The following is a 56,548-nucleotide window of genomic DNA, read 5'->3' as shown; positions in this document are numbered from 1 at the left end:
TCTTGCCCCAGCTGCTGAAAATATCGTGGGCGGCGAAGCTGGCACCGGCCTTGACGCCGTTGAGCTGATGGTTGTGCTGACCCGTGGCCAGAGCGCCCTTGCTCATGTCCATATTGAGAACCTGGCCCGCGCCGGCCAGCTTGGCCACGACCGAGAACGCGCAGGTATAGGCAAACAGATTGAGCACTTTCATGCGCGCGGGCCGCTCATGGGCCAGTACCTGCCGGCGCACCCAGTCACGGCCGGCAGCCATGTCCAGGAACAGGCCGTGGTTCTGCCCGCGTGCGATATGGATCAGATAGCGGGCACCGTTCTCGGTCACCACATGCGGCTCGGGCAGCTCGCCGGCCATGATGCGGGTTTCGACCTTGCCGCCGCTTTCGCGGCTCTGGAAGGCCCAGGTCAGAGGCAGCCCGGCCGGGGCGATCTGCTGCCAGCGCTGCTCCAGCGCCTGGCCGATCTGGCTCAGCTGGGCTTGCTCCATGGGGGCAAAGCTGGTCAGCACGATGACGGGTGCAAACGCATCCAGCGAGATCTGCTCGCAGCCCGGATACCGCCCGCCGCGGCCATGAAAGATGCGCTGGGCATCGGTAGGAAAAGGCATCTGGGCAATGGCGTCGAGCAGGGCTTGCATGGGGGAGCGCAGAACTAGCCCTGCAACCGAGGCAGGGCATCGCGAATTGGTGATGAAAAGGGCGCCAGTGTATGCAGTTAGCAGCGTCTTTGCGCGGCTTGCTATCAATTCTGGCTGGATTGAAGGATGGCATTGTGAATGTCGGCCCTGGACAGGGTCTGTTCCCCTTTCTGATCGAGCCATGCGCTCCAGAGCTCAATGGCACGTTGCTGGTAGCTTCTCAGCTCTTGTTCCAGACTCAGTCTGGAGTTTGATGGCATGAGCTCTTCCGGCAGCAAGGGGTCCCGCAGCAGGTGGGCTATGGCCGAGCGCCCCAGCAGCAGCGATTCACGCACGGCGCTTGGCAGCGGCATGCCGTCCAGTCTCTGGTGGCTGCTGAGAATCACGCTGATCCAGTGCTTGTGGGCTGCCTCCAGTGCCTGGGTGTTCCAGAGCTTGCGTGCCTGGGCCTCGTGCAGTGTGTCAAACCGATGAATCTGCATCAGACAACTGCCTGACGCAATGCCCAGTGATTCCAGCTCGGCCTGGAACTCGGTGAACGGAATGCGCAGATTGTCAGGGCGTATATGCAGCTGAGGACCAAGCGTTGCAAAGCCGCGCAACCCCAGCGCGCGCTGATGACGGCGCCATAGGGATTTGTCCGCTTTGGAGGCGGATGCGTCCTGTAGCGCAAGCCATTGCCCATGCCAGGGCTGACGCAACTGCTCACGTCGGTGCCAGTTGTCCACGATATGGGCGAGATGGGAGGGCTGGAGCCGGGCCAGATACATACCGCGCTCGGGTCTTTCCACTTTGCCGGCCGATATCAGGCGACTCAGGCAGACGCGGACCGCATTTTCCCCAATGCCGAACAAGGCTGCAGCCTGGGTGATGGCAATGGCGGAGAGCGGAATGGCGCGTGCCACCAGCAGGTCCAGTATCAAGTCCGTAGCAGAAGGGCGTCTTGGTAGAACATTACATGATTTGTCCATGATGGAGAAATATTGAAAGCTTTACTAGCATGAGCGTCAAGACAAAAGGAGACAGCTCATGCGGTTTGTGCAATTCGAAATCAATGGTCCGGTCTGCACCATCACCATGAATCGGCCCGACAAGCGAAACGCTGTTCACCGGCCCATGGCCGAGGAGCTGCGCGATGCCTTTTTGCGCTTTGAGCGCGATGAAGCACTGCGTGTTGCAGTGCTGACCGGCAGCGGGGGGCATTTCTGTGCCGGCGCCGATCTGGCGGCAGTGGCCGACCCCGGATTGAGCAACGAGCTGGATTTCGAAGGGGGCGGAAGCGGCCCCATGGGGCCGACACGGCTTGAATTGAGCAAGCCGGTGATTGCGGCCATCAGCGGCTACGCGGTAGCCGGAGGGCTGGAGCTGGCGTTGATGGCCGATATTCGCGTGGCTGACGAGTCTTGCGTGTTCGGAGTCTTCTGCCGCCGCTGGGGGGTGCCGTTGATTGATGGGGGAACGGTGCGCCTGCCGCGGATGGTGGGAATGGGCAGGGCGCTGGACATGATCTTGACCGGCCGGCCCGTCAAGGCCGAAGAAGCTCTTTCCATGGGCCTGGCGAACCGGCTTGTGCCTGCCGGGCAGGCTTTGGAGGCGGCAAGGGCGCTGGCGCAACAACTGGCGGCATTTCCTCAGCAGTGCATGCGTGCCGATCGCGCTTCGGCCTACGCGCAATGGGGCATGACTCTGGCAGATGCCCTGCGTAGCGAGGGGCGCAAAGGAGCTCCGGTGGTGTCTGCGGAGGGAGCCGACGGCGCTGCGCACTTCACCCGGGGCGAGGGACGTCATGGGCAGTTTTGCGGTGATCGCTGACAAGGCTTGAAACTGAAACAGGAGGAGATCACGATGACCAGCTATCAGTACGGCGGCATGCATGCCGGGCAGCCCACCTATATCGAGCTCATACGACGCGGAGCACGCCAGCATGCGGATCGCATAGCCCTTGTGTTTGGAGAGGACAGCCTCAGCTTCTCCGAGGTCGACGGGCTGAGCAGCCAACTCGCCCATGCCCTGTACTCACAAGGAATCAAGCAAAACGATCGCGTGGCATTGCTGATGAACAATGGCTTGCTCAGCGTGCCGCTGGACTTCGCTTGCGCCAAGGCCGGACTCAATCGTGTGCCCCTGAATGCGCGCCTGTCCTTGGCTGAGCATGTAAAGATGCTGCAGGAGACTGGCTGCATCCACCTGATCTTTGGGCAAGGTCTGGAGCAGCGTGCTGCACAAATCAAGGCAGAGCTGCCGGCGCTTTGCTGCCTGGGGCTTGGTGCGGCCATGCCGGGTGTCGTGGATCTTGGTGCGCTGGCTAGCCGTCATCCCGCGCAAGGGCCGGACATCGAGGTGCAGCCCGATGACATCGTGCTGACTCTGTTCACCTCCGGAACCACCGGGGCCTTGAAGGCTGCCCAGCATACCCAGGCATCTTTTGCCAGCATCTGCCGCAATGTGCTGCTCAATCTGTTGCCGGCCACAGCGGATGACGCCATGCTGCATGCCGCCTCCTTGATTCACGCCAGTGGTGTGTTTGTGCTGCCGTTCTGGCTTCGAGGCGGGCGCACCGTCATTCTCCCGAGCTTTGAGCCGGGCCGGTTTCTGGCGGTGCTGCAGGCGCAGCGCATCACCGCCATCAATCTGGTGCCGACCATGCTGCAGATGTTGCTGGAACACCCGGATTTCACCAAAGTCAATGTCTCGGCGCTCAAGTATGTGATCTATGGCGCTTCACCCATGCCGCGCAGCGTGCTGCAAAAGGCCATGGAGCATTGGGGAGCCCACCGCTTCTGGCAGTACTACGGGCAGACCGAGGTGCCTTTGTGTCTGGCGGTTCTGAGGCCTGAAGACCATACACCGCAGCTCATGGGGTCGGCCTGCGGTCAGCCCTGTCTGGATGTTGAGCTGCGCTTGCTGGACGAACAGGGGCGGGAAGTGGCGCCGGGCGAGCCGGGTGAGATCACCGTCAGGGCACCGTCGGCGGCACGCAGCTACTACAACGCCCGACAACTCAATGAGGACACTTTTACCCCCGACGGCTGGGTGCGCACGCGAGACATGGGGCTGCTTGATGCTCAAGGTTTTCTGCATCTCAAGGATCGCAAGTCCGACATGATCATCACGGGCGGCTACAACGTCTATCCGCTGGAAGTCGAAAATGCCTTGCTCACACATCCCGACGTACGCGAATGCGTGGTGGTAGGGCTGCCGCACGACAAATGGGTCGAAGTCGTGACTGCGGCGGTTGTTCTCAGGGACGGGGCGCAAGCCAGTGAGCAGGAGCTGGTTGCCCAAGTGGCGACGCAGCTGGCTTCGTACAAAAAGCCACAGCAGGTGATTTTTGTGCAGGAGATTGCAAAGACGGCGGTTGGCAAGCTCAACCGCCGTGCCATGCGCGAGCGGCTCAAGCCTCAGTAGGCTACCCGCCGCACATCGAAGAAACAGCTTTCGGTGCCGCCAATGCCTTGCAGGGCGGCTTCAGCTGCGGCGCGGGCGGCTTTCATCCAGCGCTGGAATGTGAGCTTGGCGTCGTCGGTGATTTCTTCGGGCGGGGTGTCCTCCAGGCCCTGCACCAGAGACAGGGCTTCGCCGACCTGTTCTTCCCCGCCAAGCTGGCGGGCCAGCACGCGGGCATAACGCGCCTCGGCTTGCTGGCGCTTGTCCTCGGGCAGCTCGGGGTAGTCGCACAGAGAGACGGTGAAATGGGCTTCTTGCATGTCCGTATATCCACAGTGTTTTGACTGTGTAAATATACAGTAATTAACTGTTTTTGCATCCAGTCTTTTGAAAATTTTTGCATGAGGGCAAAGACGGCGTTTTGTAGACTGTGTGCATGAATCACGCTGCTTCGCTGCCTTTTCCCGGTCATGCCTTGTTTGTCACGCGCATCGGTGCATGCGGGCTGGCCTGGAATGCCAGTGCCATCTGCGCCGTGCAGCTGCCCGAGGCCAGCTGGGGCGAAACCCGGGAGCGCATGCTGCTGGGCCTGTCCAAGCGCCATGCGCTGCAGCCGCAGCGCGGGCCTGCGGCCTATGGCGCAGTGACCTCCATCTCCGCTGTACCGGGCTTTGCCGTGCAGGCCATGGCCGGGGTGCAGTGTCTGCTGGCAGGCGTGAACTCGCAGAGCGAGCAGGGCTGGGCGCAGCCCGGCGCAGAGGCTGCGGCTGTCGGCGTGCTGGGGGATATGCGGCAGGCCTTTGCGCATGGGCCGGGCGGCGTTCTGCCCGACCTGCTGGAGGTTGCACTCGATGAATTTGCCGTCCCTGCATTTCATTGCCGGGTCTATGCTTTCACACGTGCCCTGGCGCCGGGCCGGACCAGCACCTATGGAGAAGTTGCCGTAGCGCTGGGCGAGCCCGGTGCGGCGCGCGCCGTGGGTCAGGCGCTGGGAGCCAATCCGTTTGCACCGATTGTTCCCTGTCACAGGGTGCTGGCCGCTGGGCGGTCGCCGGGCGGGTTTTCGGGCGGACAGGGCGCTTTGACCAAGCTGCGCATGCTGGAGCTGGAAGGCGGGGCCTGGGGAGGCACACAGTCGCTGTTTGCCGATTGAAAGCGCTTGACACAATTTTCACTGCTTCGGCGCAACGGCGGGTCACCACTTTTGTGCTGCCGGCAACTGCGTGCCCGGTCCCAAAGCCGTGACCTGCGGGTCCTGAAAACGGCTGCCGCGATGGGCCTGCCACCTGCGGGACAGCGCCGACACGCAGGTGACAACACCGGGCCTGAGGCGCCCGCACAATTCATGCAGCTTTTGACGGGCAGGCCTTGCACGGCGCTGCGGACCCGGTTTGAACCTTGATAACAAACAGGAGACATGAGAATGACACGTACGGTGCAGCAACTTTTCGATCTCTCGGGCAAGACGGCCTTGGTGACCGGCGGCTCGCGTGGCCTGGGTCTGCAGATGGCGCATGCGCTGGGCGAGGCAGGCGCGAAGATTTTGCTGAGCTCGCGCAAGGCCAAGGATCTGGAAGAGGCCGCAGCCGAGCTCAAGGCCGCAGGCATAGAAGCTGACTGGATTGCCGCCGACTGCTCGGACGAGGCCGACATCGCCCGTCTGGCCAAGGAAGCCGTGCAGCGCCTCGGCCATGTGGACATTCTGATCAACAATGCCGGAGCCAGTTGGGGCGCCCCGGCTGAGGACCACCCGACGGCGGCCTGGGACAAGGTGATGAACCTGAATGTGCGCGGCTATTTTCTGCTGAGCCAGCAGATCGCCCGCCTGTCCATGCTGGAGCGCAAGAGCGGCCGCATCATCAATCTGGCCTCGATCGCCGGCCTGGGCGGCAATCCCACGGGCATGAAGACCATTGCCTACAACACCTCCAAGGGCGCGGTCATCAATTTCACGCGTGCGCTGGCCGGCGAGTGGGGCGAGCATGGCATCACCGTCAACGCCATCTGCCCGGGCTTTTTCAAGACCAAGATGGCGGCCGTGCTGATCGAGACGCTGGGCGAGGACGAAATGCGCTCTCATGCCCCGTTGCGCCGCCTGGGTGACGATGAGGATCTCAAGGGCCTGACGCTGCTCTATGCCAGCGATGCCGGCAAGCACATTACCGGCCAGTGGATGGCGGTGGATGGCGGCGTGAGCGCCCTGGTCGGAGGTTGATAGTGGCGGACGAAGGGTGGGTCATGTTTTTTGTGCGGCGCAGCATTCTGAGACTGTCCGCTGCGCTTACATTCACGGTTCAGCTGCTGCGGTCTGCGGCACATCACTCTTCTGAAAGGTTTCGCGGTGTTGTCATTTGGTCCTGAAATTCCCTTTGTGCATGAGCTGGGCTTCACCCTCCACAAGATGGAGGACGGTGAGTCCGAGCTGCACTTCACACCGCGTCCCGAACACCTGAATTCCTTTGGCGTCACTCATGGCGGAGCCTCGATGACGCTGATGGATGTGACCATGGCCGTGGCTGCGCGCAGCGTGGATTTCGATCAGGGCGTGGTCACCATCGAGATGAAAACCTCGTTCATGCAGGCGGCCAATGGCCCGCTGGTGGGCAAGGGCGTGCTGCTGCATCGCACAGGCACCATGGCTTTTACCGAAGGCCGCATCTACGATGCACAAGGCCGACTCTGCGTACATGCCACGGGCACCTTCAAGTACATGAAGCGCAAGCCCAAGGCAGACGGCGAGTTGCAGGCTCTGGCCACAGATTGAGATAGACAGGCTGCTACTGTTTGATGAGCTAGCAGCGCTTTTTCAGTCTGTGTTTGAGGTGAAAAATGCTGTCAAAGTCTTTGAGATAAGGCGCTGATAGCTATCAAATTGAAGTTCGAACAGGAGACAGATATGACGGTCAATCAGCAGATCCTTCTGGACAACCGCCCCCAGGGTGAGGCGGTGGAGAGCAATTTCAAGCTGGTGCAGTCGCCGCTGCCTACGGTAGGCGAGGGCCAGGTGCTGGTGCGCCACCACTATCTGAGCCTGGACCCCTATATGCGCGGCCGCATGAACGACTCCAAGAGCTATGCCCAGCCCCAGCCGCTGGGCGAAGTCATGCAGGGCGGCACGGTGGGCGAGATTATCGAGAGCCGCCACCCCAAGTTCAAGGCCGGCGACAAGGTGGTCGGCATGGGCGGCTGGCAGGAGTACTCGCTGCTCGACCCCAGCGTGCCCGGCGCGCTGCGCAAGGTCGACACCACCCATGTGCCGCTGTCCTACTACCTGGGTGCGGTGGGCATGCCGGGCGTGACGGCCTGGTACGGTCTGGTCAAGATCATCAACCCCAAGGCCGGTGAAACCGTGGTCGTCAGCGCCGCGACCGGTGCCGTGGGCAGCGCCTTTGTGGCGCTGGCCAAGGCGCGCGGCTGCCGCGTGGTGGGGATTGCGGGCGGTGCCGAGAAATGCCGTTACGCCGTGCATGAACTGGGCTTTGACGCCTGCATCGACTACCGCGAGCACCCCGATGTCAAGACCATGGCCAAGGCCCTGAAGGACGCGTGCCCCAACGGCATCGACGGCTATTTCGAGAACGTGGGCGGCTATATCTTCGATGCCGTGCTGCTGCGCACCAATGCCTTTGCGCGTGTGGCCCTGTGCGGAATGATTGCCGGCTATGACGGTCAGCCCCTGCCGCTGGCCAACCCGGCGCTGCTGCTGGTCAATCGCATCAAGCTCGAAGGCTTTATCGTCAGCGAGCACATGGAAGTCTGGGGCGAGGCCCTGACCGAGCTGGGCGGCCTGGTGGCGGCCGGAAAGCTCAAGCCGCGCGAGACGATTTCCCAAGGTCTGGCCTCGGCGCCCGGCGCATTCCTGGGCCTGCTCAAGGGCAAGAACTTCGGCAAGCAGCTGGTGAAACTGCTCTAACCCCCTGAGGCGCTTTGCCTGGGCGGCCCCGCGCCTTCCCCTTGCCGGGCGCCCCCTTTCTTTACGCGCTGCGCGCTATGGGAGGGGGGGCGACAGCCTCGCTGCGGGGCCGGCGCGGTCGGCATAGGCCCTTGCTTGCTGTCCCTTGGTTGTGCCGCGCCGGTTTCGAGCGTGGAAACGCATTGGAGCTGCGTCCAAATAAATACGGAGACAAGAATGATCACGAATTTCGCGGGAAAGACGGCTGTTCTGACGGGTGCGGGCTCTGGCTTCGGGCTGGAGTGCGCGCGCATTGGAGCCGCCAGAGGCATGAATCTGGTGCTGGTCGATGTGCAGCAGGAGGCGCTGGATAAGGCCGAGGCCGAGCTCAAGGCCGCCGGTGCCAAGGTGCTGGCGCGCAGGGTCGATGTGTCGGATGCGGCCCAGATGGAGCGACTGGCTGCCGAAGTCAAGGAGACCTTTGGTGCGCCGCACTTCGTCTTCAACAACGCGGGCGTCGGCGCCGGCGGTCTGGTCTGGGAAAACACGGTAGCCGACTGGCAGTGGGTGCTGGGCGTCAATGTCTGGGGCGTGATCCATGGCGTGCGCCTGTTCACGCCCATGATGCTGGAGGCCGCCAAGGCCGATCCCACCTATGAAGGCCATATTGTCAACACCGCCAGCATGGCAGGTCTGCTGGCGCCGCCGAACATGGGCATCTACAACGTCAGCAAGCACGCAGTGGTGTCGCTGACCGAGACGCTGTACCAGGACCTGGCCCTGGTCTCGGACCAGGTCAGTGCCAGCCTGCTCTGCCCCTTCTTCGTGCCCACGGGCATAGGTCACAGCGAGCGCAACCGTCCCCAGGGCCTGGAGGCACAGCCTTTGACGGCCAGCCAGAAGATTGGCCAGGCCATGACCGACAAGGCCGTGGGCTCGGGCAAGGTCACGGCGACCGAGGTGGCACAGAAGGTGTTCGATGCGATTGCGTCGGGCCAGTTCTATATCTACAGCCACCCGCAGGCCCTGGGCTCGGTGCAGGTGCGTCTGGAGGATGTGGTGCAGGGTCGCAATCCGACGGATCCGTTCGCGCACAAGCCCGAACTGGGCGAGAGCCTCAAGGCGGCGCTGCGCGCCGGCTGAGCGTGCGGGACTTGAAAAGGCCTTGCCGCTGCGGCAAGGCCTTTTTTCATGGTGTGGCCGAAGTCTGGGGGCCGAGCTCGGCCTCGGTGGCCGGGCGCACCAGGCGAAGCAGCAGGGCATTGCCCTTGCCCATATCGGGCACGGCCTGCAGAGTCTCGGTGTTGACCGCCCAGGCCTGCTGGGCCGATAGGCCGGAGATGCTGCTGGATTTGTCCACCTGGGCGTAGTTGTAGGTGTTCAGGCGCTGGGCATTCACGGCGGCCGTGCCTGTCCAGTGCCAGTCGCGTGGCGCGTTGGGAAAGAGCTCGGGGTTCAGTCCCTGGGGCTTGCTGCTGCGGTCCAGCAGGCGCTTGAGCTCATTGACGCGCGGCAGGCGCCAGCGCAGGTTTTCGGCCTTGCTGCGTTCTGCAGCATGGCTCATGGCCTGTTTGTAGCTGAAGACCTCGGCGCTGCCGACGCAGGCTTTGCCATTCCAGCTCATGCCCTCGGCGCAGCGCGGCCAGGCCAGCTTGGCGCGGGTGTCTATCACCATGCTGGCGTCTGGCGAAAGCTGAAAGGCGGGCAAGGGCGCTGCCGTCTGGGCGCTGGCGGTGTGAGTCAGCATGCAGAGCGCGGCGAGAGCGGGCAGCGAGAGGGAAAAGAGTCGTTTGGAGGAGCTTGCAGCAATCACGGCAGTAGCAGGGAAGGGTCGCAGTAGCTCGATTGTGCGAGCTGCTGGAGCAATCGTTGCGCCGATGAATGGGCGGAAAGCAGCGCTATTGGTGGTGCTGTACTCTGCGCCAGCGTGAGACTGCGCTGCTATGCATGAAAACATGCGCTCGCTCAGCAAATAAATCAAGTTACCACGACAATCAGGCCCCTATGCAAGCTTCTGTTTCCCTGCGTCTGGTGTTGATTCTGGGCCTGTTGTCGGCCATCGGTCCCTTCGCCATTGACATGTATTTGCCCGCGCTGCCGCAAATTGGCGCCAGCCTGGGTGCCGAAGTCGGCGCTGTTCAAGCCAGCCTGACGGCGTTTTTTCTCTCGATTGGTGTCGGTCAACTGCTTTACGGCCCGGTCTCCGACATGGTGGGCCGCAAGCCGCCGTTGTATTTCGGTCTGACGGTATTTGCAATTGCCAGCGTGGGCTGCGCGCTGGCCCCCAATATCGAGATTCTGGTGGCTTTTCGCTTTATGCAGGGCCTGGGCGCTGCCGCTGGCATGGCCGTGCCGCGCGCCGTGGTGCGTGACTTGCATACCGGGCATGCCGCTGCGCGCATGATGTCGCTGCTGATGCTGGTCTTCAGCGTCTCGCCCATTCTGGCACCGCTGGCTGGCAGTGGCGTGATTGCGGTGGCCGGCTGGCGTGCCGTGTTCTGGGTGGTGGCAGCCGCAGCCTTGCTGGGCTTGATTGCCACCTGGCGCGGCGTGGAAGAGACCCGCACGGCCGAGGCGCGGCTGGACAGCAGCCTTGGCGGCGCGCTCAAGGCCTATCTGAGCCTGCTGCGCGACTGGCATTACCTGGGTCTGGTGTTTATCGGTGGTTGCGCCATGGCGGGCTTTTTTGTCTATCTGGCGGGCTCGCCCTTTGTGCTGATCAACTATTACGGCCTGTCGTCCACGCAGTACAGCATGGCGTTTGCTTTTAATGCCATTGCCTTTATCGGGGCATCGCAGCTGACGGGGCGGCTAGGTCAGCGCTTTGGCCTGGTCAATGTGGTCAAGGCAGCGGCGTCGGCTTCGGGCTTCACCATGACGGCCTTGCTGGCCTACTACCTCATGGGTGGCGAGCAACTGGCAGTGCTGATCGGGCTGTACTTCATCGCCAGTGCCTTCATGGGACTGGTGATTCCCACCACCTCGGTGCTGGCGCTGGAAGAGCATGGTGAGATTGCCGGTACGGCCTCGGCCCTGCTGGGCACGCTGCAGATGCTCAGCGGCGCGGCGGCCATGCAGATCGTCGGGCATTTTTCCAACGGCAAGCCTCTGCCCATGGTGGTGGGCATGGCAACCGGAGCGCTGGTAGGCGTGGCGCTGACCTGGATCACGCTGGGCAAGTCTGCCGGTGCAAAGCGAGCCGCCCATGGCTGAGGCCGCGAATGAAGCTGGGCTCAAAGCTCCTGCGGCTTATGACGGTCTGCCCGATGGCGCGCGTGGCCACGCCATGCTGGTCATTATTCTGGGTCTCACCCTGTCGGTGCTGGACAGCAGCATCGTCAACCTGGCCTTGCCCGCCATTGCGCGCGAGTTGCAGGCCAGCTCGGCCCTGACGCTGTGGGTGGTCAACGCCTATCAGCTCGCCGGTCTGGTGCTGCTGCTGCCGCTGGCGGCGCTGGGTGAGCGGCTGGGTTACCGGCGCATCTATTTGCTGGGCATGACGGTGTTTGTCATTGCATCGGTGGCGGCCACGCTGGCCAGCTCGCTGGCCACTCTGATTGCGGCGCGCGTGTTTCAAGGCATGGGTGCGGCCGGCATCATGAGCGTGAATGCGGCGCTGGTGCGATTGACCTATCCGCGCGCCATGCTGGGCCGCGGCATGGCCATCAACTCGCTGGTGGTGGCGACCTCGTCCATGGCCGGGCCTTCGGTGGCCGCTGCCATCCTGTCGGTCGCCAGCTGGCCCTGGCTGTTTGCCATCAATGTGCCGCTGGGCCTGATCACCTTGTGGATGGGGCGCAAGGCGCTGCCGGCCAATCCCGTGGTGCGCAAGGACGGCGAGCCTATCGCCGCGCTTGACGTATTGCTCAATATCCTGATGTTCACCCTGTTGTTTCTGGGCGGTGAGCAACTGGGCGTGCGTATGGGGCAGGGGCAGGGCGCTGCGGGTAGCTCGCTGATGCCTTCGGGCTGGTGGCTGCTGGGCGGCGGCTTGGTGGTCGGCTATGTCTATCTGCGCCGCCAGTGGCACAAGACAGCTCCTTTGTTTCCGGTCGATCTGATGCGCATTCCCGTGTTCCGGCTGTCGATGTGCGGCTCGGTCTCTGCCTTTTGCGCGCAGATGCTGTCCTATCTGGCCCTGCCGTTCCTGCTGCTGGAGGCACGCGGCATGTCTCCCATGGAGGCGGGCATGCTGATCACGGCCTGGCCGCTGGCCACCATGCTCACAGCCCCGGTGGCCGGGCGTCTGATCGGCAAGTATCCCGACGGGCTGCTGGGCGGCATCGGCATGGCCATGTTTGCCTGCGGACTGTGGCTGCTGGCGGCCATGCCCATCGATGTCGCGCACTGGGACATGGTCTGGCGCATGCTGCTGGCGGGCAGCGGCTTCGCGCTCTACCAGTCGCCCAACAACCACACCATCGTTAGCTCGGCCCCCATGTCGCGCAGCGGCGCAGCGGGCGGCATGCTGAGTTCGGCCCGCATGACGGGGCAGACGCTGGGTGCAGTGGTGCTGGCCACCATCTTTGCCATCTCGGGCGGGCATGGCGGCAATGCTGAACTGCTGGCGCTGGCTGTGGCCGGCTGTTTTGCGGCGCTGGCAGGAGTTTTCAGCATATTGCGCGTACGCCCGGGCAAGCAGCAGCATTGATTTGGCAGCACAAGCCGCTGCCGTGCTGATATTGATGGCGCTGCCAGCTGTCGATTTCGGGGAGAGGCGGGTGCTGGCTCTAGTCCGTTATGACGAGGAGCCTTGCTGCCAAGGGTTTCTACAGTGGTGTCTCAGCCAGAGAGTGCTGCATACGCCGTATGCCCACATGACAGGACAATGGCAAGCAGGTGATTGCCGGCATGTCATTGCGCCCGTGGCTGCTTTACATTTTATTAATATTGTCGGCGCACAATGTTGACAAGTTCTTTAGTTCAGACTGCTCCACGTATGAAGATTGACCAGCCCGCTTCGCTGAGATCGCGCCGAGAGGCGCATTTTTCTTGCCTGCCCAGTGCAGGCCGGCAGCGGCATCGCCAGCAGCGCTGGACCCTGGCCGTGGGCGCCATGCTGATTGCCGCAGCGCTGGTGGGCTGCTCCAAGCCCGAGGCTGAGCAAAAAGGCCCGGCCAAGTCCGACCCCAAGGTCGGCGTGGTCACCTTGCAGTCGCAAAGCCAGCAACTGGACGCCAGCCTGCCGGGGCGCACCCGCGCCTTCATGACGGCCGAGGTGCGGCCCCAGGTCTCGGGCATCATCCAGCAGCGCCTGTTCACCGAAGGCGCGCTGGTCAAGCAGGGCCAGCAGCTCTATCAGATCGACGCCGCATCGCTGAAGGCCGCCGAGGCCAGTGCTGCAGCAGCCGTGGCCAAGGCCGAAGCCAGCCAGCGCACGCTGGCGGCCACGGCCCGGCGCAATGCCGAGCTGGTCAAGATCGACGCGATCAGCAAGCAAGCCTTTGACGAAAGCCAGGCGGCGGCCGCCCAGTCCGCTTCGGACGTGGCCGTGGCCAAGGCCAATCTGGAAACCGCACGCATCAATCTCAAGTACAGCCGCATCGAGGCCCCCATCGGTGGCCGCATCGCGCTGTCTGCCGTCACGCCCGGCGCGCTGGTCACGGCCAACCAGGCCACGGCGCTCACCACCATCGTGCAGCTCGACCCCATGTATGTGGACTTCACCCAGTCCAGCTCCGATCTGATGCAGCTCAAGCGCGATCTGGAGTCTGGACGCTACCAGAAGGTCGAAGGCAACAAGATTGCCGTGCGCATCCAGCTCGACGACGGCAGCGACTACCCGCAGCAAGGCAAGCTGGCGTTTGCGGGCGTGATCGTCAACGACACCACCGGCACGCTGACCTTGCGCGCCGAGGTGCCCAATCCCGACGGCATGCTCATGCCCGGCATGTATGTGAAGGCCTTGCTGCCCACGGCCCTGGCCCCCGATGCCTTGCTGGTGCCGCAGCAGTCGGTGACCCGCGATCTGACCGGGCGTGCCAATGTCATGGTCGTCAAGGACGGCGACGTGGTTGAAAAGCGGGATGTGGAGCTGGACCGTGCCGTCGGTGCTTTCTGGTTGCTCAAGACGGGCCTGAAAGCAGGCGAGCGTGTGATGGTGGATGGCTTTCAGCGCATCAAGCCCGGCGACAAGGTCCAGACCGTGGAGGTGGATCTGAAGGCCAAGGCAGAGCGCAAGAGCCAGCGTGGCGAGCCGCCGGTGCAGGCCGCTGCCGATGCGCCTGCCAAGAAGTAAGCAAGGCAGGCGACACACATGGCTCAGTTCTTCATCAACCGGCCCATCTTCGCGTGGGTCATCGCCATCATCATCATGCTGGCCGGGGCTTTGTCGATCAAGCTGCTGCCACTGGAGCAGTACCCCGAGATTGCTCCGCCCCGGGTGACTATCGGCGCCCAGTACACGGGCGCTTCGGCCGAGACGGTCGAAAACTCGGTGACGCAGATCATCGAGCAGCAGATCAAGGGCATCGACAACATGCTCTATATGAGCTCGACCAGCAATGCGTCGGGTCAGGCCCGCATCACACTGACCTTTGCTCCGGGCACCAATGTCGACGTGGCGCAGGTGCAGGTGCAAAACAAGATTCAGGGCGCGGTCAACCGCCTGCCGGACTCCGTGAAGACGCGCGGCGTCTTCATCAACAAGGGCGGCCAGGATTTTCTGGTCACCTACAGCTTTTATTCGCCCGATGAAGATGTGACCGCCGTGGACATCGGCGACTACATCAACAGCAATCTGGTGGACATCATCGGGCGCATCGAAGGCGTCGGTGACATCAACGTCTTCGGCACGCCCTATGCGATGCGCATCTGGATGGACCCGGCCAAGATGGAGAAGTACGGGCTGATTCCCTCCGATCTGAGCAGCGCGCTCAACGCGCAAAATGCCCAGGTCTCCGCAGGTCAGCTGGGAGCCTTGCCTGCGGTGCAGAACCAGCAGCTGAACGCCACCATCACGGCGCGCACCAAGCTCAAGACCGTGGAGCAGTTCGAGGACATCGTGCTCAAGTCCTCGAATGACGGCTCTGTCGTCACCATCAAGGACGTGGCCCGGGTGGAGCTCGGTGCCGACAATCTGTCCATCCAGGCCAAGCTCAACGGCATGCCCGGTGCGGGCATGGGCATCATCCTGGCCGACGGTGCCAACGCCATGGCGGTGTCGGATGCCGTGGCGGCCAAGCTGGCCGAGCTAAAGCCCTTCTTTCCCAACCAGATCGACTATTTCGTGAGCTCGGACTCCACTCCCTTTGTGCGGGCCTCGATCAGCGAAGTGGTGCATGCGCTGGGCGAGGCCATGGTGCTGGTGGTGATCGTGATGTTCGTGTTCCTGCAGAACTTCCGCGCCACGCTGATCCCCGCCATTGCCGTGCCGGTGGTGCTGTTGGGCACCTTCGGCGTGCTGTCCGTGGCGGGCTTCTCCATTAATACCCTGACCATGTTTGCCATGGTGCTGGCCATCGGCTTGCTGGTGGACGATGCCATCGTGGTGGTCGAAAACGTGGAGCGGGTGATGCACGAGACGGGCAAGTCTCCCAAGGAGGCGACGCGCCAGTCCATGAAGGAAATCACGCCTGCGCTGGTCGGCATCGGGGTCACGCTGTCGGCGGTGTTCGTGCCCATGGCCTTTTTTGGCGGCTCCACGGGTGTGATCTATCGCCAGTTCTCCATCACCATCGTGGCGGCCATGGCGCTGTCCGTGTTCGTGGCGCTGACGCTGACGCCAGCGTTGTGCGCGACGCTTCTGAAGGCCCCGGATCGCGGTCATGGCGAGGGCCACGAGCGACCCATACGCTCCGGGGTGCTGGGCATCAACGACCGGTTCTTCCGATGGTTCAACCGCAATTTCGATGCGTCTGCCAACCGCTACCAGAGCACCGTGGCCTTCAGCCTGGGCCGGGCCAAGCGCATGATGCTGATCTTTCTGGCCGTGCTGGCCGCGGTCTGGCTGCTGATGGCCAAGCTGCCGACCTCGTTCCTGCCTGACGAGGACCAGGGCTTTGTCTATGTCAACGTCAATCTGCCGTCCGGCGCCTCGGACGCCCGTCTGCAGGAAGTGCTGGACCAGGTGCGCGAGTATCTGGCCAAGCAGCCAGACGTGATCAGCTTCAACCAGGTCTCGGGCCTCAACGGCGACCAGAGTTCGGCGCGCGGCTTCATCCGCCTGAAGCCCTGGAGCATGCGGCCCCTGCCTTCGCAATCGGCCGCAGCCATTGCGAACAAGGCAACCCGGGAGCTGGCCGGCATCCGCGATGCCCGTGTGCAAGTGGTGCTGCCGCCTGCAGTGCGCGGCCTGGGCTCGAGTTCGGGCTACAACTTCATGATCAAGGACATCAATGGCGTGGGCCACGAGGCCTTGCTTGCCGCGCGTGATCAGGTGTTGAGCGAAATGCGTGCCAACAATCTGCTGACGGCCGTGCGTACCACCAATCTGGAAGACGCCAGCGAGCTGCGCGTGGATGTGGATGACCGCAAGGCCGCCGCTCTGGGTCTGTCCTACACCGATATCAACAGCGTGCTCTCCAGCGCCATGGGCGGCACCTATGTGAACGACTTCCTGAACAACGGTCGCGTCAAGCGTGTCTACATCATGGGCGATGCGCAGTACCGCATGCTGCCCAGCGATATTGCCAAATGGACGGTGCGCAACAACAAGGGCGAGATGGTGCCTTTCGGAGCCTTCTCCAAAACCTACTGGGCCTACGGCTCGCCCCAGCTGCTGCGCTATAACGGCAGCCCGGCCTATGAGTTCGAAGGCCGTGCCGCCGCCGGCATCAGCTCGGGTACCGCGATGGAGACGGTGGAAGGCATCTTGAAGAAGCTGCCCAACGGCATTGCCTACGAATGGACGGGAGCTTCCTTGCAGGAGCGCCAGTCCGGTGCGCAGGCGCCCATGCTGTATGCCATCTCGATTCTGTTCGTCTTCCTGTGCCTGGCCGCGCTGTATGAAAGCTGGACGGTGCCTCTGTCGGTGATGCTGGCCGTGCCGCTGGGTGTGGTCGGTGCGCTGCTGGCCACCTATACGCGGGGCCTGACCAACGATGTGTATTTCCAGGTCGGCCTGCTCACCACCGTGGGCCTTGCGGCAAAGAACGCGATCCTGATCGTGGAGTTTGCGGTGCAGCTGCAGGAGCAGGGCAAGAAGCTGTTCGATGCGACGGTGGAAGCCGTGCGTCTGCGTCTGCGCCCGATCCTGATGACGTCCCTGGCCTTTGGCTTCGGTGTGATTCCGCTGGCCATCGGCACCGGCGCAGGCGCCGGTGGACGCAATGCCATCGGCACGGCCGTGCTGGGCGGCATGGTGGCATCGACGGTGCTGGGGATCTTCCTCGTGCCGGTGTTCTTCCTGCTGGTGCGCAGCTGGTTCAAGAGCCGTTCGCGCAGCGATGAGGCGGCTGACGTCAACAAGGAGAGCGCAGCATGAGGCGCCCGAGCATGAAATTATCGGCCATGGCGGCTGCCGCAGTGACTGCCTTGCTGGCGGGTTGCAACCTGGCTCCGGCCTATAAAACGCCTGATCTGCCTGTGCCCGAGACTGTCTCCGGCAACGCCGCGCCGGCCCTGGCCAGCGAGGCGGCGCTGCAACAGGCCCAGGCGCTGCAATGGCTGCAGTCGCCGCAGCTGCGCGAGGTGGTGGCGCTGGCGCTGAGCAACAATCGCGATCTGCGCGTCGCGCTGGAGAGCATCGAGAAGGCGCGCGCCCAGTACGGCATCACCAGAGCCGACCTGCTGCCGGGCATCACGGCCCAGGCGCAGAGCAATCGCACGCGCACCGCAGGCGATCTGACGACGGCAGGGCGTTCCAGCGTCAGCGAGCAATACACGGCCCAGCTGGGTTTCGCCAGCTACGAGCTGGACCTGTGGGGGCGCATCCGCAATCTGAGCGAAGCCTCGCTGCAGCAGTTTCTGCAAAGCCAGGACAACCGGCGCAATGTGCAGATCGGTCTGGTGGCCGATGTGGCCAATGCCTGGCTGACACTGGCTGCCGATCAGACGCGCCTGCAACTGGCCAGGGACACGCTGGACAGCCGCATCAAGGCGTTCGAGCTGACACGGCGCATGCATGAGCTGGGCTCGACCTCCGGCCTGGTGCTGGCCCAGAACCAGACCACAGTCGATACGGCGCGCGGGGATGTGGCCAGCTACACCTCCCAGGTCGACAGAGATCGTAATGCCCTGCAGCTGCTGGTGGGCGGTCCGGTGCCTGCGCAACTGCTGCCCACCGCCCAGACCCTGACGGGCGCGGCCGACACGGCAGCTCTCAAGGCCGTGCCTGTGCCTCTGCCCTCATCGGTACTGCTCAAGCGACCGGATGTGCAGGCTGCGGAGCGCAATCTGCAGGCCATGAATGCCAATATCGGCGCAGCCAGGGCGGCGCTGTTTCCCAGCATCACGCTCACCGGCAGTATCGGTACCGGCAGCAATGAGCTGGACCGCCTGTTCGGCAACAACAACAGCACCTGGAGTTTCATCCCTCTGGTCAAGCTGCCGATTTTTGATGGCGGGCGCAACCGAGCCAATGTACAAGTGGCTGAAAGCAATCAGCGCATTGCACTGAGTCAGTACGAGAAGTCGGTGCAGACAGCCTTCAAGGAGGTGGCGGATGTGCTGGCCGACCGCGCTCAGTGGGATGAGCGGCTGGCCGCCCAGACCAGCATGGTGGCCAATACGCAAAAAGCCTTCGACTTGTCGAATGCTCGCTTCAAGGCGGGCGTGGACAACTATCTGACGGTGCTGGATGCGCAGCGCAGCCTCTATACCGCGCAGCAGACCTTGATAGGCCTGCGCCTGTCAGAGCAGCTCAACCGCGTGACCTTGTGGAAGGCATTGGGTGGGGAAGAGGCCGCACAGCCGGGTTGATGGGGCAACTCGCTCCAAAAACAAGGCCGCAGTCCGAAAGACTGCGGCCTTGTTTTTGATAGCTACTGGCGCTTTACCAGTAAGCGATTGGGTCGGATTTCATTGAAATTTCGGCGCGCCAGCACTCAAGGCATCTTGAACAGCAGGGCCACCTGAAGCCGGAACAGGGTTCCGGCATTCATGGGCACTTCGGGGTGAATCACGGTGTTGTTCATCATCGCCAGCCACAGCGGCGCGAGCAGCAATTCCGGATGCCGCACCAGCTCGGGAGCCTTGAGCTCGTTGCGTTGGGCGGCCAGCTGTGCGAGTCGGGTGAAATGCTCGAGCAAGGCATCGTGGACGTAGCGGCGATACATCTGCGCCAGCAGCGGAAACTCCAGGCCTTCGGCGACGACCAGCCTAGCCGTGGCAGAGCGGCCGCTGCTGTCAATGACCTCCGCCGCGGCGCCCACGGTGCGCAGAAGATACTCGCCTACCGATTCATGCTCGTGCATGGGGCTGGACTGCAAGGCCACGGCGGCCGAGGCGATATGTGTCTGGATCACGGCCTCGAACAGGGCTTCCTTGCTATCGAAATAGCGAAACAGCGTGACCTTTGACAGTCCTGCGCGCTGTGCAACCGAAGCCGTGGTGCCACGCGCATAGCCGTGTTCCAGAAATTCTGCAAACGCAGCCGCCACGATGGAGCGGCGCGTGGCCTGAGTCTTTTGCGGACTGGGGCCGCGAGGCGTGCGCTTGGGACGTGCGGTGTCTGGTTCAATCATGGACGCAAGAGCTGGTGAAGTCGCAGACTATGCCTGCTTGGGGGCGCGCATCGGGGAAGAGCATGCGCGCGCAATGATGGCACATTTATACAAGCCGATTCGAAGGCCCCATTCTTGCCCTTGTCTGGAGCCTGACCTGTCCAGAATGATGCGGGCAAACCCTTGTTTTTCTAGAAAATGCCCAAGGCCAGCCCCGTGGCCAGTGATTGCCCCAATTCTTCGCAGCGCTGCAAATCGGCGGCCTGTATCTGTTTGGGAGCGAGTATGGCCTCCGGTGTCTGGGCATGGGTACAGACAATGAGCGGCTCTGCCACGGCCTTCAGACGCCAGCCGGTGGCAATGCGTTCCATCTGCCTGGCTGCGTTATGACCGTCACTGCCCGCACAGACCAGACTGGCATAGGGGCGGCCCTGTATCCGGTCGAGCACGCCGTAATAGCTCCGGTCGAAAAAATCCTTCATCAGACCGCTGATGGCCGCCAGATTCTCCGGAGTCGCAAACAGATAACCCTGGGCCTGCAGCAGGTCTTGAGGGCCGGCGTCGGTCGCGTGCAGCAAGCGGACCTGGACGGATGCTTCCTGGCGCGCACCGGCACTGGCTGCTTCGACCATCTGGAGTGTGCCGCCCGTCAGGGAGTGGTAGACGATCAACAAGGTCGGGCGTTGGGGCATGGTTGTATTGCCGGTGGACAAACCACAGGCGCTTGCACGCGGGAATAACCGGGTAGGGCGCTGTGGTTCTGCATGGTTGTTGCTAAAAAGATACGAATTGTCGTGGTTTGTGATGCGGCCTGAATAGGACTAAGCTCCGACAAATATTGACATTTGTCAATTTTGCGACCCGATGTTGCTCTTGATTTTGCAGCGCTTTGTATTGGATATACAAGCTTATGCCTATGATTTGATCTAAATCTAGACGCAATCATGCCAAGCCTTTCAGGGTAATCACTTGGTGTGAATGCTCTTTGGATGTAGGTTTGCTCCTACAAACTATGTCGATCCTCAAGTCGGCTCATGGTGCCGCTGCCTTTGCTGAAAGGCGCCACTGTCGACTGGAGCCATCTCGCAACTCAGGAATTTTGTGTTTTTTGCATGTCGCAATTCGCAACTCAGCCAGTGATGAAAGTGCGTAAACCCTGGTTGGCGCTGCTGGCATTGGGTTTTGGAATTTCCTGTGGCGGTTTGGGGGGCTGGATGCTCCATCAACGCCAGGAGTCGCGCATGCAACAGCGCTTGCAGCTCAGTGCCGATATGGCGACACGAGCTCTGGAGCAACGCCTGGGCAGCTATGACCGTCTGCTCGTCAAGCTCGCCGAGCAAATGGGCCGCAATGCGGATGCGGGCCAGCAGGTGTTTGCCCAGCATGCCCATGCTCTGCTCAGTCAGGATAGTCTGGTGGGGCTGCAGGCCCTGAGTCTGACCCGTGCAGTGACTGCGGAGCTGCATACCGATCTTGCGCGTGATTCACAGGCCTTCGAGGTTTCCTACGTCTGGCCGCTGATAGGCAACGAGGCACTGGCGGGGAGCAATGCGCGTCAGCCGGCGGCGGCATTTCATTCCTTGATACAGGCATGGAACTCTCGCCAGATGTCGATGTCGGCTCCATTTCGCTTTCTGCAACTGCCCGATAGCCCCAAGGGCGTGGTGTTGCGGGCTCCGTTGTGGGCCGCAGCAGAGGAGGGAGGCGCCGCCGCTATCGGGAAATCTTCCGGAAAGCCCCTCGGAACGCTCAATGCACGGATCCGTCTGGGCGAATTTGCGAGGGGGCTGGTTCCGGCCAACCTCTACCCTCAGGTAGCCTTCAAGCTGGTGGATCTCAGCCCAGCCGACCCATCGCCAAAGGCCGATGGGGACCACAAGAGACTGACCACGCCGCTGTCGATGCTTGCCGGCGGTTCGGAGATTTTATTCACTGGCTCACTGTGGGCGGAGGCGGAAACTCATCCTGAATTTGCCTTGATCAAGCCGCTGGAGCGGCAGATACAGGTGTATGACCGCATCTGGTCGCTGCAGTTCAAGCCCGCGCTCAGCACTCAGAGAAGGCTTGAGAGGTATCTGCCCTGGCTGGTATTGGGCCTGGGCCTGCTGGCGGGGCTGCTGCTGGCTGCCTGGGTCTCGGGCTGGTGGCAAAGCCGCTGGAGCTGGAGCCGGCGCCTCAAGTTCAGTGCTCAGGCAAGGCAGGAGAGTGATGCGCGCTTTCATGCCATGTGCGAGCAGGCTGCCATGGGCGTGCTCGAGCTTGATGTCGCCACGCGCAGGGTACTCAAGGTCAACCAGCATTTCTGTCGGTTGCTGGGCTATGAGGCCCAGGAAATTCACAGACGCAGCGTGCTGGAGCTGGTCATGCCCGAAGACCAGGCGCACTGTGCGCAACTGCTTGAAGGACTGGACTTGCAGCAGTTCCAGCACAACGCGGGCGAGTACTGTCTGCGTTCCAAGGATGGCGCGCCAGTCTGGGTTGAACTCAATGCGTTTCTGACCGGACGTCATGAATCCCGGCGCCTGCAGGTGCTGGTGCAGGACATCAGCGGGCGCAAGCGCCTCGAGCAGATGGAGCGTCTGGGTCATCAGCAGTTGCGCAATCTCATGCAAAGACTCCCGGTGGGTCTGGTCATGGAGGATCTGGATGGGCGCCTGGTCTACTGGAACGAAGAGTTTTTGCGTCTGGCCGGCCATGGGGGCAAGCCCAGCGTATCAACCCAGCAGTGGTGGGAGCGCATGTTCCCCGATGCCGCTGAGCGCGAGCGCGTCATCCAGCGCTGGGAAGTCGCCAGGGCTCAGGCCCGCCGGACGTTGCAGCTGAGCCAATCCGAGCGTGTCGACGGTGTGCAGGCTCAGTGGGACGAGCTCGCCACCGAGGCGTCGGCTTGCATGGTGTCTGCGCAGACATTGATGCTCAGGGGGATAGACGGTCTGCGACGTCCGGTTGCGGTCAGTGCCGTGTTGCAAGCCGAGGGGTGCTTGATGGTGCTGCAGGATCAGAGCCAGCGTATGGCGGCCGAGCAGGAGGTCCGCCGTCTGGCCTTCTACGACGCCTTGACTGGCCTGCCCAACCGGCGCCTGCTGGCTGATCGGCTGCAACAGGCTCTGGCCGTGGCGCAACGCAAGGCGCATTTTGGCGGTGTGGTGCTGCTGGATATCGATAACTTCAAAGCCTTCAACGAGACCTATGGTCTGGATCAGGGCGATTTGCTGCTGCAGTCGATGAGTCAGCGCATCCGTGGACTGCTTCCTTCAGGGGCCACGATTGCTCGTCAGGGTGGCGATGATTTTGTACTGCTGATCGAGGACCTTGGCAGCGATTCCGTCGCGGCTGCCGCCAGGCTGGAGCAGCAGGCCGACCAGTGGCTGAGCCGATTGCGTGAGCCCATAGAGATTGGCGGTATTCCGCGCTCCATCACTGTCAGCATGGGCCTGAGCCTGTTTGGCGAGGCAGAACTGACGGGTGAAGAGGTACAGCGCCGCGCTGAAATGGCCATGTACCAGGCCAAGAGTCAGGGGCGCAATGTCAGTTGCTTCTTTGACCCCCAGCTGCAATCGGCGCTGCAGGAGCGTCGTACGCTTGAGCAGGACATGCGTGCCGGTCTGCAGGCCGGTGAGTTCGAGCTGTTCTATCAACCCCAGGTAGAGATGGGCAAGGTGATTGGCGCCGAAGGACTGCTGCGCTGGAAGCATCCTGAAAAAGGCTTTGTCCCCCCTGCGCATTTCATTCCGCTGGCCGAGGAAACAGGCGTCATCCTGCCCCTGGGCGACTGGGTGCTGCAGGCCGCCTGCCAGCAACTGGCGAAATGGGCCAAGCACCCTCGTTATGCGCAACTGGTGCTCTCGGTCAACGTCAGTCCCAAGCAGTTCCATCAGAGCGGATTTGTCGAACAGGTGCTCAAGGCGCTGGCCGAGCATGGGGCCGATGCGCGTCGACTCAAGCTGGAGCTGACCGAAGGCATGCTGGTCTCCGACGTGGACGACACCATCGCCAAGATGATGCGTCTGAAGTCCTACGGCATCGGATTCTCGCTGGACGACTTTGGCACCGGCTACTCCTCGCTGTCCTATCTGAAACGGCTGCCGCTCGATCAGCTCAAGATCGATCGCAGCTTTGTGCGTGACGTGCTGACCGATCCCAATGACGCGGCCATTGCCCGCACCATTGTGGCTCTGGCCAAGAGCCTGAGTCTGCATGTGATCGCCGAAGGCGTGGAAACCCAGGCGCAGTGTCGTTTTCTCGAAGGGATACGCTGCTATGCATGGCAAGGCTATCTGATGAGTCCGCCCGTGCCGGTCAGCGAGTTCGAGAGTCTGGTCACCAATGGCAATGTGCCAGGATCTCCGATGCCGGCTCTCAGTCCGGTGTCCATGCGTTGAGGCGGTTCATGCTCTCTACAATGCCCGCATTTCGCTGTGTGAGAGATTGAATTGCCTGAAATCAAGACCCTGCTGCTATTTGTCCTGACCGCCGTGGCGGAGATTGTGGGCTGCTACTTGCCCTGGCTCTGGCTCAAGCAAGGCGGCAGTGCCTGGCTGCTGCTGCCCGCCGCGGTCAGCCTGGCCTTGTTTGTCTGGCTGCTGACTTTGCATCCGTCGGCCTCTGGTCGTATCTACGCGGCCTACGGCGGCATCTACATCAGCGTGGCGCTTCTGTGGCTGTGGCTGGTGGATGGCATCAAACCCAGCGCCTGGGATATGGCAGGGGTGGCCGTCTGTCTGCTGGGGGCGGGCCTGATCGCTTTGCAGCCGCGCGCTTGAGGCGTTCGCCGCTCTCTTATCGGATCTGAATCACCCCCAATCCCTTGCCGATCCAGCGCAGGCAGCTATGGTTTGCGTGTATGCAGCAATCTTGGCTGGCGAGGGGGCGGGCCGCGTTATGATTCCCGTCTGTTGACGGTTGCGAGCAAGAACAGGGCTTTTTCAAGTTTTGCGTTTGTGCAACCGCTTTTGCCGTTTTTCTTCCCCAATCACAAGCCTTTGCTGGCCAGCCTCTAGACCTACACCGACACCGTGCGCCTGAATTCCATCAAGCTCTCCGGCTTCAAATCCTTTGCCGAGCCCACCAATTTCATTCTGCCGGGGCAGATGGTCGGCGTGGTGGGACCCAACGGTTGCGGCAAGTCCAACATCATGGATGCGGTGCGCTGGGTGCTGGGGGAGAGCAAGGCCAGCGAGCTGCGTGGCGAGTCCATGCAGGACGTGATCTTCAACGGCACCACCCATCGCAAACCCTCCAGTCGCGCCAGCGTGGAGCTGACGTTCGACAACAGCGACCACCGCGCGGGCGGTCAGTGGGGGCAGTTTGGCGAGATCGCCGTCAAGCGCGTGCTCACGCGCGAGGGCAATAGCAGCTACTTCATCAACAACCAGCCCGTGCGTCGTCGCGACGTTCAGGACGTGTTTCTGGGTACGGGTCTGGGACCGCGTGCCTACGCCATCATCGGCCAGGGCACGATCAGTCGCATCATCGAGTCGCGCCCCGAAGAGCTGCGCCTGTTCCTCGAAGAAGCGGCCGGGGTTTCCAAGTACAAGGAGCGTCGTCGTGAGACGGAAAACCGCCTCTCGGCCACGACCGAGAACCTCACCCGTGTGGAAGACATTCTGCGCGAGCTCAATGCCAATCTGGACAAGCTGGAAAAGCAGGCCGAAGTTGCGGCCAAGTACAACGGCCTGAACGCCCAGGTCACGCTCAAGCAGCACCAACTGTGGTTCATGAAACGGGCCGAAGCCGAGGCCGAGCAGGACCGCGTGCGCATCGAAGGCCTCAAGGTCGTCAACGAGCTCGAAGAGCGCATGGCCGATATCCGCAACAACGAGAGCGGACTCGAGACGCTGCGCCAGTCGCACTACGATGCCAGCGATCAGGTCAACCAGGCGCAGAGCAAGCTCTACGAAGCCACTGCCGAGGTCGGCAAGCTGGAGGCCGAGATCCGCTATGTGGTCGAAGGCCGCCAGCGCGTGCAACTGCGTCTGCAGCAACTGGCCGAGCAACTGCTGCTGTGGAGCAGCCGCAGCGAAGAGGCCCAGGGCGAGATCGAGAACATTGAAGGTGCAGGCATGGATGCTGAAGAGCAGGCCGAGATGCTGGCTGCCCAGCTCGAGGAGCAAAGCACCCGCCTGCCTGATCTGGAAGATTCTCTGCACAAGGCGCAGAAGGCCGATGCAGACCAGCGCAACTCGGTGGTGCAGGTGCAGCAGCAGATTCAGGTGCTGGCCGCCGAGCAGCGCAGTCTCGATGAGCAGCGCCGCCAGTTTGAAACCCGTTATGAACGTTTACGGGCCGACCGCAATGCACTGGAAACGCCGGACGAAGCGCGTCTGAACAATCTGCAGGCGCAACTGGCCGAGGCGCAGGAGCTGGCCGAGATGGCCAATGCCGTCCTCAATGAGTTGCAGGACAGCGTGCCGCAACTCGACGAGGATAGGCGCGCACGCCAGCAGGCCGTGAATGCCGAAAACAGTCGTCACGCCGATTTGTCTGCGCGGCTGGATGCGCTCAAGGCCTTGCAGGAAAAGGTCAAGACCGATGGCAAGCTTCAGCCCTGGCTGGCCAAGCATGGGTTGGACGGCATGCAAGGTCTGTGGAGCCGCATTGCCATCGAGTCGGGCTGGGAAAATGCGCTGGAAGCCGCACTGCGCGAACGTCTGGGTGCGCTGGAGGTGGGGCGCCTCGACATGGTGCGTGGTTTTCTGGGCTCGGGGGGGCTGGACGCTCCGCCAGCCCGACTGGCCTTCTTCAGCCAGGCTCAGGCAGCCGGTACCCCGGCAACTGCTCGCTTTGCGCGTCTCAGCGATCTGCTCAAGATCAATGACGCCGGCCTGCGCGCCGTGCTGGTGGACTGGCTGACGGGCTGCTATACCGCCCCCACGCTCGACGAGGCCCTGGCCAAGCGTGCCGATCTGCAGGCTGGCGAGACCATTTATGTGCCCACAGGTCATGCGGTGACCGCGCACAGCGTGACCTTTTATGCGCAGGACTCCGAGCAATCGGGGCTGCTGGCACGGGCGCAGGAAATCGAGCACCTGGAAAAGGAAGTTCGCGCCCAGGCGCTGATCGCCGATGAATCGCGTTCGGCTTTGGTGCGCGCCGAAAGTGCCTATGCAGATGCCTCGCAGCGTCTGGTGTCCGCACGTCGCGAAGCGAGCGAGTCACAAAGCCGAGCCCATGAGCTACAGGTCGAGACCTTGCGCCTGTCTCAACTGGCCGAGCAGGCGCGGGCACGCAACGCGCAAATTTCGGCGGATTTGTCCGAAGTCGAAACCCAACTCTCCGATATCGAAGAGCGCAAGGTCGCCGCAGAGGCCCGCTTTGAAGAGCTGGACATGCAGCTGGCCGACAGTCAGGAGCGCCATGCCCAGCTGGGAGATCGCGTGCTGGAGGCCGAGCGCCGCCTGAACGAATCGCGCGAGCAGTTGCGCAGCCTGGAGCGTCAGGCCCAGGAGGCGACCTTCTCGCAGCGCACGCTGCACGCGCGTCGCGCCGAGCTGTCGCGCACCATCGAAACTGCCAGCCAGCAGGCCAAGTCCCTGGCCGAGGAGCAGCAACGCGCTCAGGACGAACTGACAAGGCTGTCTGATGCCGCGGCGCAGGGCGGTCTGCAGGATGCACTGGATCTGAAGATGCAGCGCGAAAAAGAGGTTGCCGAGCGCCGCAGCGAATATGAGGATCTGACCAACAAGCTGCGTGCCAGCGACGAGCGCCGCCAGAGCCTGGAAAAGGCACTGGATCCGCTGCGTCAGCGCATCACAGAATTCCAGCTCAAGGAACAGGCCGCGCGTCTGGGTCTGGAGCAGTACAGCAATCTGCTGACCGAAGCCGAGGCTGATCTGGCTGCTGTGGCTCAGTCGATCGCCGAAGGCAATGTGCGCATGCACGGCCTGCAAGGTGAAATCGACCGCCTGCACCGCGAAATTCAGGCCCTGGGGGCCGTGAATCTGGCTGCGCTGGATGAGTTGACCCTGGCACGTGAGCGCAAGACCTTCCTCGATGCGCAGATGGATGATCTGACCAAGGCCATGAACACTTTGGAAGAAGCCATTCGCAAGATCGATGCCGAGACGCGGGATTTGCTGACCGGCACCTTCGACATCGTCAATCGCCATTTTGGCCGCATGTTTCCCGAGCTGTTCGGTGGCGGTCAGGCCAAGCTGGTGATCACCGGCGACGAAATTCTCGATGCCGGGGTGCAGGTGATTGCCCAGCCGCCCGGCAAGAAGAACCAGACCATTCACCTGCTCTCGGGCGGCGAGAAGGCGCTGACCGCGATTGCGCTGGTGTTTGCCATCTTCCAGCTCAACCCAGCGCCATTTTGTCTGCTGGACGAGGTGGACGCACCGCTGGACGATGCCAATACCGAACGTTATGCCAAGCTGGTTTACAGCATGAGCAAGGGAACCCAGTTCCTGTTCATCAGTCACAACAAGATCGCCATGGAGATGGCCGAGCAACTGATTGGTGTGACCATGCAGGAACAGGGCGTTTCACGAATTGTTGCGGTGGACATGGAGTCCGCCCTCTCCATGGCTGAGCTATCCTGAGCCCGGTCATCCCCTATTGAAGAACCGTTTTCTCACATGAGTAACTTGCAAATCAGTCTGGCCGTCCTGGGTGTGGTGCTGTTGGCGCTGATCGTTGCCTACAACTCCTGGACTGCGCGCCGCAATGCGCCCAGGCGGGCCGAGCCTGAGGAAGAAAGCACAGATCCTCAGCGCCTCGAGCCCGGAATGAACACCGTCGGTCATGGTGCGGACCTGACCAAATACCAGCATGAGCCCGTGCTGGGGGATTTCGGCAAGGCCATTCCCGGTACCGAGCCCCTGCAGTTGCCCGAATCCGCAGGTCGCTTTGCCGAAGCCGATGCCGAGCTGGCCCGCCTAGTAGCGCGCGAAGCCCATGAGGAAGCGCAGCGCCAGGAAGCCCTGGCGGCCGCCCAGCACAAAGCCGAGGCGACTGAGGCTGTGCAAGAGGTGACCGCTCAGCGCACGGATGCAGCTATTGCTGCCGTGACCGAGCAGGCCGCACAAGCAGTGGAGCCCGTGCTGACGGACGCTCCTCTGGCAGCTTCGATTCCTCCCGCCCCGTCCGTGGAGCGTCGCGGCCATCTGGATGCGTTGATCGATGCGATTGCTCCGATTACCGTGGCCCAGATTGTTCCTGGTGAAGTGGCCTTGCAGGCCCAGCCCAGCACCCGCCGCGCCGGCAACAAGCCCTTTGCCATTGAAGGCATGAACCAGGACAGCAAGCAGTGGGAGCCGTTGCAGACCGGCCAGCGCTATCTGGGCTTTCAGGCCGGTGTCCAACTGGCCAACCGTACCGGTGCACTCAACGAGATCGAGTTTTCGGAATTCGTCACCAAGGTGCAGCGCTTTGCCGATGCGCTGGGAGCCATGGCCGATGTGCCCAATATGCTCAATGAGGTCTCGCGGGCACGCGAGCTCGATCAGTTCGCCAGCGAGCATGATGCGCAGCTGAGTTTTATGCTGCGTGCGCGTCAGGCATCCTGGAGTGCTGGTTATGTGCAGCAAAATGCCCAGCGCCTGGGCTTTGTCATCACGCCCATGCCTGGCCGCATGGTGCTTGCCTCGCCCATCCAGGGCCTGCCGCCGGTGCTGGTGCTGAACTACGACCCCCAGGCCGCCATGGGCGACGATCTGGATCAGTCAGTCGTGCGCGAATTCCTGCTCAGCCTGGATGTGGCCCAGGTGCCGCGTGGACAGCAGCCGTTTGCGCGCCTGCGTCAGGTGGCAGAGCAACTGTGCCAGACCATGGATGGCGTGCTCTGCGACCAGAACGGCTATCTGCTGCCGGTCTCGGCGCTGGACCCGATTCAGCACGATCTGGAGCTGCTCTACGACAAGCTCGACAGCGCGGAGCTGTCGGCCGGCTCACTTCTCGCCAGAAGGCTTTTCAGCTAAAACAAACAGGGCCAACGATGTTGGCCTTTTTTATCCCAGACCGTGAATTCCCAGCGGGCAGAGCATGACCGAGAATTTAGACCTTTTTTCCGCTGAACCCCAGGGCCAGAAGCCATCGACAGCTATCAATGCAGGGGTGCCAGAAAGCGTGACGAGCAAGGCTGCGGCATTGCGCGCCCAACTCCATCAATGGGCACATGAGTACTATGTGCTTGATGCGCCCACGGTTCCCGACGGGGAATATGACCGCGTCTATCAGCAACTCGAAGCACTGGAGGGGGCTTACCCCGCACTCGTTACGCCGGACTCTCCTACGCAGCGCGTGATCGGTGCGGTGCTGGACGGTTTGACTCCGGTTCGCCATGCCGTGCCCATGCTGAGCATCCAGACAGAGACCGATAACGAGGCCACGGGTGCGATTGCGTTCGACCAGCGTGTGCGCAAGGAGCTGGGGCTGGATGAATCCGCTGCTGCCATCGAATATGTGGCAGAGCCCAAGTTCGATGGCCTGGCCATGAATCTGCGTTATGAAAACGGCCGCCTAGTGCAGGCCACCACGCGCGGCGATGGTGAGGTGGGGGAAGACGTCACGCACAATATCCGTACCATTCGCCAGATTCCACTGACCCTGTCCGCAGGCCGCGATGTGCCGCCCGTGGTTGAAGTGCGCGGCGAGGTGCATATGGCCAAGGCCGATCTGGACAGGCTCAATGCGCGCCAGCAGGCCGCAGGTGCCAAGACCTTTGCCAATCCGCGCAATGCGGCGGCCGGATCGGTCCGTCAGCTCGACTCGAATATCGCGGCTCAGCGTCCTCTGTCGTTCTTCGCCTACGGTCTGGGCGAGATCACGCCGCCGGAGCAGGGCGGGCCGGACTTCGGCACGCACTACGCCATGCTGCAGATGCTGAAATCCTGGGGCTTTCCGGTTGCACCGCAAGTCAGTATTGCGCTGGGTGCTTCTGAACTGGTAGCGTTTCACGAGCGCATCGGCGCCGAGCGCGCCAATCTGCCCTATGAAATCGACGGCGTGGTCTACAAAGTCAACAGCCTGGCCCTGCAGCGTCAGCTGGGCTTCAAGTCGCGCGAGCCGCGCTGGGCCGTGGCACACAAATATCCGGCACAGGAGATGCCAACGCTCATGGAAGCCATCGATGTGCAGGTGGGGCGCACGGGCAAGCTGACGCCCGTGGCGCGCCTGGCTCCTGTGCAGGTGGGCGGTGTGGTGGTGACCAATGCCACGCTGTCCAATCTGTTCGACATCCGCAAGAAAGGTGTGCGCGTGGGCGATCAGGTCATCGTGCGCCGCGCGGGCGATGTGATTCCCGAGGTGGTGGGACGGGTGCCGGGCGAGCGGCCTGCTTATGTGCCCAACTTCCGCATGCCCAAGACCTGTCCCATCTGCGGCAGCGAGGTGGTGCGTGAAAAAGGCGAGGCCAATCACCGCTGCACGGGCGGCCTGTTCTGTGGCGCGCAGCGCAAGGAAGCAATCTTGCACTTTGCTCACCGCCGTGCCATGGATATCGAAGGTCTGGGCGACAAGCTGGTCGATCAGCTCGTGGATGCCCAGGTGGTGCGCGTGCTGCCTGACCTTTACAGGCTGGGTCTGAGCTCGCTGGCAGCGCTCGATCGCATGGCTGAGAAATCGGCCCAGAACGTGCTGGCTGCCCTGGAGAAATCCAAGAGCACCACGCTGCAGCGCTTTCTGTTTGGTCTGGGCATTCGCAATGTAGGCGAATCCACGGCCAGGGATCTGGTCAAGTATTTCGGCAAGCTCGACGCCATCATGGACGCCAGCGTGGAGGAGTTGCTGCAGGTCAAGGATGTCGGGCCGGTGGTGGCCGACAGCATTCACACCTTTTTTGCCCAACCCCATAACCGCGAGGTGGTGGAGCAACTGCGCGCCTGCGGTGTGCACTGGGAGGAAGGCGAGCCGGCCGAGAAGGCACCTCAGATTCTGGCTGGCCTGACCGTGGTGCTGACCGGCACCTTGCCCACGCTGGGCCGCGACACCGCCAAGGATATGCTGGAGGCAGCGGGTGCCAAGGTTTCGGGTTCGGTCAGCAAAAAGACCAGCTATGTGGTCGCAGGGGCGGAGGCGGGCAGCAAGCTGGCCAAGGCCGAGGAGCTGGGCGTGCCCGTGCTGGACGAAGCTGGCATGCTGGCACTGCTAAGGGGCGATCAGCCTGGTTGAGTCGACTGTAGAAGCAGCAAGGAGGGCCACATGAACAAATTGCGACGCAAACCCGTTGTGGGCCTGGCCCTGGGCAGCGGCTCCGCAAGAGGCTGGGCGCATTTTGGCGTGCTGCGCGCGCTGCGCGAAGCCGGTGTCAGCCCCGACATCATCTGCGGCACTTCCATTGGCTCATTGGTCGGTGCAACCTATGCGGCCGGAGAAATGGATGCCTTCGAGAGCTGGGTGCTGGGCCTGGGCAAACGCAAGGTCTTCGGCTTCATGGACTTCAATCTGGGCGGCGGATTGCTCAAGGGTGAGAAGATCATCGAGTTCTGGCGCGAGAATTTCGTCCAGGAAACCGTGGAGCAACTGGGCACGCCGTTCGGCTGCGTTGCCACTGATTTGCAGACAGGTGCCGAGGTCTGGCTGCGCAAGGGCTCGATTGCCGAGGCTGTGCGCGCATCCATCGCCTTGCCTGGCCTGTTCACTCCCGTGATGCGGGAGGGGCGACTGCTGGTCGATGGCGGTTTGGTCAACCCGGTGCCGGTGTCGCTGGCACGCGCCATGGGCGCTGACATCGTCATCGCCGTCGATTTGAATGCCGACATCATGCGCAGGCATATGAAGCCCGTGGACATGAGCGGGAGCGAGCTCAATCTGCATGCCCGCGAGCTCAGGGTCTCGCAACTGCACCTGGAAGAGGAGGAGCCTCCGGTGCCACTGAGCCAGATTCCCGAAGCTCTGGCGGCCAATGGCTCACCGCTCGGTTGGACGGGCGCATGGAAGCGCAGCATGACGAGCGTGAAGACATTGTCCTCATCCGTCATGCGCAGGGGCCGCAAGGGGGAGGGAGATGTCGAGGACGATGCTTCTGTGCCTGTGCCCTCGCTGGTCAATGTGGTCATGGCCAGTGTCAACATCATGCAGATGCGCATCACCCGCAGTCGCATGGCGGGTGACCCGGCCGAGGTGCTGATTGCTCCGCGCCTCTCGCATGTCGGGCTGATGGACTTCTACCGTGGGCGCGAGTCCATCGATGAGGGCTATGCCGCAACCCAGCTGGCATTGCCTGCGCTCAAGGACTGGGGTCTTTAGCCCGGACTCTGGAGTGCCGAAAACGCTGTCTGCTCAGCTGCGGATATAGGTCCAGCCATCCTGCTGCATGCGGGCGATGGCTTCGACGGCACCCATGGGCAGCACCTGAATATTGTCCGGTGCGCTGATGCCAGCATTCCTGAGCGTGTTGGGGCACAACAGCACATGTGCCAGAGCCGGTCCCATATCTTGCGGCAGGTCCATTACGGCTTGCACGGCCTGGGCATTGACGACAATCCAGACCTCCAACTCAGGGTTGGCGGCTTTCAGGTTCTTGAAGTTGCCGCGTGCGCGGAGCAGTGCCTGCGTGCTGGGGGCGTGCAGCACGATGCGAGTGTCGGGGCGCAGGGCGGGCAGCAGGGTGTTCCAGTCAGGTTGGCTCATGGTATTTGGACAGATTTGCTAGCGCAATGATAGCTGCTTGCATATTCTGTGTATGGCTATGCGGCGGTTCGAATCCTAATGTGCGGGCGACTTGGCGGGAGCTTTGTCCATCAACTCGTCCAGCAGCCCGGGAGGCATGCCGGTGCGGATTTGCACCACTCCCTGGGCATTCTTCCAGATCGTTGCGGGTGTGGCACGCAGGCCTGCATTGCTCATCAGCGCGGCGTTGTTGGTCAGTGCGTCGCGGGCCGACAGGGGGATGCGCTGCAGCGGTGCAATACCCAGGGCATCGGGATTCTTGCCATGAGCGTCGGCATAGGCCATGGCGTGGCTGGCAAGAGCTTGCTCGGGTGCCTTGGAGGCCAGAATGGCGGCGGCCTTGCCTTCGCTGCTGGGGCGCAGCATGCCCACCAGAATATGGCGCAACTGCAACTGGCCCGCTTGCACCAGTGGCCTGGCATCGCGCCAGAGCTGGTTGCAATAGGGGCAGTTGGGATCGGTGAACACATAGGCGATGCGGGCGGCATCGGGCCTGCCGTCGCCAATCCAGTGTGTACGCTCCAGATCGGTCCAGAACTCCTGACCCATGGGCTTTTGCACGGCATTGTGCAAGGCTTTGGCGTTGACATCCTTGCCCTGGGCATCAATGACGGTGCCAATCACCCAGTGCTTGCCGTCAGGCATGCGGTAGATGGGAATGGGCTGCTGGTCGCGGTAGGCGGCCCAGGCCTTGAGGCCGCCGGAGCTCTGCATGGGGCCCACAATCTGCAGGCCTTGCTCGGCGAGAAACTGTGCTGAGGGCAGATCGCTGCTTGCCCCAGTGCTTGCTGCAGCGCTGCTGGCGGCAATCACGTCGCGGGTATAGGCCACGGCCACCACGGTGGCTGCGGCTGCAGCGAAGATGGGGAGAATCAGAGCTGCCAATTGGCGTGACAGGGGCTGTAAACGTGGCACGATAAACCTTTGTCCATCTTGAGTCATGGGGCCTGCGTTGGAGGCGCAATGATGCGCAACTGCTCGCTCAGGCTGGCGCGGGAGAGCTCCCCCGTACGCGTGGACCGCAGGCGTCCATTCGCGTCATAGAAATAGGTGGATGGCAGGGAGCGTTGTTGCCAGTGCTGACCGACGAGCTGGTCAGGGTCCAGGAGCACCTGGGCCGGGGGGAGAGGCATGGACTGCAGATAGCGCAGAACTGCAGCGGCGTCTTCACCCTGGTTGATCCAGATGAAACGCACGCCTGGATGATCTTTTTGCGCTTGGGCCAATACCGGCATCTCGCGCTTGCAGGGCGGGCACCAGCTGGCCCAGAGGTTGATGACCAGCGGTTGACCGCCGTAGCTGCGCAGATCCATGGGCTGAGCGGCAGCGTTGACCAGCGTCAAAGAGGGGAGTGAGGATGCTGGAGGCTCAACCCAATTTCGCAGTGCGTAGGCTGCCATCAGGATGAAGGCGCCCACACCCAGGGACTGCAGTACGCCACGTTTCAGGAGCGCATGGCTGCGGCAGCTCCAGGCTGCCCAGAGAGCAGCCACCAGCAGCCCGGCCCAGAGGTTCCAGCCACCGTCGCGAATATCCAGAATCTGCAACGCGTTGGCGGGGGATGCGCTCACGGGCTCCCAGTACTCGGGCCACCATTGCACGACGTAGGCCGCGCGCGCCGCCACCAGTCCAGCAAGCGTGGCGTGAAGCAGCAGCTTCTCTACAGGCTGATTGCTTTGCCGCTGCCTGAGTCGCGCCCACCACTGGCTGGCAAGCAACGCCAGAAAAGCGGCAAGAGCCATGGTGGGCAGAGCAAGAGGGCCTATCCGCACGCTGGGGGGTAAGGCCAGTGCCTGCAGCAAGCCGGGTTGAGCTGCTTGCATGTTGTCTTCGTTCAGGGCTGGAGTCGGGGCATCTGCATTCCTGTCCATGCCTGCCTGAGCGGCGCTGATGATCTGCTGCTGTACCGGGTAGCAGATGCCTATCTCGGCACAGCCCTGCCATTGCAGCTCCAGCGGCCATTGCACCGACCGCTCAGGCAGCGCGGCATGAATGCGCAACTCTCGGTGAAAGACCTGCACACTGCCAAAAAAGGCATCGCTCAGGGGCCGTCCTTCAGGAATCTGCAGTGGTATTGGCTGACCCTGAGCATCGAGCATGCGCAGCTGGTCGCGGTAGAGATAGTGACCAGGAGCAATGTTCCAGCGCAGCTCCAGCAGGCGGCTGCCATCAGCCTCTGTTTTGATGGCGCTTTGCTCGGCGTGGATCAGCTCGAAAGCCTGTTCAGCAGTCAGGACTTCGGGTTGCGCGGCGGGCTTGTCGGCATTCAGGCTGGGCAGGGTCAGCGGCTGTGCCCAGGCAGTCATCCCCGTCAGCAGGACTGAAAGCAGAACGAGGGCTGCGGCAGAGCGAAGAGACATGAATGGTGGTGGCTGAGCGTCTTGGATGAGGCAGTCCCGCATCTTGGGTGCAAGGGATTAAGCAGGGGTTAACGCTGCGAAAAGACAAATCTGCGATGCTCGACCGCTTCGGATAAACAAGGCGCGTAACGGGTACTCACGTCTCCGGATGTGATGGTGCGGGTGGCGGTTGCGCAGTGAAAAAATGCATGTGCTGTTAGTGGAAGATAACGCTTTGGTCGCCAGCGGGGTGAAGGCGGGCCTGCAGCTACAGGGCTTTGGCGTGGACGTGGTGGGTTGCGCCAGCCAGGCTGATGCGGCGCTCAAATCCTCCCACTTCGATGTGTGTGTGCTGGATCTGGGTCTGCCCGATGAGGACGGTCTGCATCTGCTGGCGCGGTGGCGCCGTCAGGGGCTGGAGTTGCCGGTGCTGGTGCTGACCGCACGTGATGCAGTGGACCAGCGGATCGAAGGCTTGCAGACCGGGGCTGACGACTATCTGGTCAAGCCCTTCGATCTGCACGAGCTGGCTGCGCGGCTGCATGCGCTGCTGCGCCGGGCGGCGGGGCGTACCGTGGACTGGATTGTGCTGGGCGATGTCAAAGTGGATCTGGCCGTCGGCCAGGCCATGCGTGAGGGCAGCATCGTGGACCTGTCGCGTCGTGAATGGGCGTTGCTGCGCGCACTTTTGCAGTCGCCGGGGCGAGTGCTGAGCCCTGAGCAACTGCGCGACAGCCTCTATGGCTACAGCCTTGATGTGGAGAGCAACGCGGTCAATGTGCATGTGCACCATCTGCGTCGCAAGCTGGGCTCGGACATGGTGGAGACTGTGCGTGGTGTGGGCTTCAGATTAGGGCGCGTGCAGGGAGGCAGTTGCTGATGCGCAGCCTGCGGGTTCGTTTGCTGGTCTGGCTTTGTCTGGCGCTGTGCACTTTGTGGGGCGGTGTGGCCGCCTGGATGTTTGCCGGCATGAGGCATGAGCTGCGCTCCGTGCTCGACGACCGACTGATTGCATCGGCTCGCATGGTGGCGGGCATTGTCCACCAGTTCAAGCCGCACAACGCCAGTCCCGAGGATTGGGGCCCCATGCTCAATGTGGTGGCACGTGATGGTGTGGCTTGCGAGGTCAGCATGATTCGCAGCGAAGTGCATACCGCACCTGCGCATGATGCTATGGATTCGGATGCAAATGCGGTGTCGGACGAAGTGAGCGAAAAGGCGGCTCGCCCGGCACTGATTCCGGCATCTCCGTTGGATGTGCCGCGCGCCAAAACCGCAAAGACCGGCCGTGCCGGGGATTCCGCAAATACGGCTCCCCAGCGGGCGGCCGAGCCTGCCGATTCTCATGTGCTGGCTCGCACTGCGGGTGCGCCCAGCTTCCAGGGGCCGCTGCCGCTGGGCTTCTCGAGTATCACCAAAGGCGGCAAGCCCTGGCGCACCTATGTGTTTGAGGAGCATGGTGTGCGCATTGCGACGGCCGACCGCATCGATGTGCGCGAGGGACTGATCCATGGTTTCGCCTACACCATCATCCTGCCCTTTGTGCTGGCGCTGCTGGCCAGCATGGTGTTGATGTGGTGGGGAGTGACGCGCGGCCTGCGCCCCCTTGAGTCGCTGCGCCAGGAGTTGAGCGAGCGTCCGCCCGGAGATGATTCGCCCGTGCTGCAAGGCCGGCAGGTCAAGGAGCTGGCGCCACTGGTGCAGACCATCAATCACTTGCTGCAGCGCGTGCACAGAGCCATTGAGCGTGAGCGTCGCTGGAGCGACGATGCAGCCCATGAACTGCGCACTCCGCTGACTGCCGTCAAAACCCATGTGCAGGTGGCGCAGATGGCGGTGGCCAATGCGGGGTCTCAGATGGTGGCTTTGAGGGATCAGCTCGGCGCTGGGAAAGAGGATGCTGCGCCCAGGCCGATTTCGGAGACTGCGCAGTGGCAGATGACCCGGCAGGCGCTGGAGCAGGCGGGGGAGGGCGTTGAGCATTTGCAGCACACGCTGGAGCAATTGCTGCTCTTGGCCAGACTGGATTGTCAGCCGGCGCGAGAAGATGCAGGAGGCTCTCGTGCCATGGCCTGCGGTAGCGAGCCCGCCTGTGCGTGGGAGGCTCTGGAAAAAGCCTGGGGATTGGCCGCCACGGCCATTCCTTCAGGCTCGCTGCGCCTGCGCTGGTTGCCTCAGCAAGCCCTGAATGACGCCAGGCTGCAGGACTTGCGTGTGGCCGTACCTCAGCCCCTGCTGGTGTCGGCATTGCGCAATCTGATGGAAAACGCCTTGCGCTATGGGCAGCAGGCAGGTGGCGAGCCGGGCGACTCTGAGGTGCTGCTGGGCCTGCGCCACATTCCCCAGCTGGCGCAGGTCGGCGGCGACAAGCCGCAGGCGATGCTTGTCAAGCCTGCCGGTTATGTGGAGTTCACGGTGATTGACCATGGGCCCGGGCTGAGCAGCGAGGACTGTGCCGTGGCGACCCAGCGCTTCTGGCGCAAGCAGCATCAGGCCCATGGCAGCGGCCTGGGATTGGCGATTGTGCAGCGCATTGCACAGTGCAGCGACGGTGAGCTGGAGCTGCTGCCCTTGGCCAAGTGGCAGCAGCATAAGGGCTATGCATTCGAACAGGTGCACAACGGCCTGGCGCCAGAAGCGGTAACGGGGCTGGTGGTGCGTTTATGCCTGCCGGTGAAGTCCTGTGCTGCGCCGCCTGAGTAGTCAGCTTGGGGGCCAATTGTTTGCAGCATTAATTGGCTCTTAATCTTCTATAAGTATCTTCGGGCAATGTGCTTGCTGTCATTGGGCTGCTTTGGCTCGTGACATTCCAGGTCAGACGTCGGCGTTCAGCACACGCCTGATGTGCGGCAGATCTGAGCCGCTTAAACCTCCATTCCCAAGATGAATCGCTTGAACACAAAGACTCTGCCCCGGTCGTGGGTGGCTGTCGGCATTTCCATGCTGATGGCGACCAGCGCCTGGGCACAAGAACCTGCTGCCGCCAAGGCTGCATTGAGCGGCAGTGCCGCTGCCGGTGCAAAGATTGCTCAGTCCGGCTCGGCTGGCGGTGCGGCTGCCTGCGTCACCTGCCATGGTGCCAAGGGCGAGGGCCAGCCTGGCTTCCCCGCACTGGCGGGTCAGCACGCCGGCTATCTGGAGCGTCAGCTGAACCAGCTGGCGGCTGGTGCTCGTCAGTCCGCTGTCATGGCTCCCATGGCCAAGGCCTTGAGCGAGCAGGAACGCGCCGATGTGGCCGCCTATTACGCTAGCCTGCAACTGCCCATCAAGAGCGTGCGCGGTGCCTTGCCCGGCAAGAGCGACGATAGCGGTGCCTGGTTGGTCGAGCGTGGTCGCTGGGCCGACGGCATTCCTGCCTGTGCGCAGTGCCATGGCCCCGGTGGAGTGGGCGTGGGCAAGGACTTTCCGGCCATCGGCCATCTGTCTGCTGACTATATGCAAAGTCAGATCGATGCCTGGAACAAGGGGCAGCGCGAGGCCGGCCCCCTGGGTCTGATGGGGGCTGTGGCCAAGAAGCTCACTGCCGATGACGTCAAGGCCGTTGCTGCGTACTACCAGCGCCTGCACAACCCCGCTGCTGCCGCAGCAACCGCCAAGCCCTAAGAGTTCGGGAGTTGACAATGTCGAACAAACAACAAGCTGCTTCCAAGAGCTCCAATCTCGCTGAATACGCCGTGGTGGCCTGCCTGTTCGCAGGTCTGGGCGGCGCGCTCTGGTATGGCATGAGCATCAGCAGTCCCAAGAAAGCCGAAGAACCGGTCAAGGTGGCAGCGCCTGCTGCAGAAGCCCAGGCCGTGACCGTGGCTGCCAAGCCCGGTGAATTCACACCTCCTGGCGCCAGCGACTACCCGGAAGGCCCCATGGGCGAGTGGGTGCGCCGTGGCGAAGCGATCTTCACACGCACGCCGGTCAATGCCGTAGGCTTCTCGGGCAACCCGCTGAGCTGTACCAATTGCCACCTCGACGCAGGTCGTTTGAAGGGCGCAGCCCCCATGTGGGGGGCCTACCCCATGTACCCGGCCTATCGCAAGAAGACCGACCATGTGGACACTTTTGCCGAGCGCGTGCGCGGCTGCTTCATGTACTCCATGAACGGCAAGGCACCGGACGACGGCCATGACATTCTGGTGGCGCTGGAGTCCTATGCCTACTGGATGGCACAGAAGGCCCCCACGGGCGAGAAGCTGCCCGGTGCAGGTTTCAAGAAGGCGGGAAAGCCCGAGGAGACTCCCACCTATGAAGCCGGTGCCAAGGTTTATGAAGCCAAGTGCGCGCTATGTCACGCAGCAGATGGCAAGGGCCAGTTTGTCGGCGATGTGGCCGTGTTCCCGCCGCTGTGGGGCAAGGACTCCTATAACTGGGGCGCCGGCATGCACGACATCGACAAAGCTGCCAACTTCATCAAGAACAACATGCCCTACGGCAATGCAACGCTGAGCGATCAGGAAGCCTGGGATGTGGCGACCTTCATCAACAGCCAGGAGCGTGGCCAGGATCCTCGCTTCAACGGCAATCTGCAGGCTACGGCCGAAAAGCACCATGGCAAATACTCCATGTACGGCAAGGAAGTGAACGGCAAGCTGCTCAAGGGTCTGTAAATGGACGTTTGATCAGGTCTGCCGGATGCCAGCTCATGGCCAGCCCTGTAGTCGGGGCTGGCCTTTTTTGTGATCGGGGTGGCCAGAATGCGTGTCCGGCTAAGTAGCCGTTGAGCCATCGGCGGTAAGTTGCGCCCCGGGCGCGGAGCCCATGGTTTGGCAGGGCTGAACAAGATCCATTGAATCCGCACTCAAACGTAGACTCGGAAAGCACGGAAAAATCACTTTTTGATGGTCGTAAAAAAGCCCGGCGAGCCGGGCTTTTGCAATGGCAGGGCTTGAAAGGTCAGGCCATGAACAAGTAGTGATCCACGAGCAGGGCGAGAAACAGCAGGCTCAGGTGAAGCAGTGAAAAACGGAAGGTGCGGCGCGACAGCTCGTCCGAGTAATTGCGGTACAGGGCCACGGCATAGGCGATAAAGCCTGCACCCAGAACGACAGCCGCGAACAGATACAGCCAGCTGCTCATGCCGTACATGAAGGGCAGCAGACCGGCTGCAAACAGCACAACGGTGTAGAGCAGAATCTGCAGGCGCGTGTATTCGCTGCCATGGGTCACGGGCAGCATGGGCAGGCCGGATTGGCGATAGTCCTCCACGCGGTACAGGGCCAGGGCCCAGAAGTGGGGCGGAGTCCAGAGGAAGATGATGAGGAACAGAATCAGCGCCTCGGGGCCGACATTGCCTGTCATGGCGGCCCAGCCCAGCACGGGCGGCATGGCGCCAGAGGCTCCGCCGATCACGATGTTCTGTGGCGTGGCGGGCTTGAGAACCACGGTGTAGATCACCGCATAGCCGACAAAGGTGGCCAGTGTCAGCCACATCGTCAGCGCATTGGTCCAGACCAGCAAAATCGTGGCGCCAATCATGCAGAGAATGGCCGAGAAGGCCAGTGCCTGCTGACTGGAGAGTTCGCCGCGCGCGGTGGGGCGCCAGGATGTGCGCTTCATCTTGGCATCGATATGACGCTCCACCAGGCAGTTGAAGGCCGCAGCGGCAGCCGCAACCAGCCATATGCCGACGCAGGCAACGCCCATATGTATCCACTGATTGGCTGTGGGCCAACCAGGAACGGCCAGCACCATGCCGATCAGGGCGCAGAACACGATGAGCTGCACCACGCGCGGCTTGGTCAGTGCATAGAACTGGCTGATTCGCGAGGTGTTATTCAACAAGGCTTCACTTTGACTCATGCAATCACTCTTTTACGCTATGCCTCAGGCTGGGCGGCGCGCCATTTCGGGCCCGGGGGCGGCGACGGCATTTGCGCGCGTCACGGCCAGACTCCAGACCACAATCGTTACCAGGGCCGCGGCTCCACCGGTGTGAAGCACGGCCGCAACCAGGGGCCAGTCCAACACCACGTTGGACAGACCCGTCAGAACTTGCAGCACTGCAAAAAATCCCAGCAACTGGCGCTGCTTGGCCAGTGCAGGAGCATGGCGCAATGCCCACCACAGACCAGCCAGTGCCACAACCACCACATAGGCCGCCAGACGGTGGGTGTAGTGAATAGCGGTCAGCGCTTCGAAGCTGATGTGGCTGCCGTCCTTGAGCATGCCCAGAGGGCGCCAGATCTGCATCGCTTCGGCAAAATTCATGGCTGGCCACCAGCCACCCTGACAGCCGGGGAAGGTCGTGCATGCCAGCACGGCGTAATTGGTGCTGACCCAGCCGCCCAGGCTGACCTGGACGATGAGCAGCGCGAGGCAAAGCCACAGCACAATGCGCAAGCGTCTGGCGATCAGGGCCGGAGAGCGGCCAGCTTGCTGCTGGCTAAGGCCCGATGCAGGAATGGCCAGCAATGCCAGCAAGCCGGTACCGCCCAGCAGGTGCAGCGTGACGATGGCCGGAAACAGTTTCATGGTGACCGTCAAGGCGCCGAAAGCGCCCTGTATGCAGACCCATACCAGAGCCAGAGTCGGCCACCAGGGGTTGGCCGCTCCGCTGAAAGACGCATGCTGACCCTTGCGCCTGGCGGCCCGTGCCTGCTTCCAGCTCATGACTGTCATGGCAATGATGAGCACGCCGACCGTGGTCGCCAGATAGCGGTGAATCATTTCCACCCAGGCCTTGCCATGGGTGACCGGGCCGGTCGGCATGGCAGCTTGCGCTTCGGAGATCTGGGCATGCGCTGCAATAGGGCTGGCCGTGCCATAGCAGCCAGGCCAGTCAGGGCAGCCCAGGCCCGAGTCTGTCAGCCGTGTGAAGGCGCCGAATAGAACCAGATCGAAGGTCAGGAACAATGTCAGCACGCATAGCGCCTGAAGGCGTCTGCCGGAACCCGTGCCGCGATTGCGCCACCAGACCCAGCATAAAGGTCCCAGGGCCAGCGCCAGGCCAAAAGCCATCAGCTCCAGTGCAGGAGCCAGGTCGTATAGCTGTTGCTCTGTCATGCCATTGCTCCATGGGCCATCTTCCATTGCTTGGCCGCCTGCAATTCAGACAGGGCAGGGCGGTCAGCGGTCAGGGCAAAATCGCAAAGGCAAAGTGGCATGGTTTGGCAGGGGCGGTCAGTGCTTGGCCAGTATTTACAGAAATTATTGAAGATCCTGGTCAAGCTCAAAACGAGAGAAAAATCTGCTTGCCCATATCGAGCCTTGAGCGCTCCAGGACGAGGACTGTGCTCGACGCTTGGAGCAGTAGTTGAATGCAGGCTCTTTGATCCCGCACAATTTTACCCATGTGATTTGAGGCTAGGCAGTCGTGACCTGAGTGTCCCTAACAAAGAGGAAGAAAGGCTTGTCCTCAAAACCCTGCTTTCGGGGAAACTCCGAGGCAAAAAAATGCCCAAATGCTCCGATTTTGAACGGAGGCCACACAGCCATGATGTACGATAGCCCAAGCTCGCAGCCTGGAACTGTGGGCCTGTCGAGGACGGCTGCAGTCGTGGCTTCGTCTCAGACGCGGGCGTCGTTCAATGGTAGAACGGCGGTTCTCCTCTGAAAACTGCATAAATTCCACAAAACCTATACTAAAACCTATACTAACTTTTTTCCCTATACGGACGAGTTTGATTGGGTATGGTTGAGGCTAAGGCCGAGGGGTCAGGAAGTTATGTACTTTGACGTTCGCGCAGCCAAGCTGCTTGCACCCGGTGAGGTGTTAGCCGTTGAGGGATGCCCAGGCCTACGCCTTGTGGCAGTTAAATCGTCCAAGACTTGGACTTATCGCTATCGAGATGTTGCGGGTCGCCTCAAGCAGGTCAAGCTGGGGTCTTGGCCTGAGATGAACATTCAGGAGGCGCTTGGCATATGGACGAAGTACCGCGCTGACCGTGAGGCGGGTGTCAATATTGTCGAGCAGCGTAAGCAGGCCAAAGAAGAGAGCAAAAAGGCTTTGCTTCCCCAGGAGGAGGCTGTTTATAGCGTGAAGCGTCTGGCGCAGGACTATGTGGACGGGCATCTGGCCCATTCGCGAAAGCCTGAAGGTCTGGCTGCCGCGAAAAGTGCCTTTCTGCGATTGTTTGAGGCGAACCCAGATTTTGCCAACATGCCCGCAGACTCCGTCACTCGACAGATCGCCTTTGGAATCCTTGAAGTCAAAAAAATTGACGCACCATGTGCAGCGCAGAAGTTGCGCTCCATGTTTGGCGGCGCCTGGGACTATGCCTTAGACGCAGGCCGTATTTCTGGGGAAACGCCGAACTGGTGGCGATCAGTCCAGAAAGGGCGCTTGCTGTCCAAGGGGAAGAAGATGGGTGGCAAGCACATCGGCCGGCGTAGGCGCTTTTTGACCGACGACGAAATTGGTGTGCTGCTGAATTGGCTGCCCAATATGCAAGCGATCGGCATGGATGCCGTCATTCTGTATTTGTGGACGGGTACCCGAGGGTCTGAGATTTTTGGGATGAATGTCGAGCACCTTGCTGAAAAGGATGGCGTCCTGTGGTGGACGATCCCGAAGGCGCTGACCAAGAATGCGCGCTTCCCTGACGCGACAGACTTACGGGTTCCGCTGCTTGGCCGGGCCCGAGAAATAATTCAACGTCGCCGGAGGGAGGCAGACGAAGAAGGCAATTTGTTTGTGGGTGCCACAGGCAATCGCTACAGCACCCACACTTTTTCGGGATACCTCTACGACTTGCAGCCATATAGCCCGAAGTCAAAGCGCAAGGGGCGAGTGAGAAAGATCTTGCCTGTGACGGACTGGAGCGCTCATAACTTGCGTCGCACAACACGCACCATGCTCTCCGCGCTAGGCTGCCCCAAGGAGATTGCGGAGGCCATCGTGGGCCATATGCCAGAGAAGATCGAAGGCACTTACAACGCCTACTCCTATGATGCCGAGCGCATTTACTGGCTCGGCAAGGTTGATCAGCGCCTGGAGGAACTGGCTTCTTTGGCTTTGCCTGCGCGCCCATAACCGCTGTTGCGTGGCGGCAATCCGTGTGACACGGGCAGATTACGAGCTACAGCCAACAGCTCTTCATACAGCCAACCGATGCGACCAGGTGAGATTTCACGCGCCGGAGGGTATCGCTTGGAGCGCACTTCGCTCTCAAAAGTGGTGATGGAAATGGTTAAGGCCTTCGCCGCGGCCTCCTTGGACAGAATGATGAAGGGGAATGGGGTCGCTGTAGCAGTCATGATTTTGCTTTCTGTGCGGTGAAATATTTGCGGCCAGCCTCACTGGGCTGGTGATCAATGCCGTCCAGCATCCCGGCGCGATGCAGTGCATGAAGGGTGCTGCTGGCTTTGTTGCTGAAGCCAGTGGCGCGGTTGTATTCGTCCCACAGCGTTTGGCCTTGGGGGCAGCGCGCCTGCTTGCCGCCGGATAGCCCGGCAGCGCAGCAGGTAGGGCAGTTGAAGTGGTGGGCGATGTAGGCCTTGTCTTCTGGCAGGCCCACGGTGCTGGCGCTGGTTGCCATGAGGTCTCCCAAAAAAGCAGAACCCCGCTCAGTGGCGGGGCTCTGGGTGGTCGATAGGTTCGCGCCATCTGTCGCGCTTGCCGCTTCGGTCGCGGGCTCGGCGGCTCATGCTTGGCCTTTCTGCGTCTGGGAGCGCTGGGTGAGTGAATACTGCGGAGGGATAACGTCTTTGACCGTCTTGCAGGCGGGGCAGACATGCCGGTATCCCTTTCCTGGCGGGATGTAGAGGCCTGTCGGCGGGTCATGCTCCGGATGGATGCATGTTTTGTCTGAGGGTAGGTCGAAGAACATCACTCCCCCTTTGTTGCCGCGATAGCGGCGCGGTCGATGCGCTCGATTTCGGCCAGGCCCATGGCTGTGCCTTTTATCAGCTGACGCCGGCGGTCATCGCCAAAGTTCGGCATTTCCCAGTCGCCGGGCAATAGGGCCTCGGCCAGTGTGTCTCCGTAGCTGGTGCTGGTGGCATCCCATTCGCGCGAGCCTTCGGGCATGATGAAAAGAGCAGCCATAGCCGCGATCTCGTCGTTCACATGGTCGTCGTCGTGCTGCGGGTCGTAGCCTTCCTGCGTGATTTGGCGCTGACGCTCGGCCAGCACATCGCGCGCTGCTGGTGTCAGCGCATCGAACGCGCCAGGCTGCACCATGGGTGATTGACCATCCCACCACCAGCCGACGAACCCGCCATGATTGATGAATCCCCGCTCTGGCTGCGCGCCTTCGACGGGCTTCTCGATCGCATAGCCGGTGATCTGGTAGCCGCGCTCCTGCAGGTTCTTGAGCTTCAACGAGGCAACGTGGCAGAAGGCGGGCACCGCATGCGCGGGAAGTCCGGTAGCAGTAGCCAGCAGGGCGCGCACTGTGGAGGCGGTGTACAGCGCAACATCATCGGGCGCACGCCTGTCGCCGGTCACAACCCAGTCGGATGATGTTTCAACGCGATGCGCGTCTTCAGAATCCATGTAAGCGTCAGGCTCAGGCAGCACCACTGGCGCGGCTGCTTCCTTCTCGGCAATTTCTCGCTTGAGGTTGCGAATGGTGATCGCTGCTTCGGCGCGGCTCAAACGCGCAGCTGCTGCCGGGGTGGCAGCAAGCGCGGCGCGGGCCTGCCATGCGATCCAAGCATCCTCTGTTCCATTGTCTTCATAGAGGTTTGCATCAGCTTGCCACCTCTTGATGCTGTAGCCAACAAACGAGGCCCACTTCTCAAACGCCTCACGTTCATCAGGCACAGCCGCGGCTTCGGGCGCTGCCTGGGGCTCAGTGATCTGGTGCAGGCAGGGCTTTGTTGCTTCTGCCCATGCTGCGCGCCAAGCGAGGCGCTCATTGCGCAGCTGATTGAGATTCCAGTCTGCGTCGTAGTGGCGCTCGAAGGCTGCAATCAGAGCGTCGGGGATCTTGTCTTGCATATAGGTGGCTCCCAGAATGAGAAAAGCCCGCGGTGGCGGGCTGTGAAGGGTTAGGATCAGTGCCCAAAAGGGAGAGGGCAATGGCTTATTGGTGGGTAAATCACAAGCAGACATTCAAGTCTGAAATTTCCGGGCGGTATATATGGAGTCCCAAACGGAAAGCCAATGGCGGCTTTAATCAGACCTACGAAAACCTCCGATTGGTGAAGCCAGGAGACACGGTGGTTTCCTTCGCAGATGGGTATATCAAAGCCATTGGTGTGGCTACCTCGGTCTATCGTGATGAAGCGAAGCCTGAGGACTTCGGTGCTGCAGGAGATGCCTGGCATCCAGAAGGATGGCTGGTGCCAGTTTCCTGGGTGCCGCTTCCAGTACCGTTCAAACCCAAGGACCACATTTCCAAGCTCGTCGACAAGCTGCCTGAAAAGTATTCACCCATTCAAGACAACGGCAATGGCAATCAAGGGGTCTATCTGGCAGCAATCTCGGATGATCTGGGCAACGCGATTGTTGAGCTGGCAGGAATGGCCAACCACTCAGCCTTAGTCGATCGCGACGAAGAAATCGCTGAGTTTGAAGAGGACCAGGTGCAAAAGCAGTTGATCGAGTCCACAGTGCTGCCCAGTACTGAAGTCGACCAGCTAATCAAGGCTCGCCGCGGACAAGGGGTCTATCGCACTAATTTGCAGAAGCTTGAGAAGCAGTGCCGCCTCACGGGCGTGACCGATCTGCGACTGCTCGTGGCAAGTCACATAAAGCCTTGGAAAGACTGCACCAACGAAGAACGTTTGGACGGCCACAACGGCTTCTTTCTGTCTCCCCACGTCGATCGCTTGTTCGATCGTCACCTGATCAGCTTCAATGATGATGGTTCGATCATCACGGCGAGCCCGGCGGTTGTGAAGGCAATGCTGGCTTGGGGCCTTGATCCACAGATGCATGTTGGTTCCTTCACAGACGAGCAGAAGGTATATCTGGCGCATCACCGAGCCGCGCAGAAGACATCACCTGTGCAGGGTTAGGTAATCTTTGTGACGAGAGCATTAAGGGGCAAGCATAGGGCTCCAGAAAGCAAAAAGCCCGCTCAGTGGCGGGCTGTGGTTTTTGGGTGGGCTACCATCCTCCAAAAATTGGAGGGGTAATGGTTGTCACAGTAAAAATTGACGGCAGGCTGGTCTTATTGACTTCCATCTACGTTTCGATAGGCATTGCCGCACTATTGCTTGCATTTCCCAGTACATCAATTTGGTTGCCGTCGAATTCATCCGAGATGGCGAGCTGGGTTCAGGCTATCGGTGGAATTGCTGCGATTTTTTTCGCTGGTCGATATGTTGCAAAGCAGATTGCTCATGCCGATACGCAGCAGCGGCGTGTTCAGACAGAGGCTGAACTAGCTTCTGTTTGGGGTTGCATTTTTGCAGCGCGAGATGCCTACGCAGCCCTCATAGATCTGTCAAGGAAGCTCAGCGGGACAAAAGATCGACCTCCTAGTTCAAGCATTGAGCGAATAGAAGGTCTGGAGGAGTCAATTCGTACACTCCTTGGTTCAAACCCCCACCCCGCGGCAGTCGTCTCGCTGCTCACGATCTTGGCTGAGCTAGCCTATTCGCGAGTGGCAATCCGTGAGTGCGAGATAGAAAAGGATCGTGAGGCTCAGGCGTTAAAAGCAGATGCTCGGACACGAAAGGTCAGAAAAGCACTTGAGAATCTCACGGCCCTCTATAAATTCCTTGAGAAGAGTCAGGGTGCTTAACCCGTTGTCCGGCAGCTGTTGTATCTGAGGTTCATTCTGGCGTTCAAGCAATCACCTTCTTTATTTCTTGGAGCTGCACCTCAAGCCAGCCATTCTTGAGGGCCAACTCTTTGCAGAGCTGGGCGGCTTCTTGAAGGGGGTAGGGCTTGCTGCGCACTGCGGTGCGCTTGGCGGTGCGCAGCCATGCACCTTCATCAAAGGGCTCCGGCGGCTTGCCTCCCGCCTTTTGCGCCATCTAGCAAAGCCGCTCGTGCGCCTGCTTTGCCTCTTCCAGCATTCCGGGTTTGATGCCAGAGACGCGCCAGCCCTTGTGCACTGACACCGCATCCGCTTTGGCAGCCAGGCGGCGCTGGCGCTCGAGCTCCATTCCTTGAGCTCGCATGGCGGCCATGCGGGAATCGGTGATGGGGTCGCCGTTGTGATTCACGAAAGTCAGACTCATGGGAGCCTCCAAAGAAAAAGCCCGCTGGTCGGCGGGCCGTTGATTCATTGATGTGGGCGCGCGGCCCGGTTCAAGAAAATCTATGAATAGGTGATCAGTTGCTGGCGCTGGTTGTCAGCAGTTACGGTCGCTCTTTCAGGCATTGCACGGTCTTGTCATCCAGCCACTCGGCATGCATGCCGGGGCAGGCGAACTCGTCGCGCAGGCTTTGTGTGATGGTTTGGGGTTCATCGGCTTGGGCATCTGGCGCGGACAGCCAGGCCGCCAAAAGCAGGGCGCCGACGATGACCAGCAGGGAGTCAACAATCGTCTTCAGCATGAGATCTCCTGTTCAAAAATCGCGTTCAGCTTCAAAGCTGAAGGCCTAGAGGGGCCAGGCTTCTGGCGTGAGCGCCATCACCACGGCCGCGCCGACCAGGCAGAAGAGGCCGAAGCCGGTGAGAGCCCATTGCGCCGCGATCAGCAGCTTTGTGGTGTGGGCTGGCCGATGAGTCTGATTTCGACACTTTCACCGGCGGCCTTGCCGCTGACCATGAGCAGCCGTGAGATTGCGGAGCTGACAGGCAAGGAGCTGGGCCATGTGAACCGCGACATTCGCGCGATGCTGGACAGCCTGCAAGATGATCCAGAGCTGGAGCATGTGCGTGTGCCTGCTGGTGCCAATGACGAGAGCACGGTCACAACCAGTGGTACCAAAGCTGCTGTGGTGTTTGAACGCAAGGGGCAGGTGTTCTTTCGCCAGGCGCTGGCTGGCGTCTCCGAGGCATCTGTGTCTGGCGGCAAAGGCTCTTGGCTGTCCACCCAGGATCTGGAGCGGCCTGTGCCGTCCGAATACCAGCCCATGTTCGAGAAGGGGCAGCTTCCGGCGACTGGCCCCGATGGCGAGCGGCTGATTGTGGGCTGCGATGTGCCTTACTACGTACTCTCATATGACGCGCCGCTGGAATTCGTGACCACTGGTGCCACGCTCACGCTCCAGAACTACACCTTTCCCTGGCCCAGCCTTGATTCCTTGCCCACGTTGGCGGTGCGCGCCGTCATCGACCCGGGAAGCTGGCAGGGCAGCAGTGCAGCCGGCGTTGTGGAGCTGCTGCAGGAAGACAAAGTGATTGCAGCCTGGGCACTTCCGCCCCGCGGCTCGCCCGTTCCGCTGGCGTCCATCGCCCCCATCAACCCGGCCCAGATGACCGGATTCATAGCCTCTGCCTAGACCCATGAACACCATTGTTTGCAACACCTTGAGCGGCGCCGTCAGCGAGTACACGCGCCATGATTTTGATAGCGTCACGGCCATGCACTGCGCAGGTGTGGACGGTCTTTTTGCCTTTGGCGGCGACAACGATGCAGGCCTACCGATCACGACTGAGCTGCGCCTGCCGGCCACGCTGCGCGAAAACACCCTGAAGCAGCAGATTGCCATGGTCTATCTGTCCATGCGAGGGCAGGGCGAGGCCCGGTTCACGGTGTTCGGCCCTGGCCAGAGCTGGAGCTACCCGTTTCCCCTGCGCGTCAGTGACCAGACGCGCTGCCCAGTGGGCAAGGGTATTCGCGAGAACTATCTGGGCTTCGGCCTGAGCACCCCCAACGGCCAGGCCTTCACGCTGGATCGCGTAGAGGTGATGAGCGTCAAGTCCAAAACACGGAGAGTTTGAGATGGCAGAGTTTGATTTCAACGGCCCGGCCGAGATTGTTCAGGACAAGTACCAGCGCTCGATTGCTCTGGCCGATCAGGCCGTGCGCGAGTCCAAGTCGATGCAGGACGCTTTCAACAACCTGGTGCTGCCGACCCCCACCATCAGCGTGCGCTGGGGCACTATCGCGGCGCCATCCCTGCCGGAAGTGCTGGACCTGCCCGAGCTGCCCAAGGTCGGCTTTACCGCCCCGAGCAATATTCCGGGCGATCTGGACCTGGCCGGCCTGCCCGATGTGGAAGTGCCCGCCTTTGAGCTGCAGCCGCCGGCCATGGACTTTGGTGCTGCTCCGGAGCTGGTGATTGGCCAGGCCCCGGCCTTGCCCCAGATGCGCGAGGTAGCCATCCCCGATGCGCCCGATGTGAGCCTGCCGGACGCGCCGGCGTTTCTGGCGCTGACCACGCATAGCTTTGGCGGCGTGAATCTGCACGAGGACTGGCTGGACAAGCTGGATGACATGCCCGAGCTGCAGTTGCTGGAGCCCGCGCCATTCGAGTTCAAGCGCGCGCCGGGCTATGCCTCACAACTGCTGAGTAATCTGCAGGCCGTAATCAGTGCCCGCATTCAGGGCGGCACCGGACTGAAGCCCGAAGCAGAGCAGGCCATTTGGGATCGCTCGCGCGACCGCGAAACCCAGGTAGCTCTGGCGCGTGAGCAGGAGGTGATGCGCGCGGCTGAGGCTCTCGGATTCCCGCTGCCGTCTGGCGTGCTGGTCGGACAGCTGGCCGATGCTCGGCGCGAGTACCACGACAAGCTTTCGGGCCTGTCGCGCGATATCGCCATCAAGCAGGCCGAGCTGGAGCAGGCCAATGTGAAGGACGCAATCACCCAAGGGCTGGCGCTGGAAGGCCAGTTGATGGACCAGGCCATGCAACTGGATCGACTGTCGTTTGAAGCAGCCAAGGCGACGGCCGACCATGGCATTGCGACCCATAACGCGGCGCTCGAGCGCTTCAAGGCACTGCTGGATGGCTACCGTGCCTATGCCATGGCCTATGAAACCGTGGTCAAGGCCGAGATGAACAAGGTCGAGGTCTACAAGGCCATGCTGCAGGCCGAGCAGACCAAGGCCGAGATCAATCAGTCACTGGTGGCGCGCTACAAGGCCGAGATCGATGGACGCATGGCGGCCGTGGAAATCTACAAGACCCGCGTGCAGGCCGCCCAGACGCTGGTGAGCCTGGAGCAGACCCGAATTCAGGCCGGTGGCGAAGCGATCCGCGCCTTTGTGGCAACCCTCAACGCCGAGACTTCCAAGGTGGAGCTGTACAAGGCCCGCGCCCAGGGCGAGGCTATCAAGCAGGATGCCTACCGATCCCAGGTACAGGCGTACAGCGCCTTTGCCAGCGCCCAGGCCGAGCGCGCCCGGGTGGCAATTGCCCAGGCCCAGGCCAAGATTGCCGCCAAGGGCCTGGAGTGGGATGGCTGGAAGGCGCGCCTTTCTGCCGAGGTGGCGAAGATGGACGCCGCGGCCAAGCAATCAGCCATTCTGGTGGACGGCTACAAGGTGAGCGCCAATGCCATCGAGGCCAAGGCTGCCAGCTATATGCGCCGCTGGGAAGCGGACGTCAAGCAGTACGAGGCCGGCAGCAACATCAGCCTGCAGACAGCCAAGCTCAATGCCGATGTGGCGATTCAGAGCAATGCCGTACGCCTGGAGGCGGCCAAGATCGGCCTCACGACTTCGGCGCAGCGCGTGGCCAGCGCCTGGAGCATGGTGTCGGCTTCGGCTGGAATCTCTGGCGGCGTTGGCTGGAACTACAGCGGATCGCTTGATCAGTGAGGAGGGACTGGAAACGACCCTGAGCCGACTCACAAAATTTGTGTCGATGTAGAGAGCGCTACAAGGTAACGGAGATTTCTTGAAGCGCCTTGCCCCACTGCAAGAGCTTATAGCCACGCTTACTGTGAATGAAATAGGGGTCTTGTTCCACTAGCTCTACTGCACGAGCCTTTGACATTTCGGCAAGTACCCAAAGCCCGCCACCGAATGGCGCACTCTCATTTTCACGAAGCCCTCCGGCTAGAAGAATTTCTTTTTGATTGGCTCTCAAATATGCCAAGTGAGCAGGCTCGAACTGTTCACGAATTGCGTGCATTTGCGGCATCGGCTCAAAGATTGCTACCCAACGCATGACTTGCCCATCTCCTTCCTAGACTCAAAGTGCAATTGCATTTTGACTGCTTCTGGCCGATAGCGGCCTGCAGTAGGGCGTACACCCCTCTAGGGTTCGACCATTGAGTCCAGCCCCGGAACACTCCGGGGCATGAAAAAAGCTCTCGCATCAATGCTGGCGCTGCTGGGCATTCACCAGCATCTGAGTGCCGAGCAAAAACAAGACATAGCCATCGCGGCTGTGCAGACTACGCCAGGAGCTGCGTCAGCCGGAGCAGCGCGGCTGGGCGGGCTTCCTCTCAGTGATTGGGCCGTGGTGGCAACCATCGCCTTTGTGGCGCTGCAGGCGGCCTATCTGATTTGGAAGTGGCGCCGTGACTATGTGCACGAGCAGGCCCGCCAGGAGCTGCGCGATAAGGCCAAGGCTGCCGTAGGAGGCACGCCATGAGCAAGATTCCAGCACAACTGCGCGCGAGCATCGGCGCTTTGCTGGTGCTGAGTGGCTTGGGCGGTGGAACCTACTACGTGGACCAGGCCGCGACGGCCGAGGCTCAGCAGAATCAGTACATCCAGGCGGTGGCGGCTGACCCTGAGATGCCCGATGGCATGCGCATCGCCATGGTCATGGCCGCGTTCTATGAATCCAGCAATCGCCACATCGGCACGCCTTACGTGGACAAGGTGGGCAAGGGCCAGCCGCTGACGGTCTGCAATGGACTGACTGGCAAGGATGTGGTCGCCGGCAAGCGGTACAGCCCTGCAGAATGTTTCCACCTGGAGAAAAGGCGCTATGTGCAGTATGAGCAGATCGCCAAGCGCTCACTGACTTACTGGGGCAGCTACAACCCCTTCCAGCAGGCTACGTTCTACGACTTTCTGCACAACAAGGGCGACGGCAAATTCCAGACCAGCACCATGAGGCGCGATGCAAACGCGGGCAACTGGGTCAAGGCCTGCCGTGAAAACGTGCGCTGGAACAAGGGCACGGTCGATGGCGTGTCCGTGGTGCTGCCCGGGCTGAAGATCCGCGGCGATGCGAATGCCGAGCTCTGCGAGTGGGGCCTGTCATGGCGCGGCTGACCATCTACGCATCCCTGGCAGCCGCTGCCGCCGGCGCGGCGCTGGCCTGGTCCTTTCAGGCTGCGCTCCTGGGTGCCGAGTTGGCCGACGAGCGCCTGCAGGCCATCCAATACCGCGAGCAGATCGCCGATGAACGCACGGCCGCCGGCCGCCGCGTGCTGGCCGTCGAACGCACGGTCAACGCCACATACCAAGGAGCCCTGAATGACGCCATCCAGAAGCAGGCCGGTTTGCAGGCTGCTGCTGATCGCGCTCGCCGCGAGCGTGACGGCATGCGCAAGCAACTGTCCGAAGCCGAGCAGCGACTTGCCGATGCTTCCCCCGCCGCCCTCATCGAGTACGCCCGAGCCCTTGGAAAAGTATTCGGACAGTGCAGCCAGCGATATGCAGAGCTGGCAATCCGAGCTGATGGCCACGCAGCTGATGCAGCAACCTGCCGCGCAGCCTGGCCAGTGATCCCCCAAACCAAGGAAACCCAATGAGCAAAATTGCAATCACTGAGCAGATGGTCGGCCGCTTCTTGTCCTGGCCGCTGCCGGCTGACTTTGCGCCTGACTGTGGCATCTCCTTCATCCGCTCTTCACACCCTGGCATGAGCCCCACGGGCACGAACCTGCTGCACTTCGGCCAGGCCAAGGAGATGCTGGAGCACTGCATCAATGGTGGCACTGCCAGCGCCGGCGCGCTGCCGCCCCACCAGCAGCGCGTGCTGGATGAGAAGCAGGAGCTGGACATCCGCATCACCAGGCTGGACGAGTTCATTCTGCGCAATGCCTTGTTCCGCCAGCTGGACCCCGAAGAGCAGGCCCGCATGCGCCGCCAGCTCGATGTGATGCGCGAGCTGTCTGTGATCCTGGGCGAGCGCATCTCTGCTTTCTAAGCCTCGCGGCCCGCACCGGGCGGCTGCCGGATGTACCCGACTGAGCGTAAACAACTACTCTGCGGAACCAATTGGCGCAGGCATACTGTTTGGAAATTTAAATCGACAGGTGCTGCTATGAAATGGCTGCTTATCAGTTTTGCGCTTGTTGTGCTCACGCTCTGCGTCAGCTTTGTTGCATCAGTTGCGGACGACCTCAGGAGAGCTGGCGACGAAAGCTGACTGAGTTTTCGTCTCAATAGCCGTCGACCAAAGGCATTTCCGTGCCATCGACCGCAATCATCACGCCCGTGGTGTTGCGGTCGATTTCAAGGGGCGTCCCATATTCAGCTGAGGTTTGTTTAGAACCTCTAACTGCAGGCTTGCTTATTTGGGGAGCAAAACCTTGTCGATCACGTGAATCACGCCATTGGATTGATAGACGTTAGGAATGGTCACTGTGGCCGTGCCGCCTTTTTCATCCGTCAGCATGATTTTCTTGCCGCTGGCCTTGGCCGTCAGGGTGCCACCGCTGACTGTTTTGATCATGGCCTTGCCTTTGCCGTCCTTGATCATCTTGCTGAGTGCTGCGGCATCCCATTTACCCGGGACGACGTGGTAGGTGAGGATCGTTGTCAGCGTGTCTTTGTTTTCAGGCTTGAGCAGCGTATCGACGGTACCAGCGGGAAGAGCATCAAATGCGGCATTGGTGGGCGCAAAGACGGTAAATGGACCGGGGCCCTTGAGCGTGTCGACGAGGCCAGCAGCTTTGACCGCCGCGACCAGCGTAGTGTGATCCTTGGAATTGACTGCGTTGTCTATGATGTCCTTGGAGGGCAGCATGGGGGCTCCACCCACCATCACATCAGCCATTGCCGCGATGGACACAGCAGACATCGAGATTGCCAGGCTGAACGAGGCCAACTTACGTGCAGATTGAATCGAGAACATGGATGCTCCTTGATGTACAAGCCGAAAAATGCCGGCTGAAAAGAATACGCAGCCACTTTCTATCTGGATTCATTGAATTTCGTTATCTATTCTTTGCTGGCGATTCGTCAGGTGCAAGGGTGTAAGGCAAGGTTGCCTCTACCGGCTGCAATGCTTGCTTTTGAAGATGCCGGGCGGTGGCTCATCAAGCCTTGACGGGCGGAAGTCTTAGATCTGTACGGCTCGACCAATGAACTGGATGGGGCCAGTGGGTCGTCCAACCGGTGAGCCGCCATAGGGCTCCAGGGTCAGCTCAAACAATTGGTTGGGCTGCAGTGGAGGGAGCTTGTCCACTGGAACCTCTATGGCCTCGCCTGGTTTTACCAGGCCAAGCGATACTGGAGCGCTCCAGCCATCAGCCTTGGTCCAGAACTGCAGGGATTTTTCTGCAGGAACGTTATCGGTGCCTAACGGCACCAGACGCAGCCTACCTTCTGTCTGGGCTTGCACCAGCCAGCCAGGAGACTGACTTTGAGGTGCTGCCAGCACCACAAAGTAGCGTGGTGCAGCGGGGGCAGGAGTCTCGCGCGTTACAAGGACTGCTGCCAACACGGCGGCTGCGGCGAAGCCAGTGCCTGTCAGTCCACGCCATAGAGAAAGGCTGTCCCACTGCCACCAGCGAATCTTGGCCGCTGTAGCTTGAGTAGGCTTGGGCTGTGCAATGCTTGCGACGATGCGCTGCCACACGCCGGCTGTCGGTTCGATCGGCTCGGCCAGGGATGCGAGCGGCAACAGGCGTTGCTCCCACTCATCCACTGCTGCACGCAGGGCCGGCTCATATGTCAGACGGGATTCAATGGAGCGGCGCTGATCTGCATTGAGCGTGCCCAATACATACTCTCCGGCCTGGGTATGCAGGTCGTCTGGAGGCAGTGATTGTTGGGTTTCGCCGCTCATTGCATGCATTCCCGCAGTGCGCGCAGTCCGCGCTGAATCCAGGCCTTTACTGTGCCCAGGGGTGCTTTGACCCGCTCGGCAATCTCGCTGTGGCTGCAGCCGTCCACATAGGCGTGCAACAGGCAGGCACGGCGCGCTGGCTCCAAGCCATCAAGGCAATGCCCCAGACGGCCAAGCGAGGCCTGTCGTGCAAGCTCATCGCCGCTTTCCTGCCACGTCGCAAGAGCTGCCTGTGCATCGAGGTGAGTCGTAGCCGGTTCATCCAGCACGGTCTCTCGCGCGCTATTGCGCACTCGATTCAGGGCAGCATGTCTGACGACGCTGTAGATCCAACCCCGCCCAGCACCTCGGCCGGCGTCAAAGCTCGATGCGCGCTCCCAG

The 56,548-nt window shown here is 61.6% G+C and carries 52 protein-coding genes (2 of these 52 running past the window's edge); 32 read left to right on the top strand and 20 right to left on the bottom strand.

Going from position 1 to position 56,548, the window contains the following annotated elements; translation table 11 throughout:
- Window positions 1–634 carry the 5' portion of a class I SAM-dependent methyltransferase gene (locus tag P353_RS09845; protein WP_034368613.1) on the bottom strand. The gene continues 323 nt to the left of window position 1, outside the view, so only the first 634 of its 957 coding nucleotides appear in the window; it begins with the start codon at window positions 632–634; its stop codon lies off the left edge, out of view.
- Between the two features lie 104 nt (window positions 635–738).
- The gene (locus P353_RS09840; protein WP_034368611.1) at window positions 739–1,605 is read right to left on the bottom strand and encodes a transcriptional regulator; all 867 of its coding nucleotides are present in this window, start codon (window positions 1,603–1,605) and stop codon (window positions 739–741) included.
- Window positions 1,606–1,663: 58 nt separating this feature from the next.
- Here P353_RS09840 and P353_RS09835 point away from each other — a divergent pair, with 58 nt between their 5' ends.
- Complete coding sequence (locus P353_RS09835; RefSeq protein ID WP_034368609.1) at window positions 1,664–2,446, top strand: crotonase/enoyl-CoA hydratase family protein; 783 nt, start codon at window positions 1,664–1,666, stop codon at window positions 2,444–2,446.
- Between the two features lie 33 nt (window positions 2,447–2,479).
- Window positions 2,480–4,042 carry a class I adenylate-forming enzyme family protein gene (locus tag P353_RS09830; RefSeq protein WP_034368606.1) on the top strand — a complete coding sequence of 521 codons (1,563 nt, stop codon included), beginning with the start codon at window positions 2,480–2,482 and terminating at the stop codon, window positions 4,040–4,042.
- Here the strand turns inward: P353_RS09830 and P353_RS09825 are convergent.
- Window positions 4,036–4,341, bottom strand: coding sequence for a hypothetical protein (locus P353_RS09825; protein ID WP_034368605.1), 306 nt, complete (start codon window positions 4,339–4,341; stop codon window positions 4,036–4,038). The two genes, P353_RS09830 and P353_RS09825, sit on opposite strands and share 7 nt — an antisense overlap.
- Window positions 4,342–4,457: 116 nt before the next feature.
- Here P353_RS09825 and P353_RS09820 point away from each other — a divergent pair, with 116 nt between their 5' ends.
- The 5 genes from P353_RS09820 (at window position 4,458) to P353_RS09800 (ending at window position 9,056) form a co-directional block, all read left to right on the top strand.
- Window positions 4,458–5,174: a methylated-DNA--[protein]-cysteine S-methyltransferase gene (locus tag P353_RS09820; protein WP_034368603.1), complete on the top strand. Its 717-nt coding sequence runs from the start codon at window positions 4,458–4,460 to the stop codon at window positions 5,172–5,174.
- Window positions 5,175–5,444: 270 nt separating this feature from the next.
- Window positions 5,445–6,236: an SDR family oxidoreductase gene (locus P353_RS09815; RefSeq protein WP_034368600.1), complete on the top strand. Its 792-nt coding sequence runs from the start codon at window positions 5,445–5,447 to the stop codon at window positions 6,234–6,236.
- A gap of 126 nt (window positions 6,237–6,362) precedes the next feature.
- Window positions 6,363–6,785: a PaaI family thioesterase gene (locus tag P353_RS09810; protein WP_034368599.1), complete on the top strand. Its 423-nt coding sequence runs from the start codon at window positions 6,363–6,365 to the stop codon at window positions 6,783–6,785.
- Between the two features lie 132 nt (window positions 6,786–6,917).
- A complete protein-coding gene (locus P353_RS09805; RefSeq protein WP_034368729.1) occupies window positions 6,918–7,934 on the top strand; it encodes an NADP-dependent oxidoreductase in 1,017 nt (338 codons plus the stop codon).
- Between the two features lie 216 nt (window positions 7,935–8,150).
- Window positions 8,151–9,056 (top strand): SDR family oxidoreductase, encoded by a 906-nt coding sequence (locus P353_RS09800; RefSeq protein WP_034368596.1) that lies wholly within the window; start codon window positions 8,151–8,153, stop codon window positions 9,054–9,056.
- Window positions 9,057–9,102: 46 nt separating this feature from the next.
- Here P353_RS09800 and P353_RS09795 read toward each other — a convergent pair whose 3' ends face one another.
- Complete coding sequence (locus tag P353_RS09795) at window positions 9,103–9,660, bottom strand: DUF1566 domain-containing protein (protein ID WP_230847752.1); 558 nt, start codon at window positions 9,658–9,660, stop codon at window positions 9,103–9,105.
- 257 nt (window positions 9,661–9,917) lie between these two features.
- On the opposite strand from P353_RS09795, the gene P353_RS09790 reads away from it, so the two are divergent.
- From P353_RS09790 to P353_RS09770, 5 genes are all read left to right on the top strand, one after another.
- On the top strand, window positions 9,918–11,126 hold the full coding sequence (locus tag P353_RS09790) for a multidrug effflux MFS transporter (protein ID WP_034368593.1): 1,209 nt from the start codon (window positions 9,918–9,920) through the stop codon (window positions 11,124–11,126).
- The gene (locus P353_RS09785; protein ID WP_034368590.1) at window positions 11,119–12,564 is read left to right on the top strand and encodes an MFS transporter; all 1,446 of its coding nucleotides are present in this window, start codon (window positions 11,119–11,121) and stop codon (window positions 12,562–12,564) included. The genes P353_RS09790 and P353_RS09785 overlap by 8 nt, the downstream gene beginning before the upstream one ends.
- A gap of 288 nt (window positions 12,565–12,852) precedes the next feature.
- Entirely contained in the window at window positions 12,853–14,151 is a 1,299-nt protein-coding gene (locus tag P353_RS09780; RefSeq protein ID WP_034368588.1) for an efflux RND transporter periplasmic adaptor subunit, read from the top strand.
- 18 nt (window positions 14,152–14,169) lie between these two features.
- Window positions 14,170–17,337, top strand: coding sequence for an efflux RND transporter permease subunit (locus P353_RS09775; protein ID WP_034368585.1), 3,168 nt, complete (start codon window positions 14,170–14,172; stop codon window positions 17,335–17,337).
- Window positions 17,334–18,773 carry an efflux transporter outer membrane subunit gene (locus P353_RS09770; protein WP_034368582.1) on the top strand — a complete coding sequence of 480 codons (1,440 nt, stop codon included), beginning with the start codon at window positions 17,334–17,336 and terminating at the stop codon, window positions 18,771–18,773. Before P353_RS09775 ends, P353_RS09770 begins: the two co-directional genes overlap by 4 nt.
- A gap of 125 nt (window positions 18,774–18,898) precedes the next feature.
- On the opposite strand, the gene P353_RS09765 is transcribed toward P353_RS09770, so the two are convergent.
- Window positions 18,899–19,537 carry a TetR/AcrR family transcriptional regulator gene (locus P353_RS09765; RefSeq protein WP_034368579.1) on the bottom strand — a complete coding sequence of 213 codons (639 nt, stop codon included), beginning with the start codon at window positions 19,535–19,537 and terminating at the stop codon, window positions 18,899–18,901.
- A 170-nt stretch (window positions 19,538–19,707) separates the two neighbouring features.
- Window positions 19,708–20,208, bottom strand: coding sequence for a flavodoxin family protein (locus tag P353_RS09760; protein ID WP_034368725.1), 501 nt, complete (start codon window positions 20,206–20,208; stop codon window positions 19,708–19,710).
- Between the two features lie 549 nt (window positions 20,209–20,757).
- On the opposite strand from P353_RS09760, the gene P353_RS09755 reads away from it, so the two are divergent.
- From P353_RS09755 to P353_RS09730, 6 genes are all read left to right on the top strand, one after another.
- Window positions 20,758–23,898: an EAL domain-containing protein gene (locus P353_RS09755; RefSeq protein ID WP_034368722.1), complete on the top strand. Its 3,141-nt coding sequence runs from the start codon at window positions 20,758–20,760 to the stop codon at window positions 23,896–23,898.
- Between the two features lie 51 nt (window positions 23,899–23,949).
- Entirely contained in the window at window positions 23,950–24,279 is a 330-nt protein-coding gene (locus tag P353_RS09750; RefSeq protein ID WP_034368577.1) for a YnfA family protein, read from the top strand.
- A 252-nt stretch (window positions 24,280–24,531) separates the two neighbouring features.
- Window positions 24,532–28,059 carry a chromosome segregation protein SMC gene (gene smc / locus P353_RS09745; protein WP_034368575.1) on the top strand — a complete coding sequence of 1,176 codons (3,528 nt, stop codon included), beginning with the start codon at window positions 24,532–24,534 and terminating at the stop codon, window positions 28,057–28,059.
- Window positions 28,060–28,095: 36 nt separating this feature from the next.
- On the top strand, window positions 28,096–29,436 hold the full coding sequence (locus tag P353_RS09740) for a cell division protein FtsZ (RefSeq protein ID WP_034368573.1): 1,341 nt from the start codon (window positions 28,096–28,098) through the stop codon (window positions 29,434–29,436).
- 64 nt (window positions 29,437–29,500) lie between these two features.
- Window positions 29,501–31,627 (top strand): NAD-dependent DNA ligase LigA, encoded by a 2,127-nt coding sequence (gene ligA, locus P353_RS09735; protein WP_034368571.1) that lies wholly within the window; start codon window positions 29,501–29,503, stop codon window positions 31,625–31,627.
- A 30-nt stretch (window positions 31,628–31,657) separates the two neighbouring features.
- Complete coding sequence (locus tag P353_RS09730) at window positions 31,658–32,704, top strand: patatin-like phospholipase family protein (RefSeq protein ID WP_034368567.1); 1,047 nt, start codon at window positions 31,658–31,660, stop codon at window positions 32,702–32,704.
- Window positions 32,705–32,737: 33 nt separating this feature from the next.
- On the opposite strand, the gene P353_RS09725 is transcribed toward P353_RS09730, so the two are convergent.
- The 3 genes from P353_RS09725 to P353_RS09715 form a co-directional block, all read right to left on the bottom strand.
- The gene (locus tag P353_RS09725; protein WP_034368564.1) at window positions 32,738–33,088 is read right to left on the bottom strand and encodes a hypothetical protein; all 351 of its coding nucleotides are present in this window, start codon (window positions 33,086–33,088) and stop codon (window positions 32,738–32,740) included.
- 75 nt (window positions 33,089–33,163) lie between these two features.
- Window positions 33,164–34,042, bottom strand: a complete 879-nt coding sequence (dsbG, locus tag P353_RS09720; RefSeq protein WP_034368719.1) for a thiol:disulfide interchange protein DsbG — start codon at window positions 34,040–34,042, stop codon at window positions 33,164–33,166.
- 23 nt (window positions 34,043–34,065) lie between these two features.
- A complete protein-coding gene (locus P353_RS09715) occupies window positions 34,066–35,487 on the bottom strand; it encodes a prolipoprotein diacylglyceryl transferase family protein (protein ID WP_232776396.1) in 1,422 nt (473 codons plus the stop codon).
- Window positions 35,488–35,671: 184 nt separating this feature from the next.
- Between P353_RS09715 and P353_RS09710 the strand changes: the two genes are divergently transcribed.
- The 4 genes from P353_RS09710 (at window position 35,672) to P353_RS09695 (ending at window position 40,064) form a co-directional block, all read left to right on the top strand.
- Window positions 35,672–36,346, top strand: coding sequence for a response regulator (locus tag P353_RS09710; protein ID WP_034368560.1), 675 nt, complete (start codon window positions 35,672–35,674; stop codon window positions 36,344–36,346).
- A complete protein-coding gene (locus P353_RS09705; protein ID WP_052084816.1) occupies window positions 36,346–38,169 on the top strand; it encodes an ATP-binding protein in 1,824 nt (607 codons plus the stop codon). Before P353_RS09710 ends, P353_RS09705 begins: the two co-directional genes overlap by 1 nt.
- Window positions 38,170–38,349: 180 nt before the next feature.
- Window positions 38,350–39,069: a c-type cytochrome gene (locus P353_RS09700; protein ID WP_034368557.1), complete on the top strand. Its 720-nt coding sequence runs from the start codon at window positions 38,350–38,352 to the stop codon at window positions 39,067–39,069.
- Window positions 39,070–39,086: 17 nt separating this feature from the next.
- Window positions 39,087–40,064: a c-type cytochrome gene (locus tag P353_RS09695; protein WP_034368554.1), complete on the top strand. Its 978-nt coding sequence runs from the start codon at window positions 39,087–39,089 to the stop codon at window positions 40,062–40,064.
- A gap of 286 nt (window positions 40,065–40,350) precedes the next feature.
- Here the strand turns inward: P353_RS09695 and cyoE are convergent, their stop codons facing one another.
- Entirely contained in the window at window positions 40,351–41,256 is a 906-nt protein-coding gene (cyoE, locus tag P353_RS09690) for a heme o synthase (protein WP_003062379.1), read from the bottom strand.
- A 24-nt stretch (window positions 41,257–41,280) separates the two neighbouring features.
- Window positions 41,281–42,459: a COX15/CtaA family protein gene (locus P353_RS09685; RefSeq protein ID WP_034368714.1), complete on the bottom strand. Its 1,179-nt coding sequence runs from the start codon at window positions 42,457–42,459 to the stop codon at window positions 41,281–41,283.
- Between the two features lie 661 nt (window positions 42,460–43,120).
- Between P353_RS09685 and P353_RS09680 the strand changes: the two genes are divergently transcribed.
- Complete coding sequence (locus P353_RS09680; RefSeq protein WP_034368551.1) at window positions 43,121–44,428, top strand: tyrosine-type recombinase/integrase; 1,308 nt, start codon at window positions 43,121–43,123, stop codon at window positions 44,426–44,428.
- A gap of 220 nt (window positions 44,429–44,648) precedes the next feature.
- On the opposite strand, the gene P353_RS09675 is transcribed toward P353_RS09680, so the two are convergent.
- Together P353_RS09675 and P353_RS27545 are read right to left on the bottom strand one after the other, a co-directional pair.
- Entirely contained in the window at window positions 44,649–44,933 is a 285-nt protein-coding gene (locus P353_RS09675) for a hypothetical protein (protein WP_034368549.1), read from the bottom strand.
- Window positions 44,934–45,223: 290 nt separating this feature from the next.
- Entirely contained in the window at window positions 45,224–46,339 is a 1,116-nt protein-coding gene (locus tag P353_RS27545; protein WP_052084815.1) for a hypothetical protein, read from the bottom strand.
- 80 nt (window positions 46,340–46,419) lie between these two features.
- Here P353_RS27545 and P353_RS09660 point away from each other — a divergent pair, with 80 nt between their 5' ends.
- Window positions 46,420–47,361, top strand: a complete 942-nt coding sequence (locus tag P353_RS09660; RefSeq protein WP_034368545.1) for an HNH endonuclease signature motif containing protein — start codon at window positions 46,420–46,422, stop codon at window positions 47,359–47,361.
- Between the two features lie 119 nt (window positions 47,362–47,480).
- Window positions 47,481–48,092, top strand: coding sequence for a hypothetical protein (locus P353_RS27540; RefSeq protein ID WP_157839587.1), 612 nt, complete (start codon window positions 47,481–47,483; stop codon window positions 48,090–48,092).
- 43 nt (window positions 48,093–48,135) lie between these two features.
- Here P353_RS27540 and P353_RS29900 read toward each other — a convergent pair whose 3' ends face one another.
- The 3 genes from P353_RS29900 to P353_RS09645 form a co-directional block, all read right to left on the bottom strand.
- Window positions 48,136–48,327, bottom strand: coding sequence for a hypothetical protein (locus P353_RS29900; protein WP_232776393.1), 192 nt, complete (start codon window positions 48,325–48,327; stop codon window positions 48,136–48,138).
- Entirely contained in the window at window positions 48,328–48,534 is a 207-nt protein-coding gene (locus P353_RS29895) for a hypothetical protein (RefSeq protein ID WP_232776391.1), read from the bottom strand.
- Window positions 48,535–48,655: 121 nt separating this feature from the next.
- Window positions 48,656–48,853, bottom strand: coding sequence for a hypothetical protein (locus P353_RS09645; protein ID WP_034368543.1), 198 nt, complete (start codon window positions 48,851–48,853; stop codon window positions 48,656–48,658).
- Between the two features lie 168 nt (window positions 48,854–49,021).
- On the opposite strand from P353_RS09645, the gene P353_RS29890 reads away from it, so the two are divergent.
- Genes P353_RS29890 through P353_RS09630 form a run of 3 tightly spaced genes read left to right on the top strand, consistent with a single transcriptional unit; the run spans window position 49,022 to window position 52,008 of the window.
- Complete coding sequence (locus tag P353_RS29890) at window positions 49,022–49,744, top strand: hypothetical protein (protein WP_080750504.1); 723 nt, start codon at window positions 49,022–49,024, stop codon at window positions 49,742–49,744.
- Window positions 49,745–49,748: 4 nt separating this feature from the next.
- Window positions 49,749–50,186 (top strand): hypothetical protein, encoded by a 438-nt coding sequence (locus tag P353_RS09635; protein WP_034368537.1) that lies wholly within the window; start codon window positions 49,749–49,751, stop codon window positions 50,184–50,186.
- Window position 50,187: 1 nt separating this feature from the next.
- Window positions 50,188–52,008, top strand: a complete 1,821-nt coding sequence (locus P353_RS09630; protein WP_034368534.1) for a hypothetical protein — start codon at window positions 50,188–50,190, stop codon at window positions 52,006–52,008.
- Between the two features lie 58 nt (window positions 52,009–52,066).
- Here the strand turns inward: P353_RS09630 and P353_RS09625 are convergent, their stop codons facing one another.
- Window positions 52,067–52,360 (bottom strand): YciI family protein, encoded by a 294-nt coding sequence (locus P353_RS09625; RefSeq protein WP_034368531.1) that lies wholly within the window; start codon window positions 52,358–52,360, stop codon window positions 52,067–52,069.
- Between the two features lie 132 nt (window positions 52,361–52,492).
- Between P353_RS09625 and P353_RS09620 the strand changes: the two genes are divergently transcribed.
- From P353_RS09620 to P353_RS09605, 4 genes are read left to right on the top strand one after another with little or no spacing between them, the layout of a single operon-like run.
- The gene (locus tag P353_RS09620; RefSeq protein WP_045839765.1) at window positions 52,493–52,789 is read left to right on the top strand and encodes a hypothetical protein; all 297 of its coding nucleotides are present in this window, start codon (window positions 52,493–52,495) and stop codon (window positions 52,787–52,789) included.
- Entirely contained in the window at window positions 52,786–53,421 is a 636-nt protein-coding gene (locus tag P353_RS09615; RefSeq protein ID WP_034368526.1) for a lysozyme, read from the top strand. Before P353_RS09620 ends, P353_RS09615 begins: the two co-directional genes overlap by 4 nt.
- Window positions 53,409–53,903, top strand: a complete 495-nt coding sequence (locus P353_RS09610; RefSeq protein WP_034368523.1) for a hypothetical protein — start codon at window positions 53,409–53,411, stop codon at window positions 53,901–53,903. The genes P353_RS09615 and P353_RS09610 overlap by 13 nt, the downstream gene beginning before the upstream one ends.
- Window positions 53,900–54,301, top strand: coding sequence for a crAss001_48 related protein (locus tag P353_RS09605; RefSeq protein ID WP_232776389.1), 402 nt, complete (start codon window positions 53,900–53,902; stop codon window positions 54,299–54,301). The genes P353_RS09610 and P353_RS09605 overlap by 4 nt, the downstream gene beginning before the upstream one ends.
- A 366-nt stretch (window positions 54,302–54,667) precedes the next feature.
- Here the strand turns inward: P353_RS09605 and P353_RS09600 are convergent, their stop codons facing one another.
- The 3 genes from P353_RS09600 to P353_RS09590 all read right to left on the bottom strand — a co-directional run.
- Window positions 54,668–55,231, bottom strand: a complete 564-nt coding sequence (locus P353_RS09600; protein ID WP_034368521.1) for a fasciclin domain-containing protein — start codon at window positions 55,229–55,231, stop codon at window positions 54,668–54,670.
- 207 nt (window positions 55,232–55,438) lie between these two features.
- Window positions 55,439–56,167, bottom strand: a complete 729-nt coding sequence (locus tag P353_RS09595; RefSeq protein ID WP_034368517.1) for an anti-sigma factor — start codon at window positions 56,165–56,167, stop codon at window positions 55,439–55,441.
- A protein-coding gene (locus P353_RS09590; protein ID WP_034368514.1) for a sigma-70 family RNA polymerase sigma factor crosses the window boundary here: on the bottom strand, window positions 56,164–56,548 show its 3' portion. It continues 194 nt past the right edge of the window; only the last 385 of its 579 coding nucleotides appear in the window; its start codon lies beyond the right edge, outside the window; the stop codon is at window positions 56,164–56,166. The genes P353_RS09595 and P353_RS09590 overlap by 4 nt, the downstream gene beginning before the upstream one ends.

It is taken from the genome of Comamonas testosteroni, assembly GCF_000761245.1.
Lineage (GTDB): Bacteria > Pseudomonadota > Gammaproteobacteria > Burkholderiales > Burkholderiaceae_C > Comamonas > Comamonas testosteroni_C.
Note: the sequence above shows the minus strand (reverse complement) of the source record. Positions and strands in the feature narration are given on the sequence as shown.

Bases quoted from the DNA above. Each gene is read 5' to 3' on its own strand.
- P353_RS09840 (WP_034368611.1), bottom strand. From the start codon at position 1,605: ATGGACAAATCATGTAATGTTCTACCAAGACGCCCTTCTGCTACGGAC.
- P353_RS09835 (WP_034368609.1), top strand. From the start codon at position 1,664: ATGCGGTTTGTGCAATTCGAAATCAATGGTCCGGTCTGCACCATCACC.
- P353_RS09830 (WP_034368606.1), top strand. From the start codon at position 2,480: ATGACCAGCTATCAGTACGGCGGCATGCATGCCGGGCAGCCCACCTAT.
- P353_RS09825 (WP_034368605.1), bottom strand. From the start codon at position 4,341: ATGCAAGAAGCCCATTTCACCGTCTCTCTGTGCGACTACCCCGAGCTG.
- P353_RS09820 (WP_034368603.1), top strand. From the start codon at position 4,458: ATGAATCACGCTGCTTCGCTGCCTTTTCCCGGTCATGCCTTGTTTGTC.
- P353_RS09815 (WP_034368600.1), top strand. From the start codon at position 5,445: ATGACACGTACGGTGCAGCAACTTTTCGATCTCTCGGGCAAGACGGCC.
- P353_RS09805 (WP_034368729.1), top strand. From the start codon at position 6,918: ATGACGGTCAATCAGCAGATCCTTCTGGACAACCGCCCCCAGGGTGAG.
- P353_RS09800 (WP_034368596.1), top strand. From the start codon at position 8,151: ATGATCACGAATTTCGCGGGAAAGACGGCTGTTCTGACGGGTGCGGGC.
- P353_RS09795 (WP_230847752.1), bottom strand. From the start codon at position 9,660: ATGCTGACTCACACCGCCAGCGCCCAGACGGCAGCGCCCTTGCCCGCC.
- P353_RS09790 (WP_034368593.1), top strand. From the start codon at position 9,918: ATGCAAGCTTCTGTTTCCCTGCGTCTGGTGTTGATTCTGGGCCTGTTG.
- P353_RS09785 (WP_034368590.1), top strand. From the start codon at position 11,119: ATGGCTGAGGCCGCGAATGAAGCTGGGCTCAAAGCTCCTGCGGCTTAT.
- P353_RS09780 (WP_034368588.1), top strand. From the start codon at position 12,853: ATGAAGATTGACCAGCCCGCTTCGCTGAGATCGCGCCGAGAGGCGCAT.
- P353_RS09775 (WP_034368585.1), top strand. From the start codon at position 14,170: ATGGCTCAGTTCTTCATCAACCGGCCCATCTTCGCGTGGGTCATCGCC.
- P353_RS09770 (WP_034368582.1), top strand. From the start codon at position 17,334: ATGAGGCGCCCGAGCATGAAATTATCGGCCATGGCGGCTGCCGCAGTG.
- P353_RS09765 (WP_034368579.1), bottom strand. From the start codon at position 19,537: ATGATTGAACCAGACACCGCACGTCCCAAGCGCACGCCTCGCGGCCCC.
- P353_RS09760 (WP_034368725.1), bottom strand. From the start codon at position 20,208: ATGCCCCAACGCCCGACCTTGTTGATCGTCTACCACTCCCTGACGGGC.
- P353_RS09755 (WP_034368722.1), top strand. From the start codon at position 20,758: ATGCAACAGCGCTTGCAGCTCAGTGCCGATATGGCGACACGAGCTCTG.
- P353_RS09740 (WP_034368573.1), top strand. From the start codon at position 28,096: ATGAGTAACTTGCAAATCAGTCTGGCCGTCCTGGGTGTGGTGCTGTTG.
- ligA (WP_034368571.1), top strand. From the start codon at position 29,501: ATGACCGAGAATTTAGACCTTTTTTCCGCTGAACCCCAGGGCCAGAAG.
- P353_RS09730 (WP_034368567.1), top strand. From the start codon at position 31,658: ATGAACAAATTGCGACGCAAACCCGTTGTGGGCCTGGCCCTGGGCAGC.
- P353_RS09725 (WP_034368564.1), bottom strand. From the start codon at position 33,088: ATGAGCCAACCTGACTGGAACACCCTGCTGCCCGCCCTGCGCCCCGAC.
- P353_RS09715 (WP_232776396.1), bottom strand. From the start codon at position 35,487: ATGTCTCTTCGCTCTGCCGCAGCCCTCGTTCTGCTTTCAGTCCTGCTG.
- P353_RS09710 (WP_034368560.1), top strand. From the start codon at position 35,672: ATGCATGTGCTGTTAGTGGAAGATAACGCTTTGGTCGCCAGCGGGGTG.
- P353_RS09705 (WP_052084816.1), top strand. From the start codon at position 36,346: ATGCGCAGCCTGCGGGTTCGTTTGCTGGTCTGGCTTTGTCTGGCGCTG.
- P353_RS09700 (WP_034368557.1), top strand. From the start codon at position 38,350: ATGAATCGCTTGAACACAAAGACTCTGCCCCGGTCGTGGGTGGCTGTC.
- P353_RS09695 (WP_034368554.1), top strand. From the start codon at position 39,087: ATGTCGAACAAACAACAAGCTGCTTCCAAGAGCTCCAATCTCGCTGAA.
- cyoE (WP_003062379.1), bottom strand. From the start codon at position 41,256: ATGAGTCAAAGTGAAGCCTTGTTGAATAACACCTCGCGAATCAGCCAG.
- P353_RS09685 (WP_034368714.1), bottom strand. From the start codon at position 42,459: ATGACAGAGCAACAGCTATACGACCTGGCTCCTGCACTGGAGCTGATG.
- P353_RS09680 (WP_034368551.1), top strand. From the start codon at position 43,121: ATGTACTTTGACGTTCGCGCAGCCAAGCTGCTTGCACCCGGTGAGGTG.
- P353_RS09675 (WP_034368549.1), bottom strand. From the start codon at position 44,933: ATGGCAACCAGCGCCAGCACCGTGGGCCTGCCAGAAGACAAGGCCTAC.
- P353_RS27545 (WP_052084815.1), bottom strand. From the start codon at position 46,339: ATGCAAGACAAGATCCCCGACGCTCTGATTGCAGCCTTCGAGCGCCAC.
- P353_RS09660 (WP_034368545.1), top strand. From the start codon at position 46,420: ATGGCTTATTGGTGGGTAAATCACAAGCAGACATTCAAGTCTGAAATT.
- P353_RS27540 (WP_157839587.1), top strand. From the start codon at position 47,481: ATGGTTGTCACAGTAAAAATTGACGGCAGGCTGGTCTTATTGACTTCC.
- P353_RS29900 (WP_232776393.1), bottom strand. From the start codon at position 48,327: ATGGCGCAAAAGGCGGGAGGCAAGCCGCCGGAGCCCTTTGATGAAGGT.
- P353_RS29895 (WP_232776391.1), bottom strand. From the start codon at position 48,534: ATGAGTCTGACTTTCGTGAATCACAACGGCGACCCCATCACCGATTCC.
- P353_RS09645 (WP_034368543.1), bottom strand. From the start codon at position 48,853: ATGCTGAAGACGATTGTTGACTCCCTGCTGGTCATCGTCGGCGCCCTG.
- P353_RS29890 (WP_080750504.1), top strand. From the start codon at position 49,022: ATGAGTCTGATTTCGACACTTTCACCGGCGGCCTTGCCGCTGACCATG.
- P353_RS09635 (WP_034368537.1), top strand. From the start codon at position 49,749: ATGAACACCATTGTTTGCAACACCTTGAGCGGCGCCGTCAGCGAGTAC.
- P353_RS09630 (WP_034368534.1), top strand. From the start codon at position 50,188: ATGGCAGAGTTTGATTTCAACGGCCCGGCCGAGATTGTTCAGGACAAG.
- P353_RS09625 (WP_034368531.1), bottom strand. From the start codon at position 52,360: ATGCGTTGGGTAGCAATCTTTGAGCCGATGCCGCAAATGCACGCAATT.
- P353_RS09620 (WP_045839765.1), top strand. From the start codon at position 52,493: ATGAAAAAAGCTCTCGCATCAATGCTGGCGCTGCTGGGCATTCACCAG.
- P353_RS09615 (WP_034368526.1), top strand. From the start codon at position 52,786: ATGAGCAAGATTCCAGCACAACTGCGCGCGAGCATCGGCGCTTTGCTG.
- P353_RS09610 (WP_034368523.1), top strand. From the start codon at position 53,409: ATGGCGCGGCTGACCATCTACGCATCCCTGGCAGCCGCTGCCGCCGGC.
- P353_RS09605 (WP_232776389.1), top strand. From the start codon at position 53,900: ATGAGCAAAATTGCAATCACTGAGCAGATGGTCGGCCGCTTCTTGTCC.
- P353_RS09600 (WP_034368521.1), bottom strand. From the start codon at position 55,231: ATGTTCTCGATTCAATCTGCACGTAAGTTGGCCTCGTTCAGCCTGGCA.
- P353_RS09595 (WP_034368517.1), bottom strand. From the start codon at position 56,167: ATGAGCGGCGAAACCCAACAATCACTGCCTCCAGACGACCTGCATACC.